Below are 55,672 nucleotides of genomic sequence, written 5' to 3'. Positions count from 1 at the left end.
CCGAACAGCCGCGTAACGCCACCTATACTGCTTGCAACCTACCCCCATGCAATGGATCTGCACCCTCAATAACAATAAGCAGAGGTGGATCATGGTCTGGCAGCAAATCTACGACCCGTTCGGCAACCCGGTGCTCTCCACGCTGATGGCCGCCGTGCCGGTAGTGGTGATGCTCGCGGCGCTGGCGTTCTTTCACGTCAAGGCGCATCTGGCGGCGCTGTTGGCGCTGGCCTCCGCCCTGCTGATCTCGATTTTCGCCTTCGATATGCCAGCAGGCATGGCCGGTTCGGCGGCGCTGTTCGGCGCGGCGAATGGCTTACTGCCGATTGGCTGGATTGTGCTCAACATCATCTTCCTGCATCGCCTGACCACGGAGAATGGTTCGTTCAAAGTGCTGCAGGATTCCCTCGCGCGCATCACCGATGACCGACGCTTGCAGTTGCTGCTGATCGCCTTCTGTTTCGGTGCGTTCTTCGAAGGCGCGGCAGGCTTTGGCACGCCGGTGGCGGTGACCGGTGCGATTCTGATCGGCCTGGGTTTTTCGCCATTGGCCGCATCGGGTCTGGCGCTCATCGCCAATACCGCGCCCGTCGCTTTCGGTGCACTGGGCACACCGATCATCACCTTGGCCAAAGTCACCGGGCTGGACGAGATGGAGCTGTCGATGATGGTCGGGCGGCAGTTGCCGTTCTTCTCGGTGCTGGTGCCGTTCTGGTTGATCTGGGCCTTTGCCGGGTGGCGCAAGATGCTCGAGGTGTGGCCGGCGATTCTGGTGGCCGGGGTGAGTTTCGCCATCCCGCAATTTCTCGTGTCCAACTACCACGGGCCGATGCTGGTGGACGTCATCGCTGCGCTGATTTCCATGGCCTGTCTGACGCTGTTCCTCAAGGTGTGGAAACCGGCGACCATCCACACCTCGGCGGCGCTGTCCGGGCGCGTCGACAACTCCAAGGTCGACGAAGAAACAGTCACCGCCAGCGCCGCGTTCAGCGATCAGGCGCGTCCGGCAGTGATGCGTGCGTGGATGCCGTGGATCATCCTCACGGTGTTCGTGTTTGCCTGGGGCACCCAGGGTTTCAAGAACATGTTCGATACGCGCCCGGTGATCGACCCGGTCACGCAATCGGCCAAGCTCGACCCGCAAGGCAAACCGGTACGCGAGGCCAATCCGATCTTCGCCCCGGCGGTGACCTTCACCGGTCTGCATCTGCAAATAGAAAAAGTACCGCCGGTTGTCGCAGCGCCGAAAGCCGAGGAAGCGATTTACAAGTTCACCTGGCTGACCGCGACCGGCAGCGGGATCTTGCTGGCGGCGATCGTTGGCGGCTTGCTGATGGGTTATTCGATCCCGCAATTGATCAAGCAGTACCTGCGCACATTGTGGGTGGTGCGGTTTTCGCTGATCACGATTGCGGCGATGCTCGCGCTGGGCTTCCTCACCCGCTATTCGGGACTGGATGCGACCATGGGCCTGGCGTTTGCGGCGACGGGGATTTTCTACCCGATGTTCGGCACGCTGCTCGGCTGGCTGGGGGTGGCGCTGACTGGTTCCGATACCGCGTCAAACGTGCTGTTTGGCGGATTGCAACGGGTAACGTCGGAACAGCTGGGTATCAGCCCGGTGCTGATGGCGGCAGCGAACAGTTCCGGTGGGGTGATGGGCAAAATGGTCGACGCGCAGTCGATCGTCGTCGCCTCCACCGCGACCCGTTGGTATGGGCATGAGGGCGAGATCCTGCGTTACGTGTTCTTCCACTCGATCGTGCTGGCGATCCTGGTCGGCGGGCTGGTGACGTTGCAGGCGTATGTCGCACCGTTTACCTCGATGGTGGTGGGTGGGCCATAACTGCAAAACACAACTCCACTGTGGGAGCGAGCCTGCTCGCGAAGAGGTCGGCACATCCAGCAGCGGCTGGGTCTGACCCGACGCTTTCGCGAGCAGGCTCGCTCCCACAGGCCAATTGATGAGTTCAGCACATAACTCTTTAGCGCAAATCCGACAAAACCTTTTCCCTCCCGCTGCGGTCACTCCTTTTACGAGACTGGCATGCATGCCGGCGCGCCCGTTTGGGCCTTTTGCAATCCTGCCGCCCGATGAGAGACAAGGAATCGAACCATGCCGATTTCCCGACGCAACTTCATGATCCTCGGCGCCGTAACCGCGACGGCGTTCGCTATGCCCCCCTTTATCAGCCTCAAGGCCTACGCGGCCAGTCTGGAGCAACCGGCCATGAGTCAAGTTACCCTGCAAGTCAACGGCAAACCGCAAACCCTCGAAGTCGACACCCGCACCACGCTGCTCGACGCCCTGCGCGAACACCTGCACCTGACCGGCACCAAGAAAGGCTGCGACCACGGCCAGTGCGGCGCCTGCACGGTGATCGCCGACGGTCGGCGGATCAACTCCTGCCTGACCCTGGCGGTGATGCACGACGGCAGTGAGGTGACCACCATCGAAGGCCTCGGCATGCCGGACAAGCTGCACCCGATGCAGGCCGCGTTCATCAAGCACGACGGTTATCAGTGCGGCTATTGCACGCCGGGGCAGATCTGCTCGGCGGTAGCGGTGCTCAAAGAGATCCGCGATGGCATTCCCAGCCACGTCAGCCCGAGCCTGACCGAGCCGCCGAAACTGATCGCCGCCGAACTGCAGGAGCGCATGAGCGGCAATATCTGCCGTTGCGGCGCTTACTCGAACATCATCGAAGCCATCACTGAAGTCGCGGAGGTGCCGGCATGAGAGCCTTCAATTACAGCCGCGCCGACTCACCTGCCGCAGCCGCTTCCCAGGCTGCGCACATCGAAGGCGCCAAGTTCATCGCCGGCGGCACCAACCTGCTTGACCTGATGAAACTCGACATCGAAACCCCAGTCCACCTGATCGACATCAACCACCTCGGCCTGGACCAGATCGAAGCCACACCCGAAGGCGGACTGCGCATCGGCGCGCTGGTGCGCAACACCGATCTGGCCGCCGACGCGCGCGTGCGCAAGGACTACGCCCTGCTCTCCCGCGCCTTGCTCGCCGGGGCTTCCGGGCAGCTGCGCAACATGGCGACCACCGCCGGCAACCTGCTGCAACGCACCCGCTGCCCGTACTTTTACGACACCCACCAGGCCTGCAACAAACGCAACCCCGGCAGTGGCTGCGCGGCGATCGGTGGCGTGACTCGGCAACTCGGAATCATCGGCGTCAGCGACGCTTGCATCGCCACCCACCCGAGCGACATGGCCATCGCCATGCGCGCACTCGATGCGCAGATCGAAACGGTCAAGCCTGACGGCAGCACGCGCAGCATTCCCATGGCGGATTTCCACCAATTGCCGGGCAATACGCCGCACATCGAAACCAGTCTCACGCCCGGTGAATTCATTACCGCCGTGACCCTGCCGGCGCCGGTTGGCGGCACGCACATTTATCACAAGGTGCGGGATCGCTCGTCTTACGCGTTTGCTCTGGTCTCGGTCGGTCTGATCCTGCAAAAGGACGGCACGGGTCGCGTCGCTGTCGGCGGCGTTGCGCCGAAACCGTGGCGGGTCGAAGCCGCTGAAGCGTTGCTGCCCAAGGGTGCCAAAGCAGTCAGTGAACGCCTGCTTGAAGGCGCGACGCCCACCGATGACAACCAATTCAAACTGACACTGGTCGAGCGCACACTGGCCTCGGTGTTGGCGCAAGCGAGGGAAACCGCATGAAATTCGACACGCCCGCCACCACCAATCCCATCGACCGCCTGAAAGTCGTCGGCCAGCCCACTGAGCGCGTCGAAGGCCCGCTGAAAACCAGCGGCCAGGCCACTTACGCCTACGAACAACATGAAGCGGCGGCCAATCAGGCCTACGGCTTCATGGTCGATTCGGCGATCGCCAAAGGGCGGATCAAAGCCATTCATCTGGGCGAGGCCAAAGCGGCGCCCGGCGTGCTCGCGATCGTTACTGCCGAGAATGCCGGCAAGCTCGACAAGGGTGATTACAACGCTGCGCATCTGCTCGCTGGTCCCGAAGTGCAGCATTACCAGCAAGCCGTTGCATTGGTGGTTGCCGAGACCTTCGAACAGGCCCGCGCCGCCGCGCAATTGGTCAGGGTCGATTACGAGACCAGCGAAGGCAAGTTCGATCTGGCCAGCGTCAAAGACCTCGGCGTCGAGCCGAAAGACGAGTTGCCCGACGTCAATCACGGCGACTTCGACAAGGCCTTCACCGCCGCGCCGGTGCAGTTCGATCAGACCTACACCACGCCAGACCAGTCCCACGCGATGATGGAACCGCACGCCACACTGGCCGCGTGGAAAGGCGATCAACTGACCGTGTGGACGTCGAACCAGATGGTCGCCTGGAGTGTCGGCGACATTGCGAAAACCCTCGGCCTGCCGAAGGAAAAAGTGCGTTTGGTCTCGCCGTACATCGGCGGTGGTTTCGGCGGCAAGCTGTTTATTCGCGCCGACGTAATCCTCGCCGCTCTCGGCGCGCGCATGGCGGGGCGGCCGGTGAAAGTCGCCCTCGCCCGCCCGCAAATGGCCAACAACACCACCCATCGCCCGGCTACGATTCAGCGCATCCGCATGGGCGCAACGGCGGACGGCAAGCTGACCGCCATCGCCCATGAAGGCTGGTCAGGCAACCTTGCTGACGGCAAGGTCGAACTGGCCGCGCAACCGAGCCAGTTGCTCTATGCCGCAGAAAACCGCCGCGTCAGCATGCGCCTCGCCCCGCTCGACCTGCCTGAAGGCAACGCCATGCGCGCGCCGGGTGAAGCGCCGGGGCTGATGGTGCTGGAAATTGCCATGGACGAAATGGCCGAACAGCTGAAGATGGACCCGGTGCTGTTCCGCATCGCTAACGACACTCAAGTCGACCCGGTGAAAACCGAGCGGCCGTTCTCCCAGCGTCAACTGGTCAAATGCCTGCAGATCGGCGCGGAGAAATTCGGCTGGGATCAGCGCAAGGCGCAACCGGGCAGCCGTCGTGAAGGCCGTTGGCTGATCGGCATGGGCGTGGCGGCGGCGTTTCGCAACAACCTGCTGGTCAAGTCCGGAGCCCGTGTGCGCCTGGAGCGTGGCGGCAAAGTCGTTGTCGAAACCGACATGACCGATATCGGCACCGGCAGTTACACGATCATCGCGCAGACCGCTGCCGAGATGATGGGCGTTGGTCTCGATGATGTAGTCGTGCGTCTGGGTGATTCGGACTTCCCGGTTTCGGCTGGTTCTGGCGGTCAGTTTGGTGGGAACTGCTCGACCTCCGGCGTCTATGCCGCCTGTGTGAAACTGCGTGAAGCGGTGGCGCAGAAGCTGGGACTCGCGGCGGATCAGGCTGAATTTGTCGACGGCCACGTGCGCGTTGGCGACAAGAGCCTGCCGCTGCGCAACGCGGCTGAAGGCGGCGCACTGGTCGGCGAGGACAGCATCGAATTCGGTGATCTGGCCGAGAAATATCAGCAATCGACCTTCGGCGCGCACTTCGTCGAAGTCGCCGTCGATGCTGCCACTGGCGAAGTTCGCGTACGGCGCATGTTGGCGGTGTGCGCTGCGGGGCGGATCCTCAACCCGACGTCGGCGCGCAGTCAGGTCATCGGCGCGATGACCATGGGCGTCGGCGCCGCCTTGATGGAAGAGCTGGCGGTGGACAAGCGTCTGGGCTTTTTCGTCAACCATGACCTCGCCGGGTATGAGGTGCCGGTGCACGCCGACATACCGCATCAGGAGGTGATTTTCCTAGAAGAAACCGACCCGATTTCATCGCCGATGAAAGCCAAGGGCGTGGGTGAATTGGGGATTTGCGGCGTGAGTGCGGCGGTGGCGAATGCAATCTACAACGCCACCGGCGCGAGGGTGCGGGAGTATCCGATTACGCTGGACAAGATTCTTGATTCGTTGCCGGAGATGATCTGAAGCGAAAAGCCCCTCACCCTAGCCCTCTCCCAAAGGGAGAGGGGACCGATCCGGGTATATTCAGGATGTGCAGCGACGTGAAAGTCTTTCTGTGTATCCATAATCGCAACGGCAAGTTCAGGTCGATGCACATCGCAAGACACCTCGGTCGGCTCCCACTCCCCCGGGAGACGCCTGGGGTGAGTCGCATGCTGTTAGCGCACCTGCATGGGGTGCTAGGGGTCGAGTGGATTCACCACCACGTTTGCAGAATGCCGAACGTCTCGAGCATCCCCCAATCGGCTCCCTCTCCCTCGGGAGAGGGCTGGGGTGAGGGGCGCGGTTTCACTCGGTCTTCGGATATTGCTCATCACCGACCTGCTCCATCCAGTCCACCACCTTGCCATCCAGCACTTCGGCAATCGCGATATGACTCATCGCCGTCGTCGGCGCTGCCCCGTGCCAATGCTTGGCGCCCGGAGCAATCCACACGGTATCGCCCGGCCGGATTTCCCGCACTGGCTGCCCCCACTCCTGCACGAACCCTGCCCCCGAGGTGACGATCAGTGTCTGCCCCAGCGGATGGGTATGCCACGCCGTTCGCGCGCCAGGCTCAAACGTTACGGTCGCACCACTGACCCGCGCCTCGTCGGTACCTTTGAACGGCGCATCCACCCGCACCGTGCCGGTAAACCAGTCAGCCGGGCCTTTGGCCGACGGTTGCGAGCCATTCGGTGTGACCGTGACACGCGGATTTTCAGTGGCATACACCTCGCCAGCCAGCAGCGAGAGCGTCAGTGCAGAAGCAGCAATCGGGTTCATGGCATTTCCTCCAATAAATGATGCAACCACTGTAGCGATCCGCACTCTTTGGATAATCGACTAGAATCCGAAAAAACTTATGCAGGACGATCATCAATGCTCCGGGAAAACGCCACCGACCTGCTCGCCTTTCTCGCCGTCGCCCGTGAACGCAGTTTCACCAAGGCCGCAGCCAAACTCGGCGTGTCGCAATCGGCGCTCAGCCACACCATTCGCAGTCTCGAGGCGCGACTCGGCCTGCGCCTGCTGACCCGCACCACGCGCAGCGTGTCGCCGACCGAGGCCGGCGAACACTTGCTGCAAACCATCGGCCCGCGCTTCGACGAAATCGAAGTGGAACTGGCCGCCCTGAGCAACCTGCGCGAAACCCCGGCGGGAAAGATCCGCATCAGCGCCACCGACCATTCGCTGAACTGGATCCTGCGTCCGGTGTTGCAGGATTTCCTGCCGCAGTACCCGGATGTGTCCGTCGAGGTTTGCTGTGACTATGGCTTCGTCGACATCGCCGGCCAAGGCTTCGATGCCGGTGTGCGCCTGGGCGAAGACGTCGCCCAAGGCATGATCGCCACCCGTATCGGTCCGGACATGCGCATGGCGGTGGTCGGCTCACCCGCCTACTTCGCCCGGCGCCCTGCGCCGCAAACCCCGCGCGACCTGACCGACCACGCCTGTAACAACCTGCGCCTGCCAACCAATGGCGGACTGTATTCGTGGGAGTTCGAAAAGGATGGTGAAAGCCTCAAAGTGCGCGTCTCCGGCCAGGTCACCCTGAATGGCGTGTACCCATTGCTCGACGCCGCGCTGGACGGTTTCGGTTTGAGCTACATCCCGGAAAACGTCGTTGCGCCGTTTCTGGCGGACGGTCGCCTGGTCCAGGTGCTGGGAGACTGGTGCCCGGCATTTTCCGGTTATCACCTGTACTACCCGAGCCGACGCCAGGCAGCGCCGGCGTTTGCGTTGTTGCTGGAGGCGTTGCGCTATCGCGGTTGACCCGGCTCAGCCCAGCAACGCAATCAACTGATGCCGCTGCGCATCGGTCAGCATCGGCCCAAAACCGGCTCCGGCGTTGTCAGCCATGTAGCGCGGATTGCTGGTCCCCGGAATCACACAGGTCACCGCCGGGTGCGCCAGGAGAAATTTCAGTGCCAGTTTCGGCCAGCTGTTGACCTGTACATCCGAGACCCAGGCCGGCAGCGGCTTGCCTTTGAGCCGGGCGAGCAGATCACCGCCGCCAAACGGCCGATTACAAATCACTGCCACGCCACGCTCGCGGCACAGCGGCAGGATGCGTTTCTCGACCGCGCGATCATCGAGGGCGTAGTTGATCTGCAGAAAATCCAGCTTTTCGGCTTTCAGCACGGCCTCGACCTCGTCATAGGCCGACGAGGTGTAATGGGTGATGCCGATGTAGCGAATCCGCCCCTGCTCCTGCCATTCGCGCAGGGTCGGCAAATGGGTTTGCCAGTCGAGCAGATTGTGAATCTGCATCAGGTCGATGCGTTCGGTTTGCAGCAGACTGAACGACTGCTCCATCTGCGCGATGCCTTCCTCGCGCCCGCGCGTCCACACCTTCGTGGCGAGAAACGCCGGCGAGCGCGGTTCGTGGATCGACAGCAATTCACCGGTGGTCTGCTCGGCGCGGCCGTACATGGGTGAGCTGTCGATCAGCGTGCCGCCCTTCCTGAACAGCGCCTCGAGGACGGCGGGCAATTGCCGGTAAACCGGATCGCCCGGCGCGACGTCGAAACCGCGATAGGTGCCCAACCCGACCATGGGCAGTGCCTCGGAGCTGGAAGGGATGGCGCGGGTCTGCATGGTCTGGTCTCCTGCCGTGGGCGGCGCAGTGGCGGTCGGCGGTACGCTGCTGGCCAACGCCCGATCAATGGTGAACAGCGCCGCAGCCTGGGCAGCCAGGGTGAGCAAGCGGCGGCGGGAATAACCCTCAGTGTGGCGCATGCGAGTCCTCCTGCTGCGCGGATCTGTTGCATGGTGTGTGCGCCGGCTGTCAGGCACAGTCGCTGAACTACACTGCCACAGCCAACCTCTCTCCCCGTTAAAAGTAGCCGAATGTCCCGAACCCTGATGTCACTCGTCGTTTTCATTGTTGCCGTTTACCTGGTGCTGTGCGCCGCGCTGTTCGTGTTTCAGCGCTCGCTGATCTGGTTTCCCCAGCCTGCCGCCGTGGTTGCAGCGGATTCGCGATTGAAACTGTCGATGCCGGATGCCGAGGTCTGGGTGACTGACCGAGAGCGCAGCGGAACGCGGGCGCTGATCTATTTCGGCGGCAATGCCGAGGACGTCTCGCGAAATCTGCCGGAATTCGCCGAGGCGTTTCCCGACTACGCGCTGTATTTCCTGCATTACCGGGGCTTTGGTGGCAGCACCGGCTCGCCATCGGAAGCCGCGATTGCCGAAGATGCGCTGGCGCTGTTCGATCAGGTGTATGCCAGCCACCCGCAGATTGCAGTCATCGGACGCAGCCTCGGTTCGGGGGTGGCGGTGCGCCTGGCCAGTCAGCGGCCGGTGCAGAATCTGATCCTGGTGACGCCGTTCAACAGCCTTGAGGAAATCGCCGAACGGCAATACCCGTGGGTGCCGGTGAAGTGGTTGCTCAAGGATCGTTTCGAATCAGGCAAATACGCGGCGCATATTCGCGCACCGACGTTGCTCTTGGCGGCCAGTGATGACGAAGTGATTGGACGCAGCAGTACGCAGCGGCTGTTCGAGCGTTTTCCTGCGGGCGTGGCGACGCTGAAGGTGGTGCCGGACTCGGGGCATAACTCGATTTCCGAGCGCGAGCAATATTTGCAGTGGATTGTGGATGTGTTGAATCGCTGAAGGATGTAGCGATCAAACGGACGCCATCGCGAGCAGGCTCACTCCTACAGGGGGAACGCATTTCAAATGTAGGAGTGAGCCTGCTCGCGATGACGCCGGTACAGACAACACCATTTCCAGCTACTGTCCAAAGCTAAGGCTGACTGCCGCTCCGGGCATTTTCATCGCCAGAGGTGGCCGAGCGCGGCGTGACGTGCTGATGCCCGGTCGGGTCGTTGAGCTGCACGGCGTTGCCCTTCTGCCACGCATCAGCCCCCGTTGCGACAGGCGCCGGTTTGATCCCGGCACGAGCCTTTTTCTTTTCGGCACTGTCGATGCCCAGACGCTGATCGCGCTGGCGGACCATTTGTGCATCGGCCTGACCGTCAGCGGTAAAGCCCATCATCAACTGCGGCACGCCCAGCGGCAGTTGCTTGTCCTGATCGGTGTGCCAGGTGTGCCAAGTCTTGCCGTAAGTATTGGCGAGTTTTTCCATCAGGCGCTTTTCCGCCACTTGCGGGATGCCCGGCGCGACCAACTGGCCAGAAGTCACCTCGTGAGCATGGCTGTGCCACAAGGCTTTTTCTTTTGCCGGCAATTGCGTAAACAGGCGCTGACTGATGATGTATTCCACGCCCATCAACTTCGCTTCAGCCGTGTTGCCGTCGTAGATCACGCACTGGAACACTTCCTCATTGAGCGCCGAGCAGTAATGGTGCGCTTCCATCTGCGCGCCGGGATGACCGTTGTAAAAATGAAAGCCATCAAGGTACATGTTCAACGCGCGGATCGGCGGTTTGTCCTGCAACCACTGCGCGCCGACTTCGAGCATTTCAGTATCGGAGGCCTTGGCCTGACCCGGTGTCTGCACCGGTGACTCGGTGTTGCTCATCGCGCAACCAGTCAGCGCGGCGACCATCAAACCAATGGGAACCCAACGTCCCTGCGAGGTTGTCGTACGCATGTTTCACTCCTCGAACTTCTGTAACGGGCGCATGCTGGCCCTGTTCTGCAACTGAAAGCAGGAGAACGGCGGAGTTCGAAAAAATGCGCGCGGATCAGACTGGAGAGATCGTCGCCAGCACGCCGATCAGAATGGTCAAGGTCAGAAAGCCGCCGAGAAAAATTGCCATCTTGTACATGTCGCGCTCCTTGATGCGGGGTGTGCGGTGCACCGGACGCTTCGGGATGAGGTCGGAGGGTGATTGGCCGCACTGCCGGGGCATTCTGAGCCTGTGGCTGTACTGAATACAGAGGCAGATGAAACAGAAAAATACGGATCAGATGCGCATCTGATCCGCTTCGGGCATGAACAGATATTCAGCCTGAGACTTGGGGATTCACTTTCGGCCCGGTTGATCTACAGTCATTGCCGACCGACAACAATAAAAACCGGAGTGACCATGCCCGACCTCGCCTTACAGCCCAACGTCGCCGCATCCCTCGCGCGCTGGCACGAGATGATCCGCAGCAGCAATCTCAAAGCCCTGCCTGAACTGCTCGATCCGCAAGCTGTGTTCCGCTCGCCCATGGCCCACACGCCCTACCCCGGCGCGCCGGTGGTGGCGATGATCCTCAACACCGTGTTCGAAGTCTTCGAAGATTTCGCCTATCACCGCGAATTGGCGACGGCGGATGGCCTGAACGTGATTCTCGAATTCAGCGCCAGGGTCGGCAGCAAGGAACTCAAAGGCATCGACATGATTCGCTTCGATGAACACGGCAAGATTGTCGAGTTTGAAGTGATGGTGCGGCCGCTGAGCGGGTTGCAAGCACTGGGCGAAGAAATGGGTCGGCGCCTGGGGGCCTACCTGGCGAACGCGAAAGCCTGACCCTACCGATGTAGGAGCTGACGAGTGCAACGAGGCTGCGATCTTTTGACTTTGACGTTTGAAGATCAAGATCAAAAGATCGCAGCCTCGTTGCACTCGTCAGCTCCTACAGGTCCGGCGTATAAAAAAACCCACTGACCGTCGCCGGTTCAGTGGGTTTTGTGTGTCAGGGTTCTGCTTACAGAGCCATGTCACGTGCAGCGTTTTCCTTCGGCGCTACGGCTTTGTCAGCCGCAGGTGCCGCCGGAGCAGCTACCTGACCGATCGCTGGAGGCGTCGGCAGTTCGAGGATTTTCGCGGTGTAAGCCCACTCAGCAGCCACTTTGGCCGGATCGCTGTTCAGCTGGGTGCCGTAGCTCGGCACGATCTGGTGCAGCTTGGTCTGCCACTCAGGGGTTGCGACTTTGTCTTTGAAGACTTTCTGCAGCACGCTCAGCATGATCGGTGCAGCAGTCGACGCGCCTGGCGATGCGCCCAGCAGGCCGGCGATCGAGCCGTCTTGCGAAGCAACGATCTCGGTGCCCAGTTTCAGCACGCCGCCAGCGGCTTCATCACGCTTGATGATCTGCACGCGCTGGCCGGCTTGCCACAGGCGCCAGTCTTCGGCCTTGGCGTTCGGGAAGTATTCCTTCAGCGCGTTCAGGCGGTCTTCATCCGACAGCATCAACTGACCGGCAAGGTACTCGACCAGCGGGTATTCCTTGATGCCGACCTTGGTCATTGGCCAGATGTTGTGGGTGGTGGTACTGGTCAGCAGGTCGAAGTACGAACCTTCCTTGAGGAACTTGGTGCTGAAGGTCGCGAACGGGCCAAACAGAATGACGCGCTTGCCGTCCAGGACACGGGTGTCCAGGTGCGGAACGGACATCGGTGGCGCGCCAACCGAAGCCTTGCCGTAGGCCTTGGCCAGGTGCTGCTCGGCAATCGTCGGGTTCTCGGTCACCAGGAACGAGCCGCCAACCGGGAAGCCTGCGTATTCCTTGGCTTCAGGAATGCCCGACTTCTGCAGCAGGTGCAGAGCACCGCCGCCAGCGCCGATGAACACGAACTTGGCGTCGGTTTCGGTCTTGGTACCGTCCTTGAGGTTTTTGTAGCTCACACGCCAGGTGCCATCGGCGTTCTTGGTGATGTCTTCAACTTCGCTCGACAGTTTCAGATCGAAGTTGGGTTTGGTTTGCAGGTGAGCGGCGAACTGGCGGGTGATTTCGCCGAAGTTCATGTCCGTACCCAGCGGGCTCCAGGTGGCCGCGATTTTCTGGTTCGGGTCACGCCCTTCCATCATCAGCGGTACCCACTTCTTGATCACAGCCGGATCTTCGGAATACTGCATGCCAGCGAACAGCGGGCTCGCCTGCAGCGCTTCGTAGCGCTTTTTCAGGAACTTGATGTTGTCATCGCCCCACACGAAGCTCATGTGCGGAGTGGTGTTGATGAACGAGCGAGGGTTCTTCAGCACGCCCTGCTGAACCTGCCACGCCCAGAACTGACGGGAAACCTGGAACGCTTCGTTGATCTCGACGGCTTTCGGGATCGTCACGTTGCCCTTGTCGTCTTCCGGGGTGTAGTTCAGCTCGGCGAGGGCGGAGTGACCGGTACCGGCGTTGTTCCAGCCGTTGGAGCTTTCCAGGGCGACGCCATCGAGGCGCTCGACCATTTCCATCGACCAGGTCGGTTCCAGCTCATTGATCCACACACCCAGGGTGGTGCTCATGATGCCGCCGCCGATCAGCAGGACATCAACTTTCTTGGCTTCGGCAGCATTGGCAGACGACATCCCCATCGCCAAAGCCAGACCGAGCAAGGCTGTGTTCACTTTCTTAAACATCTGTTGCACCTATGATAAAACGCCTTCCGCCCGTCGTTGTTATCAGTCTGCGTTGCGCTTTGTTGACGCTCAGGCTGGCGTCGCGCAATCCGGCACACTTCAATATTGACGGGTGGGCACACAAGGCCGACATGTGGCATCGACCTCAGTTAATGTCCCTTCTGAACTGACTTCTTATCGTTATTGGCTTCAGCTGCTTGAGCGACAGGGATCCCGTCGGCCCGCCTGAAAGGCCAGCCAACCGAATTAAGTCAAAGCAAATTTGGCGCGGAGAATATCACGTCAGGGCGAACCCGCGCGTCTGTTCCCGACTTGAAAGTCTTTTTCCGCTCTGGGGCTTATCGGCCATGGGCCACCAAACATGACCGTGATCAGGCATTGGCCTGCAAATTTTTTTGCGCGATACACATCGCAACTTGATAAATCATTGCGAACGGCTCGTTGTTCAAGCAGAAAATAACCTGCTACGTTGTACGATGACTGACAAACTAAGCCAGTCATTCCGACCCAATAACAACAAGGAAACAACATGACCAAATCCCGCCTCCTCATCGGTTTGTTCTGCGCCTTCAGCGCCTGCGCCATGGCCGCCCCTGCCCCGGCGGAAAAGCAAGTGGCCCAAGCGGTGGATCACCTGACCCAGGCGATGCTGCACAAAGACATCGCCGAACTGAACGCTCTGACCGCGCCGAACCTGACCTACGGCCACTCCAGCGGCAAGATTCAGGACAAGCAGGAATTCATCGCCGACATCGAAACCGGCCGCAGCGCATTCAAGACCCTGGAGATGCAGAAGCAGACCATTACTCTGTCCGGCGATACCGCATTGGTGCGCCACCACTTCTCCGCGCAGGCGTTGAAAGGGACTGAGGTGATTCCGACCGAGATCGAGAATTTCCAGATCTGGCAGAAACAGGGCGGGAAATGGTTGTTGGTGGGGCGGCAGGCGTTCAGGTTCTGATTAAGGGCACATAGGCTTGATTCAGTGTTGCCCGAGCTGGCCTAATCGCGGGCAAGCCCGCTCCCACAGTGGATGATGGTGTGCACACCGTTGCATTCACAACATCAGACCCTGTGGGAGCTGGCTTGCCAGCGATAAGGCCGTGATAGACACCAGTCCTACCGCTATCACAACCGAAACCGATCCACCGACCGCGCCAGCTGCCCCGCCAGATTCGACAATTCATCGGTGGTCGTCGCGGTCTGCCCGATCACCCGACTGTTGCCTTCGCTCATCCCGGCAATCATCTCCACCTGATGGGCGATCTCGTTACTGGCTTGGCTCTGTTCGCCAATCGTGCGGGTGATGTCGTTGACCAGTTGCGTGGTGTTCAGCGTGGCGTCGAGGATTTCCCGAATCGCCCGCTCGACTTCCGCGGTCACCGCCATGCCCTTGTCGACCTGCGCCACGCCGGCCTCCATGCTGGTGACCGCCTCGCGCGTGCTGCTCTGGATGCGCGCGACCATTGCGGCAATTTCCTGGGTCGAGGCGCTGGTGCGTGCGGCCAGACTGCGCACTTCATCCGCGACCACGGCAAAGCCACGGCCCTGCTCACCTGCCCGCGCCGCCTCGATCGCGGCGTTGAGGGCCAGCAGGTTGGTCTGGTCGGCGATGCTCTTGATCACCTGAATGATGTTGAAGATCGCCTCGGATTCCTGATCCAGCGTGCGGATCACCTGCGCCGACTGCTGTGCCGAGCGGGCGATGTCGTCCATGTCGCTGACCACTTGATGAATCACCCCGCCGCCCTCCTTCGCTAGAGTTTCCGCCTGATTGGCCATGCTCAGGGCACGTTCGGCGTGGCGGGTGATTTCCTCGATGCTGGCGGTCATCTGACTGGCGGCGGCCGCCATGGTCCCAGCGGCAACGCTTTGCTGCTGGCTGCTGTCGGCGACCTGATGGCAGCCCTGACTGAGCTGCTCGCTCATGCCGCTGACACCGTGGGCGTTGCGCCGGACCACGTCGATCATGTTGCGCAAGTCACGTTGCATGGTCGCCAATGTGCGGATCAGCACACTGGCTTCGTCCTTGCCGGCGGGTTCGACAATCGGTTCGCTGAGATTGCCATGGGCAATGCTTTCAGCGATGCGGCTGGCGGATTTCAGCGGCCCCATGATACTCAGGATCACCCAGCGCCCCTGAATCAGCAGCAGCAACAGACTGGCGATCAGCACCACACCAAGAGCCAGATTGGCATTGCTAATGGCCGCTTCGGTGCCTTCGCTGGTTTGCCGAGTATTGCTTTCAATCAATTCGCTGAGCGTCGCCATTTGCTCTTCGAGCTGGCTGAACGCGGCATTGAACGTGCCGAGCTGCTGCTGGGCGGCATCCGGATTGTCCAGCGCCACGCCGACGATCTGCTCGGCGGATTTGATGTAGGTGTCGAGGCTCGGCTTGATCTGCTCCAGCGCCGTGCGCAACTGCGGGTTGATCGGCAGCTTCAGGTTGTCATCCAGCACTTCACGAAAATGCCCTGCGTGCTCGGCCAGCGAATCGCGCACTTCTGTGGCGGTGGCGGTGCTTTTGCCCAGGCCGACCAGCATCGCCGAATAGACATCGGCGCGCAGGGCGTCGTGCATCATGTCCGCTTCCATGTGATTGCGCAGCGCGCTCATGCTCACCGTGTTATCGCCTACCGCCGTGGCCATCCGCAGGTTGCCGACGTAACTGACCAGGCTCACGATCAGCGCCGTCAGCAGGCTGGTCGCAATCAGCAACACCAAACGCAGTTTGATCGACACCGTGGAATCTCCCGTGGGCACGCTGGATTGCGCTTGTCGGATTTCAGTTAAGCCTATGTGCAGGGAACTGCCGACACAGAGCGTATCGGCTGATGTCAGGGGCGACTTGAATCCGGCAAAACTTTTCAAGCGTGAACCCGGTCACACCTTGCAGCGCCGATGGATAACGCCTTCATCGCTGGTTAACCCCGGCAGGCTATCAATCCATGGCTACGAACATTCATGCAGCTGAAGGAAACGCTTATGAAACGCGCACTGTGGTTTGGTCTGCTCGGCACGTTGGCAATCGGCACCGCACAGGCAGCAACGGAGAAAGTCGCAATCAATCTGGTCAGCGCCGACGGCGCGCCGCAGGCGATCGGCTCTGTCACTGTCAGCGAAACGCCGTACGGCCTGCTGTTCACACCCGAGCTGAAATCATTGCCGGCCGGCATTCACGGTTTCCATGTCCATGAAAACGGCAGCTGCGAAGCGGGCATGAAGGATGGCGTCAAAGGCGCAGCACTGGCCGCTGGCGGACACTTCGATCCGGCGAAAACCGGCAAGCACCTTGGCCCTTACGCCGACGGGCATCTGGGTGATCTGCCAGCGGTGTATGTGACGGCTGACGGGGTCGCCAACTATCCGGTGCTGGCACCGCGCCTGAAGAAGATTTCCGAGATCAAGGGCCACGCCCTGATGATTCACGCCGGCGGCGATAACCATTCCGACATGCCCAAGCCACTGGGCGGTGGCGGTGATCGCATGGCCTGTGGGGTGATCTGAACCGACTGAGCGGTGAAAACTCTGACTCACGGCTTTTCACCGCTCACGGAACTCCCGCGCGCCGTTCACCTCTGACGTTATGTAGTCCCTTCCCTTTTTGCTTAGCGCTTGTGGAGGAACACGTCATGCGCAAGTTAGTCCTGATTTCTTCTTTAATGCTTTGCCTGCCGGTCGGTTCGGCGCTGGCCCGCGTTGACGCGGGTGACGTCGCCACCTCGGCAGGTGTCTCCGCGTCGCTGTACTCGACCTTCAAGGACGACAAAATGGTGATTCCGGCCCGTGACGACGTGTCTGCGTTCGTTGCAAGCGGCGGGGCCATTCGTGGGGTTTATCTTGAGTCGGTACTGCAACAGGTGCGCCAGGCAAACCCTGGCTTGAACGCCAGTGATGAAGACCTGGCAAACGCCATTCTGGTGCACTACGAAGGCGTGCAGCAGTAGTCACGAGGGACGCAGCGGCCGATGGACGGCCGCTGAGTGCGCATAGGCAAACATGTCCGACGGCCTCTATGATGGAGGCCATGACGACGACCGTGCCCTTGCGCTCACCCTGCCCTCCCGGCGCCTGCATCTGCGGGCGCGATCCGTTGCTGGAAACCCCCGGAGCCGATCTGCGCATCCTGCGCTTGACCCGCGCTGAGGAAAAAATTCTTCTGGCGCGCCTGGAACAACTCAAAGACCTCGCCGACCTCAAACGCCTGCAACAGCGTATGTACGAGCAACTCGGCATCCGTGTCGACGTCGCCCCCGGTTTCAACGAAGTCCGCACCATGCGCGGCATCGCCATTCAGATCGACGAGCTGCCAGGCCTGTGTCGCAAGACTCGCGCGGCAATCCCGGCGGCGATTCGCAAGGGCCTGGAAAACCACCCGCAAATCGCCTTCGAACTGCTCAACGCCCACGACTTGCTGCGCGACACCTGATCACTTTTTCATGCCGACGCGCTTGCGCATCTCGGCGGTGATGGTCTGACGGGTTTTCTTCATGTCCGCCCAAGGCTCATCGCCGACTTCGGTCAGACGCTCGTGAACGTTGTAGATGTTCCAGTGATTACCACCCTTGATTTCAGCGACTTCCTCTCGGTACAGCGGCACCGACACCGGCATGCCTTCCCGCGCCCGTGCGGCGTAGGCGCAAATGGTGGTGGCACCGAGGCCGTTGCGCAGGTAATCGATGAAGATCCGCCCGACGCGGTTTTTCGGCCCGGACACCGCTGAAATCCGGTCCGGCAGCAACTTGGCCATGTGGCTGACGATGGCGTGGCTGAAGTCCTTCACTTCGTCCCAGCCATGCTTGCGCGTCAATGGCACCACCAGGTGAATACCTTTGCCGCCGCTGGTTTTCAGGAAGGCTTTGAGGCCCAGCTCATCGAGCACGGTGAGGGTCAGCGCGGTGGCTTCAACCATGCTTTTCCATGGCAGCGCAGGATCCGGGTCGAGGTCGAGGACGAAGCGATCGGGCTTGTCCAGATCTACCTTCGTCGCGTTCCAAGTGTGCAGTTCGACGGTGCTCATCTGCACCGCGCCGACCAGCGCTTCGGGATTGTTGATCATCATCACTGGCTGGCCGGTGACGTCCTTGTCCAGAGCAGTGATACCGGGAATGGCCAGGCGATCGGCGTTCTTCTGGAAGAACAGTTCGCCGGCGATGCCGTCCGGTGCACGCACCAACGCCACGGGGCGATCCTTGAGTTGCGGCAGGATGTATTCGGCGACACTGGCGTAGTACTGCGCCAGTTGCATTTTGGTCGTGCCGCTGACGGCGTCGATCACCCGATCCGGGTGCGTGATGCGCACCTTGCCGCCGGCCAGCCCCGCCTGCGACGGTGCGGTTTCGGCTTTGCTGGCGGCGGTTTTCTTCGCCGGTTTCTTCGCGGCGGCAGTAGGTTTTTCGGTTTTTTCAGACTTGTCGGACTTGGCAGCTTTCACAGGCTTCGCTCGCTCCTCGGTAATGTCCTTGGCCGGTTTGTCATCGCGCAAACCATGGAACACGGCATGCCGCACCGAGCCGTCCTTGGTCATCTCGGCGAACGCCACTTCGGCCAGCAGTTTGGGTTTGAGCCAGTGCACGCCTTTGGCCTCGAAACCGCTGGGCGGATTGACCACTGCGGCGGCTTTGGTCTGCAACGGCTTGAGTTGGGCGAGGATGCTTTTCAACGTGGTTTCGTTGAACCCGGTGCCAACCTTGCCGGCGTAGCGCAACTCGCCACTGTCAGCGTCGTGCAGGCCGAGCAGCAAGGCACCGAAGGCACTGCGCGCGCCTTTCGGATCGGTGTAGCCGACGATGACGAATTCCTGGCGATGTTTGCACTTGAGCTTGATCCAGTCGCCGCTGCGCCGCGATACATAAGGCGAGCCGAGCCGCTTGCCGATCAGGCCTTCCATCTGCATTTGGCAGGCGCTGTTGAGCAGCGCGTCCGGGGTTTCTTCGAAGGCTTCGGAGAAGCGCAGCGTTGACGATTCTTTCTGCGCGCCGAGGATGGTGCTCAACGCGGCGCGGCGTTCTTCGACCGGCACGTCGCGCAGGTCGACGCCATTCAGATACGGCACGTCGAACAGGTAATAAACAATATTGCCGCTGCGCCCGGCATCGAAGGCATTCTGCAGCGCTTGAAAATCCGGCACCCCTTGCTCGTTGGCCACGACCATTTCACCATCGAGCCAGGCCGATTCCAGACCCAGCGCCGCCAGCGCTTTGGCCTGCTGCGGCAGTTTGTGCGTCCAGTCATGGCCGTTGCGGGTGAACAGCTGCACCTCATCGTGATCGATCCGCGCCATGATCCGGTAGCCGTCAAACTTGATCTCGTAGCTCCACTGCCCTTCGGGCGCGCTGTCGACCAGCGTCGCCAGTTCCGGCTTGATCAGCGCTGGGAGCTTGGCCTTGCGTGCGCCGGTAAGCTGCCCGGACGCCTGCTTGCGCGGTTTGGCCGGGGCCTTCTTTACCGGTTTGGCCTTATCGGCGGCAGCCGCCGGTTTACCGACAATCGTGCGCTCGCTGAGCACGCTGTCGGGCTCGGCGACCAGCACGTCGAAATCATCCTGCGGGCGCGCGGCGTTGTCCTGATGCTTGATCAGGAACCATTGTTCCTTCTTGCCCGGCATGTGCGTGCGCACCAGATTCCACACGCCGCCGAGCTTCTCGCCTTGCAACTCAAACTTGAGCCGGCCCTTGGCATAGGCCTTGTGCGGATCTTCCAGCGGAATCCACACACCGCGATCCCAGACGATCACATCACCGGCACCGTAATGCCCCTCGGGAATGCTGCCTTCGAACGTCGCGTAATCGAGCGGATGATCCTCAACATGAATCGCCAGACGCTTGACCGACGGGTCCAGCGACGGCCCCTTCGGCACCGCCCAGCTTTTCAGCGCGCCATCGAGTTCCAGGCGAAAGTCGTAATGCAGGTGCGAAGCATCGTGCTTCTGGATGCAGAACTGCAAAGCATGATCCTTGGCCGACTTACGGCCCGAGCGCTTGACTGCGGCCGGTTCCGACGTCGCGGAAAAATCACGCATGCGGTTGTAATCGTCGAGGTTCCTGTTCATGAGCACACCGATGGCAGACGGGTTCTGTTATGCAGAAGAGCGACACGGCGGCGGAAAAATTCAATCGAGGTAAAAAAGCCCCAGACGGATGGAACGGCCGGGGCTGGCAGTGTCAGGGATTTTTACAGCGGGTCAGGCTTGCCCTTTCGCCTGCTGTTCCAGATGCACCTGCAAGTCGGGATCGATGTTCAAGGCGGCGGCCAGCTCATCGAGATAGCTGCGTTCGGCGTCCTGTTGATCGTCTACCAGCATGACGCTGGCCAGGTACATTTCGGCGGCTACGGCCGGATCGCCGTTAGCGGATTGCGCCACTTCGCGGGCATCCAGCGGCTTGGCGACTTCGGCGTCGAACCATTGCTGCAACTGCGGGTCGGCGGTGTGTTTGCCGATTTCGCTGCTGATGAGATGCTTTTCTGCGTCGTCGATGCGGCCGTCAGCCTTGGCGGCGGCGATAAGGGCGCGCAGTACCGCGTGGCTGTGGGTTTCGATTTGCGGGCCGGCGAGCAGGTCGGCGGTTTGTGGCAGCTCCTGCGGCGCGGTGCTGGCCTGGCTGCGTTGCCAGGCTTGATACGCTTGGTAAGCCATCATGCCCAGCGATGCGAGCGCCGCGTAACTGGTCCCGCCGGTACGGCTTCTGCTACCGCCACCGAGGGCGCTTCCCAAGCCACCGCCACCGAGCAAGCCACCGAGCAAACCACCCAGGCCGCCGAGGCCACCCGAAGCAGCCGCGCCACCCGCTCCGGACTGACTGCCGCCGCCCAACAGGCCACCAAGTAAACCGCCCAGGCCGTCACCGGCCGAAGCTCCGCGTTGTTGTCCCGCCGAGGCCTGGCCTCGGAGCAGTTGTTCAAGCAAATCGCTGGTGTTCATGACGTTATCCTCCGAGGCCACGGCCCGATCGCGTCAGGCAACGATAGACCGACGCAGCCATAGCGCCAGCACCGTTGGGCTGACGCCCGATCACCGTTGAATCGCCACGCGAGAAAATTTTCGCCAGCCAGCTAAGATTCAGGGGTGGTGAACCTTATCCCGGCCAAACCGGTCGATAGCTGCAACCCGACCCGGTTTGCCGACGCCCTTTCTGATGATGGGCGATAACCGGCTTGCTTCACTTTCTGGAGAACGCCCCCGTGATATCAACCGTACACATCGCCAGGCTGAAAGCATGGGGCGCCCATGGTTTTACCGCGACCGGCGTGGTGACCGCCTTCCTTGCCACCCTCGCGCTGCTGGAAAACCAGCCGATTCATTGCCTGATGTGGCTGGGCGTGGCGCTGATCGTCGACGGCCTCGATGGCGCACTGGCGCGCAAGGTCAATGTGCAATCGGTGCTGCCGAGTTTCGACGGTTCGATCCTCGATCTGGTGATCGATTACCTGACTTATGTATTCATCCCGGCACTGTTTATCTACCGCTACATTCCCCTGCCCGATTACACCCTGTTGCTGACGGTGTCGGTGATTCTGGTGTCGTCGCTGTTCTGCTTCTGCAACGTCAACATGAAGAGCAAGGACAACTATTTTGTCGGCTTCCCGGCGGCCTGGAACGTGGTAGCGCTGTGCCTGTACATCATTGGCCCGGGGCCTTGGATTACCTTTCTCACCGTGATCGGGCTGGCGCTGCTGACGGTGACGCGGATGAAGTTCCTGCACCCGTTTCGCGTGCGGCGTTTCATGCCAATCAATATTGCGGTGACGGCGATCTGGCTGTTGTGCAGCCTGTCACTGGTGCTCAATCACCCGGTGATCAACCCGCTGGTGATGGGCTTGTGGTTGCTGATGTCGGCTTATTTCCTGGGGATCTGCATCTGGCGCACGGCGCTGGAGTGGTTTGATCGCGGCCATTTGAAATAAGCACATTCCCTGTGGGAGCGAGCCTGCTCGCGAATGCGGTCGTTCCATCAACATCAAGGTTGGCTGGCACACCGCTTTCGCGAGCAGGCTCGCTCCCACAGAGATCTTCATCGATCAGGAGATCCGATGGGGACTAGCGCTTGGTAATCACCACCTCCAGATACTCGCTCGGCACCACCAGCGACGCCTCCCCGGCGCGATTCGATCGGTTGAGCAACTCGGTCAGATCATCCTCCAGCGCCTGCCCGGCCTCCGCCGGCAACACCGCAAAAGCCTTGTGCACCGGCCCATACCAGTGCCGAAAGATGTCAATGAAATGCGCCGCCGAGCGGTAGCGGAAGTTGAAGTGGCTGCGGGTCACGCGCACGACAAAATCGCGGTCATCGAAATGCTTGTGCAGCCACGCATCCGAGCCCCAGTTCGACGGTGGCTGGGCCACTGCTGGCGGTGGCAGATGCTGGCCGAGAGTCTTGAACATCTGGCCGACGAAGCCCTCCGGCGTCCAGTTCGCCATACCGATCCGTCCGCCGCGACGACAGACCCGCCCCAGTTCAGCAGCGGCGGTGACCTGGTCAGGCGCGAACATCACGCCGAACGTCGACAACACGGCGTCGTAGCTTTCATCGGGAAAAGGCAAAGCCTCGGCATCGGCCACCTGAAAAATCACCTCCAGATGCTCGGCCCGGGCGCGATCCTGACCACGCTCCAGCAGTGCCGCCACATAATCGGTCGAAGTCACTACACACCCGCGCCGCGCCGCTGCCAGGGTTGCATTGCCGTTGCCGGCAGCGACATCCAACACCTGTTCATCACAGCGCAGATCGCAAGCCTCGGCGAGGTTTTCCCCAACGATTTGCAAGGTGGTGCCGATCACGGCGTAGTCGCCACTGGCCCAAGCGACTTTCTGACGTTCCTTCAGGGCAGTGAGATCAAGCGGGGTACTCATGACAGCGAGCTCCGTGGCAGAGAGAATGCACAGTCGGCGGCGCAGACTGTGCTTGGTCACTATCGCGCCGAGGCTGCCCGGCGTCCCTGCCAATCGTCCGCCAGCCCCCTAAACCCGGCACTTTGCCGATGAGCGGCGTAAATCTGTCAAGCGCCTGATACACCTTGCGCATTGTCAGCGTTGCGGGATTGGTTTCTGATGCGGGCTCGCCCACGCAAAGGACTCGACCGATGTCACTGCACCTCGACTGGCTCGCCGCGCACATGCAACACAGCGATCGCTACGCGGCGTGGATTCACCAACAATTCCACTACGAATACGCCGACCAGCCCCTGGCTCAATGGCAGCGCGAATTTGCCGAGGGCCAAAGCAATGGTGAATGGTCGTGCCTGATTGCCATGGACGGTGAACGCCTGCTCGGTGGTGCCGCACTGGCCCGCAACGATTTGACCAATCGCGCCGATCTCGGCCCATGGCTCGCCTGCGTATTCGTTGACCCCGAGGCGCGCGGGCGAGGCTTGGCGGAGCAGCTGATTGAAGGGATTTGCGAGGCAGCAAAGCAGCGTGGGGTGTCGCGGTTGTACTTGCACACGCAAGACAAACACGACTACTACGGTAAACGCGGCTGGCAGCTATTGGAGGGTTTCCAGGCGTGGGAAAAACAACAATGGCTCATGGTCCGCGACCTGTGAGCCATTGGTTTTTTTGATCAGGCTGCCGGAGCTTTCGCCTCTTCCAGCAACTGCTTGATCATCTGCTCCTGCTCGGCATAACGACCTTCACCGAAGTGGCTGTAACGCATCTGGCCCTTGGCGTCGATCAGGTAATGCGCCGGCCAGTACTGATTGTCGAAGTTGCGCCAGATTGCGTAGTCGTTGTCGATCGCCACCGGGTAGGTGATACCGAGTTTTTTCACCTGATCCTTGACGTTGTTGATGATGCGCTCGTAGCCATACTCGGGTGTGTGCACGCCGATCACCACCAGGCCGTCCTTCTCGTATTTCTTCGCCCAGTCTTTGACGTACGGCAGGGTGTGCTGGCAGTTGATGCAGTCGTAGGTCCAGAAGTCCACCAGCACCACTTTGCCGCGCAGGGATTCGGCACTGAGCTCTGGTGAATTGAGCCATTGCACAGCGCCCGACAGCGACGGCATCGCGCCCCGCGCCTCGTCCATCATCGAATCGGCGCGGACCTTGCTGACAAAGTAGTCGACCACTTTCGGCACGTTTTCCAGGACGTTTTTCTCGACGCTGGCCACGCCTTCGGAAGAGGTGTTGGCAAGCAGAGTCTTATCGGCGCCCGTGGAAATCACCGCAACTGTAGCAAGCACCGCAACCCCGGCACCGCGACGCAACCAGCCACTGAACGGGATCGACGGTTTCAGCCGATTGACCAGACCGCGCCCGGCGAAGATCAACGTTCCCAGCGACAAGGCACTGCCGACGCCGTAAGCCAGCAGCAACAGGCTGGTCTGGGCATTGGCGCCTTGCAACATTGCGCCGGTCAGAATCACCCCAAGGATCGGCCCGGCACAGGGCGCCCACAACAGTCCGGTGGCGACGCCGAGCATGATCGAGCCCATCGGTCCGGCTCGTTTACGGGTGTCCTGATCGAGGCGATTGCCCAGGGCGACAAACGGCCGGGTCAGCCAGTCACCGACGCGGGCCGAGATCAGCGACAGGGCGAACAGCGCCATGACGAACAAGGCGACGTGGCGGCCGGTGTTGCTCGCCTGAATCACCCACTCGCTGCTGACCACGGCAAGGCTGGAGATCAGCGCAAAGGTCAGCGCCATGCCAGCGAGAGTCAGGAGGATCGAGGAGCGGGTACGGTTGGCGCCAGCGAACAGAAACGGCACCACCGGCAGGATGCACGGACTGAGAACGGTCAGCAGACCGCCGAGAAATGCGATGAGGTACATAACGGGGTCACCTTGAATGTGGGGGGCTGGGCACGCAACCGGGCAGCGAGGGAAACGTCCCTCGCTAGCCTGCTTTATCTACGCCGTGGCTCATGCGGTCTGGCCGTCCAGCAGCTGCCCTTGAGGCGTGCGACTGGCACCGTTTTCCGCGACCAGTTGGCCTTGCGGTGTGCGGCTGGAACCATCAGCGGCAACCATCTGGCCTTGCGGTGTACGGCTCGATCCGTCAGCGGCAACCATCTGCCCCTGCGGCGTGCGGCTGGAACCATCAGCGGCGATCAGTGCATCGCTGCCCTCCTTCGCGACCGTGGTCAGCTGGAAGCAGGTGCTGCTGGCGCAGCTGCTCTGCTCCAAGGCACTGTTGGCGTGGGCGGCGGCACCGGTGAAGGCGAAGGCTGCTGCGGTCAAAAAGCGCGAGACGTTGTTCATGGCAAAACTCCTTGCAGAAAAAGTAGGGATGACTCAGTTCTGGTTGTTGCAGCCGTCAGCGAATTTGCTGTAATCCAGCTCGCGGGTTTTGCCGGCGGAATCGAGGTAGGTCATGCGCGCCTCGGTGATGCCGCAGGTCACGGAAGTGTCTTCAGTCATCGACAGCACTTTCTGGATATCCAGATGGGTGCCGTAGGTGTAGGTTTGCCGGCTGACGTCAGCTTCGGCGTGGGCCGACAGGGTGCAGATGTTCAGAGCGGCGAACAGGCAGGCGGCGAATACGGATTTATTGTTCATGGTGTAGTCCTCAAGGCTTCAGTGGGTTTGAGCCGAGGCGGTCTGTGTGTGTGCCTCGATGGAGCCTATTTGAGGCCTTCGAGGTATCGCGTCTGTGTCAGGAAAGGACGAGAATCACTCGTTGTGTATCCATGCAGTGTGTAGATACAGAGCGATACAAAACCCCGAAAAAATCGTGATTTTGCGTCGGTGTGTATCCGCCGTCGCGACAGATACACTGCAATACAAAGGCAGGCAGGCGTGCGGTCAGCGGCGCTATAGACTGCACGGCATTCCCCCTTTGACAGAGGCTTGAACCGATGGAACATGTCGATCACATTCTCATCGTCGACGACGACCGCGAGATCCGTGAACTGGTAGGCAACTACCTGAAGAAGAACGGCCTGCGCACGACAGTGGTCGCCGATGGCCGACAGATGCGCAGCTTCCTTGATGCCAACACCGTCGACCTGATCGTGCTCGACATCATGATGCCCGGCGACGATGGCCTGCAGTTGTGCCGTGAATTGCGCGTGGGCAAACACAAGGCCACGCCGGTGCTGATGCTCACCGCGCGCAACGATGAGACCGACCGCATCATCGGTCTGGAAATGGGCGCCGACGATTACCTGACCAAACCTTTCGCCGCCCGCGAGCTGCTGGCGCGGATCAACGCCGTGTTGCGCCGCACACGCATGTTGCCGCCGAACCTGGTGGTCACCGAAGCCGGACGCCTGCTGGCGTTCGGTCGTTGGCAGCTGGACACCTCGGCCCGCCACCTGCTCGACAGCGACGGCACCATGGTTGCCCTCAGCGGTGCCGAATACCGCTTGCTGCGGGTGTTCCTCGACCATCCGCAACGGGTGCTCAGCCGTGATCAGTTACTCAATTTGACCCAAGGGCGCGAGGCCGATCTGTTCGACCGTTCCATTGATCTGCTGGTCAGTCGCCTGCGTCAACGCCTGCTGGACGATGCTCGCGAGCCGGCCTATATCAAGACCGTGCGCAGTGAAGGTTATGTATTTTCGCTGCCGGTCGAGCTGCTTGGAGCTTCAGCATGAAACTCAAGCTGCAATGGCCGCGCACCCTCGCCTCGCGCCTGTCGCTGATCTTCCTGATCGGGCTGATTCTGGCGCAGGGCCTGTCGTTCGGCGCGCAGTATTACGAGCGTTACCAGAGCGCGAAAAGCACCATGCTCGGCAACCTCGAAACCGACGTCTCGACTTCGATGGCGATCCTCGATCGCCTGCCCGCCGCCGAGCGCGAGGCCTGGCTGCCGCGACTGGCCCGGCGCAATTACGGCTACCTGCTCAACGAGGGCGAACCGGGCATGCCGGTGACCTCAGCTGAAAAGTCCGTCGCGATCGCCTCGATTACGGCGGCCATCGGCGACACTTATCCAATCGTGTTTACCGAAGTTCCCGGCGGTCCGAGACAACACTTCCAGGGCCACCTGCGCCTGAGCGACGGCAGCCCGGTGACCATCGATATCCGTCCGGCGATGGTGCCGTTGTCGCCGTGGTTGCCGGTGGTGCTGCTCGGCCAACTGGCATTGCTGATCCTCTGCACATGGCTCGCCGTGCGCATCGCCATCCGTCCCCTCACCCGCCTCGCCAACGCCGTGGAAACCCTCGACCCCAACGCTCACCCGATCAAGCTCGACGAGCAAGGGCCGACCGAAGTGGTCCACGCCGCGCGGGCGTTCAACGCCATGCAAACGCGCATCGCCGCCTACCTGAAAGAACGCATGCAACTGCTCGCGGCGATTTCCCACGACCTGCAAACGCCGATCACCCGGATGAAACTGCGCGCAGAGTTCATGGACGACTCGGTCGAGAAAGACAAACTGAGCAGCGACCTGGGCGAGATCGAGCATCTGGTGCGCGAAGGCGTGGCCTACGCCCGCAGCGTTCACGGCGCCACCGAAGAAAGCCGGCGTACCGATCTCGACTCGTTCCTCGACAGCCTGGTCTTCGACTATCAGGACATGGGCAAGGACGTGCAGCTCGGCGGCAAGAGCAAAGCGGTAATCGAAACCCGCCCGCAGGCCCTGCGCCGGGTCCTGGTGAACCTGACCGACAACGCCCTGAAATTCGCCGGCGCCGCGCAATTGCAGGTCGAAGCGCAGGGCAACAGCCTGTCGGTGAAAGTCCTCGATCGCGGCCCGGGCATCGCCGAGGCCGAACTGGCGCAAGTAATGGAACCGTTCTATCGCGTGGAAAATTCGCGCAATCGCGATACCGGCGGCACCGGGCTCGGGCTGGCGATCGCCCAGCAATTGGCAATGGCGCTGGGTGGCTCGCTGCTGTTGAGCAATCGTGAAGGTGGCGGGTTGTGCGCTGAACTGAAGTTGCCGCTGCCACGCTGAGAAAAACACCGGCTAGACTCATTCATTACCCAGTCGAGGGGGCCGCAAAACGTCTGCTGTGCCCTGCCCCAATCCGTGACCACCGCCCGGTGGCGCCTGCCTCGACATTCAACGCCGCCGGACGGTGATCCTGTTTCAGGAGCACACGTGATGAATGAGGCGAAGCTCAACGAATTCATGGGCAAACTGGTCAACGACATGGGCGGCGCGGCGATGCTGGCCAATGTCATCGTCGGCGAAGAACTCGGTCTGTACCGGGCAATGGCCGACAGCCAACCGATCAGCCCCGAAGCCCTCGCAGCAAAAACCACCTGCAATCCCCGCCTGGTGCGCGAATGGCTCAGCGCCCATGCCGCGTCCGGTTACATGGAACACTCTGACGGTCAGTTTCGTTTGCCCGAAGAGCAGGCCTTGGCGCTGGCCGTGGAGGAATCCCCCGTGTACGTCGCCGGCGGTCTCGGCGTGGTGGCGTCGTTTTTCCATGACAAGGACAAACTGGTCAAGGCCATGCGCGGCAATGGCGCCTTGTCTTGGGGCGATCACCATCCGTGCATGTTCAGCGGCACTGAACGCTTCTTCCGCCCCGGCTACAAAGGTCACCTGATTGCCGAATGGCTTCCGGCGCTCGACGGCGTGGTGGCGAAGCTGGAACGCGGCGCCAAAGTTGCCGACATCGGCTGCGGTCACGGCGCCTCAACGGTGATCATGGCCCAGGCGTTCCCCAAATCGCAGTTTGTCGGCTTCGACTTCCACGCGCCGTCAGTCACCGTGGCCACGCAACGGGCCGAAGAAGGCGGCGTGGGCAATCGCGCCAGATTTTTTGAGGGCACGGCGAAAAACTATCCTGGCGGCGACTACGACCTGATCTGCTTTTTCGACTGCCTGCACGACATGGGCGACCCGGTCGGCGCCGCTCGCCACGCTTATGAGTCGCTGAAAGACGATGGCACGGTATTGCTGGTAGAACCGTTCGCCAACGACAAACTGGACGACAATCTCAACGCGGTCGGGCGCCTGTTCTACGCCGCCTCGACGTTTATCTGCACGCCCAATTCGCTGTCCCAGGAAGTCGGCCTCGGGCTCGGTGCGCAGGCCGGGGAAATGCGCCTGCGCAAAGTCTTTGTCGAGGCCGGGTTCAAGCAGTTCCGTCGCGCCACGCAGACGCCTTTCAACCTGATACTGGAGGCGCGCAAGTAACCCGAGCGGATCGCATGCTAACCTGCGGGCACTGCCCATTCTGGAGTGCTGAGCATGCTCGATAGCCCGATCCGCGAACATCTCGATACGCTGTTGCAGGCCATGGCCGACGATAAATTCCTGATATTGACCGGCGCCGGCATCAGCACGCCGTCGGGCATTCCGGACTATCGCGACAGTGACGGCGTGCGTCGCGGGCGGCAGCCGATGATGTATCAGGAATTTCTTGCCGCCCCGGAATCACGCCGGCGCTACTGGGCGCGGGCCATGCTCGGCTGGCCGCGCGTCCGTCAGGCCCGACCGAACGCGGCGCATGAGGCGCTGGCGACGTTGCAGCAGCGCGGCCGGATCAGCGATTTGATCACGCAGAATGTCGATACCTTGCACGATCAGGCCGGCACCCAGGATGTGATCGAGCTGCATGGCAGTCTGCATCGGGTGCTTTGCCTGGATTGCGGGCAACGCAGCGAGCGCGATGCGATCCAGCAGCAGATGGAGGCACAGAATCCCTACCTGAGTGGTGTTGATGCGGTGCAGGCGCCGGATGGCGATACCTTGCTCGACCCGGCATTTGAAGCGCGCTTTCAGGTACCGCAGTGCCCGCATTGCGCGGGTGAGCGGATGAAACCGGATGTGGTGTTCTTCGGCGAGAACGTGGCGCCGACGACAGCGGCACGCGCGCTGGCCGCCGCCGAGAATGCGGCGGGGTTGCTGGTGGTGGGATCTTCGTTGATGGCGTATTCGGCGTTTCGCTTGTGTCGGGTGATCGCCGAGCGTGGCAAGCCGTTGATGGCGATCAATCTGGGCAAGACCCGGGCGGATGATTTGCTCGATTTGAAGATTGAAGGGTCGTGTGAGGAGCTTCTGCCGTGGTTGGTGGAGGAGCTGAGGCGGTGAGATTTTGAGTAATGGGTTCGACTTGAAATCGGCCCCTCACCCTAGCCCTCTCCCGAGGGAGAGGGGACTGACCGAGGTGTTTGTACGGGATTCGTCGACCTGAAATCACTCATCGAACTCAGATCTTTGACTGCCGTGCTGGTGCCGGACTCAATGCGCCCGATCCAGCCCCGCCAGCAATGCGCTGTCGTGGCTGTAGATGTCCGGCGCATAACGCACATGGCCGCTGCTGTCGACTTGCGCCGTCCAGTAGGTCATCAGGATCGGCACCGGCGCCGACAGGCGAAATTCATGGGTGGTGCCGGTCGCCAGCAAAGTATCGGTGCGGGCTTTTTCTGCCGGGGACAGCAGCAGATCGCGCAGTTGCAGCGGGTGCTCGACGCGCACGCAACCGGAGCTGAACGCCCGTGGGCCTTTGTCGAACAGCGCCTTGCTCGGCGTGTCGTGCAGGTACACCGAGAACGGGTTGGGGAAACGGATGACCATTTGCCCCAGCGGATTGCGCGGGCCGGCGTCCTGGCGCAGGAGGATGTTGCCGGGGTTGTCCCAGTCGATATCCGCCGCCGCCAGAGGCTGGCCGTTGGCGTCGAGCACTTGCAGATTCTGGCGGCTGAGGAAGGTCTGGTCCTTGCGGATTTCCGGCAGCTTGTCTTCCTTCCAGATAGTCGGCGGTACGGTCCAGGTAGGGTTCAGCGTCAGGCGGGTGACGCGGGATTTGAGCAGCGGTGTCTGTCGTTCGGCGCGGCCGACCTGGGTGCGGGTCTGCCATACCGGCTGACCGCCCTGATACAGCGTCAGCTCAGCGGCCGCGACATTGACCACCAGACCACTGGGTTCCATGTCCTGGGCCATCCAGCGGAAACGTTCGAGATTGACCCGCAACTGATCGCGGCGGGTCAGCGGGCTGATGTTCAGCTCGGCAATCGTGCCCGGCCCGACCACGCCGTCAGCCTGCAACGAATGGCTGGCCTGAAAGTGCTTCACTGCCTCCACCAGCACGTCATCGTAGGCGTTATCCGGCGTGACCAGCGCATGTGCCAGATAACCTTCGTTGTACAGACGACGGGCCAGTTCCGGCACGCGCGGGTCTTCCATCGCCGGACGCAGCAACGGGCCGTTGCCCACCGGCTGCCATTGCGGCAACGCTTGCAAGCGTTGCGCGGCATACAGCTGACGCAGGCTTTGATATTGCGGCAGATGCGGACGCGCCAGGTCGAACGCCGCAGCAATATCGTTCATGCCCGGCACGGCAATGCTGAGCAATTGCGCCTGACGATCGGTCGGCGGGCCGTCGACACGCCACAGCGGTTCGAAATGCGATTGCAACAGACGGCCGTAATGCAGATCCTGCAAGGCCTGCAGATAGTTGCGGCTGATGTCGATGTCGGCACACAACTCGCCATCCTGCGGCGGTGTCGTCGCGACCGCATAGCGATTCGGATTCAGCCCGTCGTCGGCCAACAGCTGCAATTGCGCGCGCAATGCCGGCAAGCGTGCCGATTCACTTGCCCACACCGGCATCCAGTCCTGCTGTTCATAAAACGCCTGCAACTGGCTCAACGACGGGCCATTGAGACGCGGAGCGATGGCCGGGCACGACTGCGCCAGGCTGATCAAAACTGCCTGCAACGGGCTGCGCGGCTCGACCGGCAATTGCGTTTCAGGCGTCGGCAGGGTTTCGAGCGGGGGCAGCGGCTCATCGGCGCAAGCGACAAACGGCGCAGCGAGCAAACAAATGCTCAAGTAGCATGCGTACTTTTTGAACAACTGCTTTACTCCAATCCATGGCCGTCCAGATGACGGTCAACCTTACATCAGGTGCGCTGAACAGTCAGGCTCGAACCGCGAGCCTGCGGGTATTGACTGGGAGTCAGGAGCCAAAGTGCCGTTTATGTAGCAAGTTGAGGACACTTTATAAAATGTTGACGTTTTTGCGCCGACTTCTGTTGAGCACCGCGACCCTTGTCGCCGTGACCAGCCCAGTATTTGCCGCCGGCAAGCCATCGCCGGTTCTCTACAACAGCCTCGCCCACGCCGCGCCGGAACTCAATCCCCAAGCGCTCAAAGGTGCATTGAACGCCATGCAATGCGCGGTCAACAACGGCGCGAAACCCTCGCGACATCTGGCGATCATCGATTACTCGCAACCGTCCACCGAACGCCGCCTGTGGATCTTCGACCTGAGCAAAAAGAAGCTGGTGCTGCGTGATCTGGTTGCCCACGGCTCCAACTCCGGGGAAAACTTCGCCACGCAGTTTTCCAACCGCGAAGGCAGTTACCAGTCCAGTCTCGGCCTGTTCCGCACGCAGGAAAGCTACGAAGGTACTCACGGCTACTCGCTGCGCATGGACGGTCTGGAGCCCGGTTTCAATGATCTGGCCCGCGATCGCGCGATCGTGATTCATGCTGCCAGTTACGTGAACCCGCTGTGGAGCAAGCGTCAGGGGCGTATCGGCCGCAGTCAGGGTTGCCCTGCCGTGCGGCCGCAGATCGCCAAACAGGTGATCGATCGCCTGAAGAACGGCCAGTTCATGTTTTCCTGGTATCCGGATCAACGCTGGTTGCAGAAGTCACCGTATCTGAACTGCCAGCCGCAGCAGGTGGCGAGCATTCTCAACACCCACGCCAGTTAACGCGCGTCGCCTCCGGCGGGTTTGTAGAACAGGAACCTGCCGGTCTGCGCCGTGTTGCGATAGGCCTTGGCCCAACTCGGGTGCACGCCGCGATCGTGAAAATACAGGGCACCGCGCGTGCGGTCCTTGAGCTGACGGTTCAACGCCTTGCCGGCAATTTCCTTGGCCAACGCGTATTCGGCGTCTTCCTTGACCTGATCGGGCCTGCCATCGCACCACCAGGAAAACTGGCAGTTGCCGCTTTCCGAACCTTGCTTGACCACCGCGCATACCGTGTCGGGAAAGCCGTCATGGCCGAGGCGATTCATCACCACGCTGGCGACGGCTTCCATTTCCGGGGTGTCCTTGCCCTTGGCTTCCCAGTAAATACTGCGCGCCAGACAGGTCAGCGGATCGTCCAGCGGCGCGGCGCCGGCCGGGTCCACCGCCTGCGCTTCGGTCGGGGTGATCGCCTCGGATTTCGGCGCCGGAGCAGCGCTGACTTTATCCGCCGCTTTCTCTTCAAGCACCTCGGCTTTCTGTTCGGCCTTGGCCTCGATCGGCGCCTGCGCCCCGGCCCATGCCGCGCTGGTCAAAAAGATCCACAACAAACCGCCCGCCAAGCCTTTCGATCCCATGTCGATTCTTCCGTCAGCGCCCGCCCGGGGCAAGATGTTACGTCGGTGAGACGCCCGGTTTGCGGGGTCTTCGCAGAGTGTAGCGAGCAAATGCGCGGCCACACCAGCGCAGAAAAAAATCTGCCGCAAAGAAAAACACATTCACTCACCGGGGGCCTTTCGCGCATCATGGGCGCATTCAGCTCAAGGGAGATTTCCATGCGCTTCATGCCGTCCGTTTTGCGTTGTGCCGCACTGTCGCTGGGCGTGGTGTTCGCCACCTCGGCGCTGGCCGCCGATGAACTGCAATTGATCGAGTCGATCAACAGCTATCGCAGCCAGCCACAGCGTTGCGGCACGCAGGCGTCAAACGAGTTGCCACCGCTGTCGGCCGATCCACGGCTGCGCCTGCCGGCCAGCGGCGCGGTTGATCTGCAGCAGGCCATGACCAGCGCCCACTACCCGATGGTCAACGTGCAGGCGATCACCCTCAACGGCCCGCGCGATGCGGCGTCAGCAATGAAGGCGATTCAGGAAAGCTTCTGTCAGGTGGTGCTCGATCCGCAGTTCGTCGATATCGGTGTCAACCGCGTTGACCGCGACTGGCGCATCGTCCTCGCGCGGCCGTTGCTGACGGCGAAACTCGGCGATGCACAAAGCGAAGGGCAAAAGCTGCTGGCGCAACTCAATACCGCGCGCAGCCAGGCGCGCCAGTGCGGCGGCCAGTCCTTCGCGGCGGCAGCACCGCTGGCGTGGAATGCCACGCTGGGCACTGTCGCTCAGGATCACAGCCGCGACATGGCCAACAACAATTACCTCGACCACAAGGACCGCGACGGCCGCACGCCGGGCGACCGCGCCGAACTTTCCGGTTACAGCGGACAACTGGTCGGTGAAAACATCGCCGCCGGGCAAGACACCGTCGGCAAGGTCGTTGACGGCTGGCTCGCCAGCCCAGGCCATTGCGCCAATCTGATGAATCCGCAATATCAGGAACTGGGCGCCGCTTACGCGACCGATCCGAAAAGCAACGCCGGCATTTACTGGACGGCAATGTTTGGCGCACCGTAAGGCGTCATCGACGCCGTCAATCACTCGGTCAGCCAGAGTGATTGGACGGCGTGGCGAGCGCAGCCTACCCTGCGCGATCTGCGCCCGCTGACGGCGTTCCACATCCACGAGGCGAGCCCATGACACAGCGTGAATTGATCGATGGTCACAACCGCCGCGTGGATTATCTGCGCTTGTCGGTGACCGACCGCTGCGATTTTCGCTGCGTCTATTGCATGGCCGAGGACATGCAGTTCCTGCCGCGCCAGCAGATCCTCACCCTCGAAGAGCTGTTCCAGGTGGCGCAAAGCTTCGTCGCCCTCGGCACGCGCAAGATCCGCCTCACGGGTGGCGAACCGCTGATCCGCCCCGGCGTTGTGCAACTCTGCGAACAGATCGCCGCCCTGCCCGGCCTGCGCGAGCTGTGCCTGACCACCAACGGCTCGCAATTGGGCCGACTGGCCAAGCCGCTGTTCGACGCCGGGGTCAAGCGCCTCAACATCAGCCTCGACAGCCTCGATCCGCAGCGCTTCAAAGAGCTGACCCGTACCGGCGATCTGGCGCAGGTCATCGACGGCATCGATGCCGCCCGTGCCGCCGGTTTCACCCGCACCAAACTCAATTGCGTGGTGATGCAGGGCCGCAACGATCACGAGATCAACGATCTGGTCAGTTTCGCCATCGAGCGTGATCTGGATATTTCCTTCATCGAAGAGATGCCGCTGGGCGCGATCGCCGAACACAGCCGCGCCGAATCCTTCTACTCCAGCGCGCAAGTGCGCGAACGCATCGCCGAACGCTTCACCCTGATCGACTCGACCGAATCGACGCAAGGGCCGTCGCGCTACTGGCGCGTGGCCGAGGCGCCGAACATTCGTCTGGGCTTCATTTCGCCGCACAGCCACAACTTCTGCGGTACCTGCAACCGCGTGCGCCTGACCGTCGAAGGTCGCTTGCTGCTGTGTCTGGGCAACGAGCATTCGATGGACCTCAAAGCGGTGTTGCGCGCCCATCCCGGCCACCCGGAACGCCTGGAAAACGCGATCATCGAGGCGATGAAACTCAAGCCGTATCGACACAATTTCGAAGTCAGCGACGACGTGCAAGTGGTGCGTTTCATGAACATGACCGGCGGCTGATTCGCCGCGCAACCGGGACCGCGAGATGATCGTCAGACCGAGACCCAATCAGTTCGCCGTGCTGTTCACCCTTAGAGGCTCGATCGCCAAACGCATCGCCGTGCGCACTTTGATGCTGACACTGCTGGCGGCAGCGATTGTGCTGATCGAACTACTGGTGCCGAGCTACTTCGCCCAGATCAATTCGACGCCGTTCACCCTGCTCGGCCTGTCGCTGTCGATTTTCCTGAGCTTTCGCAACAACGCTTGTTACGACCGTTGGTACGAGGGGCGCAAGGCCTGGGGCGAGGTGCTGTTGCGGGTGCGCGCGGTGATGCGCGAAACCCAAGGCCTCGATGACACCCGCCTGCGTGGACAACTGTTGCGCAACCTGTGCGGTTTCGCCCACGCGTTGAATGCACGGCTGCGTGGAGACAGCGAGGAGCAGGCCAGCACCGACTGGGTCAGCCCACCGATCGATGGGGCTGCGCCGGATCACTGCGGACAGATCCTTCATCAGCTCGGGCGCCAGTGCTCAGCGCTGGAAACGGCCGGTGTGCTGTCGCCATGGCGTTATCAGTTGCTGGCCAATCACCTGACCTGCCTGAGCCAGGCCCAGGCGGTGTGCGACCGGATCAAGAACACGCCACTGCCCTTCCCTTACACTCTGCTGCTGCACCGCACCATCTACCTGTTCTGCCTGCTGCTGCCGTTCGCCATGGCGCAATCGCTGGGTTGGTTGACGCCGCTGTTCACGGCAATTGTCAGCTACACCTTTTTCGGCTTTGACGCGATTGCCGATGAACTCGAAGATCCGTTCGGGCGCGATGAAAACGATCTGCCGACCGATGCACTGGTGCGCACCCTGGAGCGCGATGTGCTGTACGAACTGGGCGTCTCGCCATTGCCCCCCGCGCCGGAGCCGGACGACTACGTGCTGCGCTGAATGGCTCAGCGGCAAACAACGAGATGGCCCGGCGCGTCCGCTCGGGACCGAGATGCGGCCATTCGCGAGCAGGCTCGCTCCCACAGTTGAAATGCATTCTCCTGTGGGAGCGAGCCTGCTCGCGAAAAAGGCAACTCGGTCAATCAGCCCAAACGCCGGAAAGCGCCACCGACGAATCTTCCGTTTACACGCGCGCGAATTCCCCCTTACTATCCGGGCACACCGGTCGCCGGGCCTGCCCTGCCGCCGACGCTTTCCGCCAACGGAAACACGCGTTATGAGTACGTCACCACAACAACCCCAAAGGTTGCACGTCTCTGCTGTACGCGCCCACTGCAACAGGGGCCGCGTATGAACCGCATCGTCAATCTGCCCATGGCCCTGCGCCGCTCCAAGCTGCGTCACTCCGCACGCCCGCCGGATATCGCCGTTCCCGTCTGATCGCGTGAGCTGAAACCGCGACAGTCAATTTCCCGATTTTCCTGATATCCCTGCCGGGACACTTGCGCCTTCTTGTCGCGTCGTGTCCGGCCGAATCTGCGCGCCTGTGCGGCGCCATCGTGAGTGATTTGCCATGAAATTCGCAGCCATCGAAGACGCACGCCTGTTCCTCGAACAGAACCCCGATATCGACATGATCGAACTGTTCATCCTCGACGCCAACGGCGTGCCGCGCGGCAAGCTGTTGCACCGCGAAGAACTGCTCGCCGTATACGAAAGCGGTCGACCGCTGCCGAGCACCATCCTTGGCCTGACCGTACAAGGCGAGGACGTCGAGAACTCCGGACTGGTCTGGGATGTGGGCGACATCGACTGCCGCGCCTATCCGCTGCAAGGCAGTCTGGTGCGCCTGCCGTGGCGACAGATTCCGACCGCCGCCGTGCAGGTCAGCATGCACCCGAGCGAGGGCCTGCCGGCGAGCATCGCTGACCCTCGGCACCTGCTGATCAAAGTCATCGACGGGCTCAAGGCCGAGGGCTATCACCCGATCATGGCGTGCGAGCTGGAGTTCTATCTGCTCGATGCCAAACGCGACCACAACGGCCGCCCGCAACCGGCGCTGGACGCTGACGGCGGACGACCGCGACACACGCAAGTCTACGGTTTGCGCGAGCTGGAACAGATCGAGCCGTTCCTCGCCGACCTCTACAGCGCGTGCAAACTGCACGGCATTCCGGCGCGCACGGCGATCTCCGAATACGCGCCGGGTCAGGTCGAAATCACCCTCGAACATGGCGACGCACTGGAGGCGATGGATCAGGCGGTACGCTACAAACGTCTGGTCAAAGGCGTGGCGCACAAGCACGGCATGCAGGCGACGTTCATGGCCAAGCCGTTCGATGATCTGGCCGGCACCGGCATGCACATGCACGTCAGCCTCGACGATGCCGAGGGGCGTAATCTGTTCGCCTCTGAAGACCCGGCCGGCACGCCGCTGTTGCGCACGGCGATTGGCGGCATGCTCGCCTCCCTGCTTGATTCGCTGCTGCTGTTCTGCCCCAACGCCAACTCTTACCGGCGTTTCCAGGCCAACAGCTACGCGCCACTGGCGCCGACCTGGGGCGTCGACAACCGCACGGTCAGCCTGCGCGTACCCGGCGGCCCGGCCCCTACGCGACACATCGAACACCGCATCTGCGGCGCCGACGCCAACCCGTATCTGGCAGCGGCGGCGATTCTTGCCGGCATTCACCGTGGCATTCGTGAAGAGCTGGATCCGGGGGCACCGGTCGAGGGCAATGGTTATGCCCAGGCGAAAGAACTGCTGCCGACCGATTGGCTGACGTCGTTGCAGGCGCTGGAAAATTCCACGTGGGCACGGGAGGCATTGGGGCAGGAATTCCTTGGGGTGTATCTGGCGGTAAAGCGTGCCGAGTATCGGCAGTTCATGGCTGAAGTGGGTGAGCAGGATTGGCGGTGGTACCTGACCGAGGCTTAACGATCCGACACCGAACCTGTGGGAGCGAGCCTGCTCGCGAAGGCGTCATCACATTCAACATTTTGGGTGACTGACACACCGCTTTCGCGAGCAGGCTCGCTCCCACAGGGAATGCACTTCGAACCTGAATTTTTTGTGGACCCTGACATGACCATTCGCTGCAATTCCTACTACACCGCCACCCTCAACCAGGACACCGACTACCCGACCCTGCAAGGTCGGCACAAGGTCGATGTGGTGATCATCGGCGGCGGTTTCACTGGCGTCGCCACTGCCGTCGAGCTGGCGGAAAAAGGCCTGAAAGTCGCCATCGTCGAAAGCCACAAGATCGGCTGGGGCGCCACCGGGCGCAATGGCGGGCAAGTCACCGGCAGCCTTTCCGGCGACGGCGCGATGCGCAAACAGATGCGCGCGAAACTTGGCGATGATGTGGACGATTTCATCTGGCATCTGCGCTGGCGCGGGCATGAAATCATCCGCCAGCGCGTCGACAAATACGCGATCCAGTGCGACCTCAAACACGGCCACTTGCACGCGGCGTACAAGCCGAGCCACATGGTCGATCTGCGCAAGGATTACGACGAAGCCGTGCGTCGCGGATTGGGCGATGAAGTGAGCCTGCTCGACCGCAGCCAGGTTCGCGACCTGCTGCAAAGCGAGCTCTACCACGGCGCCATCAAGAACACCCGCAACATGCACCTGCACCCGCTCAACCTGTGCATTGGCGAAGCACGCGCAGCCGAAAGCCTGGGCGCGCAGATCTTCGAAAACAGTGAAGTGCTGGAGATCATTCACGGCGACACACCTGGCGTGCGCACCGCTCACGGTCAGATCGACGCCAATCAGGTGATGCTCGCCGGTGACGTCTATCACAAGCTCGAACCGGGTCAGCTCAAGGGCAAGATCTTCCCGGCCATGGGCGGCATCGTCACCACCGCGCCGCTCGGTGATCTGGCGCAACAGATCAACCCCGAAGACCTCGCCGTGTACGACTGCCGCTTCGTCCTCGATTACTACCGGCTCACCGCCGACGGCCGTTTGCTGTTCGGCGGCGGCGCCAACTACAGCGGCAAGGATTCGCGCGACATCGCTGCGGAACTGCGCCCGTGTATCGAACGCACGTTCCCGGCGCTAAAAGGCGTGCCGATCGATTACCAGTGGAGCTGCGCGATGGGCATCGTCATCAACCGCATCCCGCAACTGGGCAAGCTCTCGGACAACGTCTGGTATTGCCAGGGCTACTCGGGACATGGCATCGCCACCACGCACATCATGGGCGAGATCATGAGCCGCGCGATCACCGGGCAAATGGAGCAATTCGACACCTTCGCCGCGTGCCAGCACATCCGCGTGCCAATGGGCGACCTGCTAGGCAATCCGTTGCTGGCGGCGGGGATGTGGTATTACCAGATGCTCGAGCGGTTGCGCTGAATTCACTGGCCCTATCGCGAGCAGGCTCGCTCCCACATTGGATTTGTGCACGACACAACACCCTGTGGGAGCGAGCCTGCTCGCGAAGAGGCCCTCAAACCCCACACAAAATTCAATCCGGCAACTGCTCCACCACAATCCCCAACCGCCGATAATCCTCGACATTCCCCGACCCGGGATGCCGCTCGGTAATCAACCTATGCAGGCGCGTGCACGGCGCGACCACAAACGGCTCCACCGCACCCAGCTTGTCTGCCGTAGTCACCGCAATCACCCGCGTCGCGCTGTCGAGCATCGCCTGTTTGATCGGCACTTCATCGAAATGCAGCGAGGTGATCCCGACCTCGGGATGAATCGCACACACCCCGGTAATTGCCAGATCCGCCTTGATTCCCGCCAGCAGTCGCAGCGCTTCCTGACCACTGGCCGACATCGAATGCGGATTCAATTCACCGCCCGCCAGAATCACTTTCACGCCCTTGTATTCGGACAAGGCAATCGCCGTCAGTGGGGAAGCGGTCACGGCGGTGATGCGAATATCGGACGGTAACGCGCGCGCCACCTGCAAGGTGGTCGAGCCGGAATCGAACAGCACAATCTGCCCATCCTCGATGTGCTGCGCCGCCAATTGCGCCAGGCGCACCTTGACCTCGTCGGTCTCATCCAGACGGGTGAAGTAATCCTTGCCCGAGTCCTTCGGTCGCGGCAACGCCCCGCCATGCACGCGCTGCACCAGCCCGGCGTTGTCCAGTTCGGCAAGGTCGCGGCGGATAGTGTCTTCGGACACCGCGAAATGCTGGCTCAGCTCGGAGGCCATGACCTTGCCGTCACGCTCGAGAAGCAAAAGGATTTTCTGCCGACGCAGGGACGGCAATTCAGCGATGGAGTGATCGTGCATGGTTGTGCCTGTTTGTGCTTGTAGTTGCAGGTTTCAGCCACACTAGCGAAAGTCTCAAGCAAACACAAACGCAGCGGCTATCAATGCTTTCGATCATTGGAATCAACAAGGCGAATTTTTTCTTTGCGCTGCGCCTGTTCACAATGGCGCCAATCTCAAAAGCTCAGGATGAACAGCCCATGAATCTCAATTTTGCCTTCGCCTGGATGATCGTCGTGTCGTTCGCGATTGCCTTGGGCCACGCCTGATAGCGCGGCAAACCGAGGTCAGCAACTGCTCACGAAGCCGTTTATGCGCAGCAGCCGCCCTGGGGGAAAGGGCTGGGCTGAGAGGGATGGATCTGAATGACACGCCGCAATCGCCAGGCAGCACTGGCTTGCTTCAAGTTTCCTGGCGCACCCGCCTGACCTGCACCAACAACGCCGGCGCAAAATGCAGCAACACCATCCGGCTCAAGTGATGCGTCAGGATAAACACCACGTTCAGCCCGCCGCCAAACGCGACAATCGCAATCGTCTCGATCGCGCCAGGCATGTACGCCAGCCACAGTGACAGCGGATCACTGCCCAGCCAGCGCGCAGCCACCTCGGCAAACACCGCTGCAACGACGATCATCAAACCCACCGAGACCAACGCCGTGCGCCCATGCCGCGCCAGCTCTGCGATGCCGAGTCCCTGAAAACGTGAGCCGATGCGCACGCCGAGAATCAGTGCGGCCAGGTTCAGGCTCCACTCCGGCATGTGAAAGCCGTGCAGCCATCCCGACTTCACAAATACAGCGGTTATGAGAATCGCGGTAAGCATGAATGGTGCCGGGACGCCGATCAGCAACAACAGGCGGCCGAGCAATACGCTCAAAGCGATGACTGAGCACGCGGTGAGCGCCATGCCTGTGGTCAACGGATCGCTGGCGACTTCAGCCACCGCTGCTTGCCCGGGAATGAGCAAACTCACCAGTACGGTGATCAACAGCAGCCGCATCAGATGCACGATGATGACTTTGCTCGAAGCCTTTTCCGACTCGAGCAAATCGAACACTGCGGCCAATGCGCCGGGATACACCGCCAGCAGTGCATCGGTGCGATTCCATCCGGCACCGCGTGTCAGCCACCATCCGGCGAGTGCAATTTGTACGCTCAGGCAGATCAGCAATACGCCAAGGCTGGGCAACATTGTTGCGGCCGTTTCGCTGTCCCATGCTTCGAACATCAGCCCGGTGGCGATGCCCAGCGTGACCTGGATGTAGCCCAGTCCATAAGGAGTTGCCGGGGCGATGCCGGTTTTACTGGCAAACAACGCGGTAACGACAATCGAGCCCAGCAGCAAGCCGTGGGGTACGCCTTCAAACTGCAACAACGCGCCAAAACCAGCCGCAAGCAACAAGCACACAATGGATTTCATAGTTCGCCTTCCTGGCTATTTATCTGACACACCACCAGTCCCTGGTAGGAGCTGCCGAAGGCTGCGATCTTTTGGGACGCAGAGCGTCCCCGGCTGCATTCCCACGCAGAGCGTGGGAACGATCAGATCGCAGCCTTCGGCAGCTCCTACAGGGGGATTTGCATTCCTAAGCGCGAAGGCGTGCAATCGCCCGCCGATATTTCTCGATCCGCTCCAGATCCTCCCAACTCGGCGAGGCAATCCGCGAGATATCGCTGTTCTCTTCCAGATCCGCCAGCTTCACCACCCGGCCGATCGGGTTTTGCGCGGCGCGGTCGACAAAATCCTCGTAGGACTCGCCGGGCACTTTGGTCACCGCCGCAATCGCCGCCAGCACCTCTTCGCTGAAACCTTCCCCGCGTAAGTCATCCAGACTTACCCCGCAATCCTCGACCACATCGTGCAGCACAGCGACGATGCGCTCCTCCAGCGTGTGCATGCGCAACATGACTTTCAGTGGATGCAGAATGTACGGCGCCCCGCCCTTGTCCACCTGCCCGCTGTGGGCCGTGGCGGCAATGGCGATAGCGCGTTCGAGGGTTTGGGCCATGGGAATCGAATCCTGCGCTTTATGTTTCTGATTGTTGCGCAGTGTACGCGAAGATCGCGCAGCGCAAAGCGATTGAACCTTGCCCGCCCTCGCCGCCTCGAAACCAGACAAGCGCCAAATCACCGATCAGACGCGGCGCCATTGGAGAGGAATTGCCGATGAAAACCAGACTGCTGCTCCTGATCGCCACGTTCGCCATCATCCCCACCTGCGTCATGGCCGAAGGCTGCGACGTGCAGACCCGCTCCTCCAGCGCCTCGGTGCCGGCGGTGGAAACCCACAGCTGTTACGAATACGACGGCATGCCCGTGGACTCCATCAACTGGTCCTGCAGCAACGAAACCAAGGACACCCTCAACGCCACCAAGAAGAAAGTCCAACGCTGCGACGACCACTACCAGGCCACCTGCACCGCCCGCCTCACCCAGGAATCCCTCGCCAACCCGCACTCGACCAGCAAAGACAAAAGTGCCAAACCGCTGAACATGCCCGACAACGCCAAAGTCACCACGTATTACTACGACGGTGAGCACTTGGCGCAGGCGAAGATTGATTGCGAAAACAGTGGCGGGAACTGGAAGGCTAAATAGTCTCCGTTATCGAGGATTGCCTGACAGAGAGCCCGGCTTGATGCCGGGCTTGCTGCATCTGCAAACAGCCTCAACCTTGACCAGCACCGCTGCTCGTGCCGCTGTCGTTCGATTGCTTCGAACCACTGGGCTTGGAACCCGAAGGTGTAGAGCCGTCATTGTTGGTGGTGTTGCCCTGTGTGCCTTTGGGCACGGTGGCGCCATTGGAATGTATGTCTTCCGGCGCACTCGGGTTGGTCTGGCTATTGCCGTCGTTAGCGGTGGGTGCCGGGGTGTCGCTGGCGGCTGTTGTGTAGAGCGAGGTGGCGGATACCAATGTAGCTAGCGTCAGTGCTGCGATTTTGGATGGGCGCATGTTGGCGGTTCCTTTGCGGGGGTGAGTTATGCATTGGAAGCGCGTGCGCGGGGAAAATGCGGAAGGGGTGACGAATGGCAGGAACAAACAACCCGACACCCCCTAAAAGATGCCGGGTCAACAAACAATATGCGTTATCCGATCAGAAATTCGCCGGCGTATTCGCACTGATAATCTCCGCCTCATCCGCGCCGATATTGCGGAATTTATGCGGCAACGTCGTCGGAAAGTAATAACCATCCCCCGCACTCAACACACTCACCTGCCCGTCCACGGTCAGTTCTACCGTGCCGCGCGTGACCAGTCCGCACTCTTCGCCTTCGGCATGCACGATCGGTTCTTCGCCGGAGCTGGCGCCGGGGGCATATTGTTCGCGGAGCAGGCGCATCTGCCGGCTAGGGACGGAGGCGCCGATGAGCAGCAGACGCAGGCCGTGGCGGCCGAGGTCGGGTTGTTCGTTGGCGCGGAACACGTATTGGTGTTCGCGCGGGGGCTGGTCGAAGGTGAAGAAGTCGGCCAGGGACATCGGTATGCCTTCGAGCAGCTTTTTCAGCGAGCTGACGGAGGGGCTGACGCGGTTCTGTTCGATCAGCGAGATGGTCGCGTTGGTCACGCCGCTACGCCGGGCGAGCTCGCGCTGGGAGAGTTTGTAGCTTTCGCGTACTAGTTTGAGTCGAGAACCCGTATCCATGACAGCCTTATGTTGAGGTACTTAAGGGTAATGGGGGTGGGTGGCGGGTGACGCGCAGGTCGCGCGGATCACGTTGCTCCCGTGTCCCGGAACCGTGAAAGGCGGCTATTAAATCACGTTTGCCGGTGTTGCTCAGCAGGTTCGATGGATGGTGCGGCAAAAGTCCTGTTGGCCTTGGCAATACAGTCACTGTGGGAGCGAGCCTGCTCGCGAAAGCGTAGTGTCTGGCGAATCGATGTCGCCTGATATGGCCTCTTCGCGAGCAGGCTCGCTCCCACAGTGGACATCAGTGGTTTTGCATAAGTGAAAAACCGGCGAGGTCTTTCGGACCGCCGCCGGTGAGGTAAGTCAGACGCCGAAGCGGTCGCGCAGGGAGTAGTAGACCGCGCCCAGAGCGGTAAGCGGTGCGGAGAAGGTGCGGCCGCCGAGCATCGGCATGTGCGGCAGCGAGGCGAAGGCGTTGAAGCGTTCGGCGTCGCCGCGGATCATTTCCGAGATCAGTTTGCCGGCCAGGTGCGAGCAGGTGACGCCGTGGCCGCTGTAGCCCTGCATGTAGTAGGCGTTCTTTTCGATACGGCCGAATTGCGGCATGCGCGACATGGTCAGCAGGAAGTTGCCGGTCCAGCGGTAGTCGATCTTTACGTCCTTGAGCTGCGGGAAAGTCTTGAGGATCTTCGGCCGGATCAGCTGTTCGATATCGTCCGGCTCCCGCGCGCCGTAAACCACACCACCACCGTAAAGCAGGCGGTTGTCAGCGGTGAGGCGGTAGTAATCCAGCAGGTAGTTGCAATCTTCCACGCAATAGTTGTTGGTGATCAGGCTGCGCGCCTGCTGCTCGGTCAGCGGTTCGGTGACGACGATCTGCGAGCCGCACGGCATGCTTTTCGCGGTGACGCGGTTGTCGAGGCCTTGCGGCAGGTAGGCGTTGCCGGCGATCAGCAGGTATTTGGCGCGGACCAGCCCCTTGGCGGTGCGCACGGTGATCGGCTCGCCGTAGGTAATTTCGACCGCCGCCGACTGTTCGTAGATCTTGCCGCCCAAACGCACGATGGCAGCGGCCTCTCCTAGCGCCAGATTCAACGGATGAACGTGGCCGCCCTGCATGTCCAGCAAGCCGCCAACGTAGGCGTCGGAGCCGACTTCGCGACGAATATCCGCTGCATCGAGCATCTTCAGATTGCGGTTGCCGTAGCGTTCCCAGTTGCGCTTCTGCTCGGCCAGGCCGTTGAGCTGTTTCTTGTTCATCGCCGCGAAAATACCGCCCGAACGGTAGTCGCACTTGATGTCGTAATTCTTGATGCGCGAACGAATGATATCGGCGCCTTCGAAGATCATGCTGCCGAGGATTTCTGCAGTCTTGTCGCCGTAGCGCTCTTCGATGACATCGACGTCGCGGCTGTAGGAATTGACCAGTTGCCCGCCATTGCGACCGCTGGCGCCGTAGCCGACTTTCGCCGCTTCCAGCACGGTGACTTTGTAGCCGGCTTCGCTGAGGAACAGTGCCGAGGACAGGCCCGTGTAGCCGGCGCCGATGATGCAGACATCGCAGTCCACTGCCTCTTCGAGAACCGGGAAGTCGATGACTTCGTTGCGGGTGGCGGCGTAGTAGCTGTTTACGTGTTGCTGTTTCATAGGTTTCTCCGAGGGCCGCCAACCAGGGGCGGCCGCCGCTGTAAAAGAGTCAGAGCTTGATCCAGGTCGCTTTCAGTTCGGTGTACTTGTCGAACGCATGCAGCGATTTGTCGCGACCGTTGCCCGATTGCTTGAAGCCACCGAACGGCGCGGTCATGTCGCCGCCGTCGTACTGGTTGACCCAGACGCTGCCGGCGCGCAAACCGCGGGCGAAGGTGTGAGCCTTGCTCAGGTTGCTGGTCCACACCCCGGCGGCGAGGCCGAAGATGCTGTCGTTGGCGATCTGCAGGGCTTCTTCGGCAGTGTCGAAGGTGATCAGCGACAGCACCGGGCCGAAGATTTCTTCTTGGGCGATAGTCATCGCATTGGTCACGCCGTCGAAGATCGCTGGCTGCACGTAGAGGCCGCCGGTTTCTTCGAGGGTGCGTTGGCCGCCGGCAATCAACTCGGCGCCCTGCTCGCGGCCGATGCTGATGTAGCGCAGCACGTTGTCCAGTTGACGCTGGTCGACCACGGCGCCGACGGTGGTCGCCGGATCAAGCGCATGCCCCGGTTTCCACGCTTGCAGCGCTTCCACCAGCAGCGGGATGAACTGCTCGCGAATCGAGCGCTCGACCAGCAGACGCGAGCCGGCAGTGCAGACTTCGCCCTGGTTGAAGGCGATGGCACTGGCTGCTGCCTGGGCTGCCGCGCGCAGGTCCGGGGCGTCGGCGAACACCACGTTCGGGCTCTTGCCGCCGGCCTCGAGCCAGACGCGTTTCATGTTGCTCTGGCCGGCATAGATCATCAGCTGCTTGGCGATCGCCGTGGAGCCGGTGAAGGCCAGCACGTCGACGTCCATGTGCAACGCCAGCGCCTTGCCGACGGTGTGGCCGTAGCCCGGCAGCACGTTGAACACGCCCTCCGGAATGCCCGCCTCCAGCGCCAGTTGCGCGATGCGGATGGCGGTCAGCGGTGATTTTTCCGAAGGCTTGAGGATGAACGAGTTACCCGCCGCCAGCGCCGGGGCGAATTTCCAGCTGGCCATGATCAGCGGGAAATTCCACGGCACGATCGCTGCGACCACACCGGACGGCTCACGGGTGACGAGGCCGAGTTGGTCGTGGGGCGTGGCGGCGACTTCGTCGTAGATCTTGTCGATGGCCTCGGCGCTCCAGCGGATCGCGTTGGCGGTCGCCGGGATGTCGATGCTCATCGAATCGCTGATCGGTTTGCCCATGTCGAGGGTTTCCAGCAGCGCCAGTTCTTCCTGGTGCTGCAGGATCAGATCGGCGAAGCGGATCAGCACGCGCTTGCGCTCGGCCGGGGCTTTTTTCGCCCAGATGCCGGAGTTGAAGGACTGGCGCGCGGCTTCGACGGCCAGGTTGGCGTCGGCTTCATCGGTGCTGGCGACGGCGGCAAGAAAGCGGCCATCGACCGGGCTCAGGCATTCGAAGGTGTCGCCACTGAGTGCCGGGCGATATTCACCGTTAATGAAGGCGCGGGATTCGATGGACAGAGACTGGAAGCGTTGTTCCCAGTCGTTGCGGGTTGTGGTCATTGTTTTGAGCTCGACAAGGGGGAATTTGGGGGTTGGTCTGGTTGCTTTGTCTGGCCGGGAATCGCTGCCCTCACCCTAGCCCTCTCCCAGAGGGAGAGGGGACCGATCGGGGGATGTCTGGTAACTGCGCCGACCTGAAAAATCTTTGCCGAATCCATCATCGACTGGATCGTTCAGGTCGCCGGATATCTCCAGACGACGCGGTCAGTCCCCTCTCCCTCCGGGAGAGGGTTAGGGTGAGGGGCTTTTGATCTTCAGACCGTATGCAGATACCAGTTGTACTCAAGGTCAGAAATCGAGTTCTCGAACTCGGCCAGCTCGCTTTCCTTGCACGCGACGAACACGTCGATGTACATCGGGTCGATGTAGCGCGCCATGACTTCGCTGTCGTCGAGCTCGCGCAAGGCGTCGCGCAGGTTGTTCGGCAGACTCTGCTCGTTCTGCTCGTAGCTGTTGCCTTCGACCGGCGCGCCAGGCTCGATCTGGTTGGTAAGCCCGTGGTGGATACCGGCCAGCACCGACGCCATCAGCAGGTACGGGTTGGCATCAGCACCGGCGACGCGGTGCTCGATGCGCACGGCGTCCGCTGAACCGGTCGGCACGCGCACGGCCACGGTGCGGTTGTCGATGCCCCAGCTCGGCGAGTTCGGCACATAGAACTGCGCGCCGAAGCGGCGATAGGAGTTGACGTTCGGGCAGAGGAACGCCATCTGCGCCGGCAGGGTCTCGAGCACACCGCCGATCGCGTGACGCAGTGCGGCGTTCTGCTCGGGATCCTCGCTGGCGAAGATGTTGTTGCCTTCTTTGTCCAGAATCGAAATGTGCACGTGCAAACCATTGCCGGCCTGGCCCGGATACGGCTTGGCCATGAAAGTCGTGTCCATCTCGTGGTCGTAGGCGATGTTCTTCACCAGACGCTTGAGCAGGACCGCGTAATCGCAGGCCTTGATCGGGTCGGAGACGTGATGCAGGTTGACTTCGAACTGCGCCGGGGCGCTTTCCTTGACGATCGCATCAGCGGGAATGCCCTGCTCTTTCGCGCCTTCGAGGATGTCTTGCAGGCAATCGACGTATTCGTCGAGATCGTCGATCAGGTAGACCTGAGTCGACACCGGACGCTTGCCGGATACCGGTGAACGTGGCGATTGCGGACGGCCATTCACGTTGTCCTGGTCGATCAGGTAGAACTCGAGTTCGAACGCCGCGCAAATAGTCAGGCCGAGGTCATCGAATTTGCGCACAACGTTGGCCAGTACTTCACGCGGGTCGGCGAAGAACGGCTGACCTTCGATCTCGTGCATGGTCATCAGCAGTTGAGCGGTCGGGCGTTTTTGCCACGGCTCGATGCTCAGGGTGCCGGGGATCGGGTAACAGATGCGATCGGCATCGCCGATATCCAGGCCCAGGCCGGTGCTTTCCACCGTCGAGCCGTTGATGTCCAGCGCAAAGAGCGACGCCGGCAGGTTGATGCCTTTTTCGTACACCTTATGAAGACTGGTGCGTTCGATGCGCTTGCCGCGCACCACACCGTTCATATCCGCAATCAGAAGGTCGACGTACAAAACCTCAGGATATTTCTTAAGGAATGCGTTGGCTTCGTTGAGTTGAACGGTACGCAGAGGGACCGACATGATGCACCTATTTAGCTGTTAATTATTATGTTCACCACTGTGTTGCGCAGCCAGTCAATCCGAAAGGCAAAGTGAAGTCAATAGCGAACACCCTGCCCTGCAGCCTTTATTTTTCGGGCTTTTCTTAACACTCTCGTGCCATATCCGCCGGTAAACCCCGGTAAACCTAAGCGATTTGATGAACCGCGTTTAGAATTTTTTACATGACAGTTGTTAATTAAAATCAACGAAGCTAAGCTCCGGAAAAGCTCGTTCAAGTGACAGACTTCGAGGTGAATAAAAATGGCATTCAAGCCATTGATCGGCGTTACTGCGTGCGTCAAACAGATTGGCCTGCACCCCTATCACATCAGCGGCGACAAGTACGTACGTGCTGTCAGCGTTGGCGCTCAAGGGTTGCCAGTGGTCATTCCTTCCCTCGGCAACCTGACTGAAATCGATGACCTGCTCGGTCAGCTCGACGGTCTGTTGCTCACCGGCTCTCCCTCGAACGTGGAGCCCTTCCACTATCAAGGCCCGGCCAGCGCCCCCGGCACGGATCATGATCCGGCCCGCGACGCCACCACCCTTCCTTTATTGCGTGCAGCCATCGCGGCGGGCGTTCCGGTGCTCGGTATCTGCCGTGGCTTCCAGGAAATGAACGTGGCCTTCGGCGGCAGCCTGCATCAGAAGGTGCACGAGCTGCCCGGCATGCTCGATCACCGTGAAGCCGACAGCCCGGACGTGGCCGTGCAATACGCCCCGGCCCATGCGGTCAGTGTGATCGCTGGCGGCGTGTTCGAAGCGCTGGAGTTGCCCGACGAATTTCAGGTCAATTCGATTCACAGTCAGGGCATCGACCGCCTCGCCCCCGGCCTGCGTGCTGAAGCCGTGGCGCCGGACGGTTTGATCGAAGCGATCTCGGTCGAGCACAGCCCGACCTTCGCCCTCGGCGTGCAATGGCACCCGGAATGGCAGGTGCTGGACAACCCGAACTACCTGAGGATTTTCCAGGCGTTCGGCGCGGCGTGCCGGCAACGGGCGGCGAGGCGCAGTCAGCGCTGACGCAATCCCAGACCAGATAACGATTTACTGCCCCCACGGCTGGSGGGTGTGCGTTTGCACATCCGCCCGTCGTGAACCGCAACACCCGTGATAACAACAAGTACGACCCAGGCAGCCAGGACGGCGGCGCCGAACAAGCCGGATCGGTACGGACAAAGGCCACTCAGGTCAACGCATATCCCCTGTGGGAGCGAGCCTGCTCGCGAAAGCGGTGTATCAGCAAACGATGATGTCGACTGACACTCCGTATTCGCGAGCAGGCTCGCTCCCACAGGTTCTGCGCCAGCTGACAGGCATTCCGGACCGCTCCGCAATCCACTTAAGCCCGGCCACATTGGCCAGGCACACGACAACTGTTGGGAGTTTCACATGGCAAACGCCTCCAGCACTTACCGCAAGGCACTCGAGGGTCAGCAGCAACCGAAAAAGGTGCTGGTGAAAGTCGATCGTGTCACCAAGAAGTTCGACGAAACCGTGGCCGTGGACGATGTGTCCCTGGAGATCCATCAGGGCGAGATTTTCGCGCTGCTGGGCGGTTCCGGTTCGGGCAAATCGACTCTGCTGCGCATGCTCGCCGGTTTCGAGCGGCCGACCGAGGGGCGGATTCTGCTCGATGGCGTGGACATCACCGACATGCCGCCTTACGAGCGGCCGATCAACATGATGTTCCAGTCCTACGCGCTGTTCCCGCACATGACCGTGGCACAGAACATCGCCTTCGGCCTCAAACAGGACCGTTTGCCTGCCAGCGAAATCGATGCTCGCGTCGAAGAAATGCTGCGCCTTGTGCACATGACCCAATACGCCAAGCGCCGCCCGCACCAGTTGTCCGGCGGCCAGCGGCAGCGCGTCGCCCTCGCCCGCTCGTTGGCCAAACGGCCGAAACTGTTGCTGCTCGACGAGCCGATGGGTGCGCTGGATAAAAAGCTGCGTTCGCAGATGCAGCTTGAGTTGGTCGAGATCATCGAGCGCGTCGGCGTGACTTGCGTGATGGTGACCCACGACCAGGAAGAAGCCATGACCATGGCCCAGCGCATCGCGATCATGCACCTGGGCTGGATCGCGCAGATCGGCAGCCCGGTGGACATTTATGAAGCGCCGGTCAGCCGCATGGTCTGCGAATTCATCGGCAACGTGAACGCCTTCGACGGCACCGTGGTGGAAGATCTGGAAGGCCACGCGATCATTCACAGCCCCGACTTGCAGCAGAAGATCTATGTCGGTCACGGCGTCAGCACCTCGGTGCAGGACAAGTCGATCACCTACGCCATCCGCCCGGAAAAAATGCTCGTCAGCACCACCCAACCGGAGTTCCGCTACAACTGGTCCGAAGGCAAGGTCCACGACATCGCTTACCTCGGCGGCCACTCGGTGTTCTACGTCGAGCTGCCCGGCGGCAAGATCGTCCAGTCGTTCATGGCCAATGCCGAACGCCGTGGCGCGCGGCCGACCTGGGACGACAAGGTCTACGTCTGGTGGGAAGACGACAGCGGCGTGGTGCTGCGCTCATGAGAACTTTCAATCAGCAATTCTTGCGCCTGGTGCCCAGCGGACGAAAACTGGTGATCGGCATTCCGTTCATCTGGCTGTTCCTGTTCTTCATGCTGCCGTTCTTTCTGGTGATGAAGATCAGCTTTTCGGAAGCCGCGCTGTCGATCCCGCCGTACTCGGAGATCTACACCTTCGCCGAACAGAAATTCCAGCTGCTGCTGAACATCGGCAACTACACCCTGCTCGGCGAAGACGAACTGTACCTGTCGGCGTATCTCGGCTCGCTGAAGGTCGCGGCATTGAGCACGCTGATGTGCCTGGTGATCGGTTTTCCGATGGCTTACGCGATCACCAAGACCGGCAAGGAAACGCAAAACGTCCTGCTGCTGTTGATCATGATGCCGACCTGGACGGCGATCCTGATCCGCGTGTATGCGTGGATGGGCATCCTCAGCAACAACGGTCTGCTCAACGGGTTCCTGATGTGGACCGGGCTCACCGACCACCCGATCGAAATCCTCAACACCAACACTGCGGTGTACATCGGCGTGGTCTATGCCTATCTGCCGTTCATGGTGCTGCCGCTCTACGCCAACCTCGTCAAGCACGACAATAGCCTGCTGGAAGCCGCGCAGGATCTGGGTTCGAGTAACTTCAACAACTTCTGGAAGATCACCGTGCCGCTGGCCAAGAACGGCATCATTGCCGGCTGCATGCTGGTGTTCATTCCGGTGGTCGGCGAGTTCGTGATTCCAGAACTGCTGGGTGGCCCGGAGACGCTGATGATCGGTCGCGTGCTGTGGCAGGAGTTCTTCAATAACCGCGACTGGCCGGTGGCTTCCGCGCTGGCGGTGGTGATGCTGTTGATCCTGATTGTGCCGATTCTGCTGTTCAACCGCAGCCAGGCCAAAGAGATGGAGGCACGGGGATGAAACGCTTCAACTTTTCCAAGTTCATGCTGATCTTCGGCTTGATGTTCATTTATCTGCCGATGCTGATTCTGGTGATCTACTCGTTCAACGCCTCGAAACTGGTGACGGTGTGGGGTGGCTGGTCAGTGAAGTGGTATGTCGGCCTGCTCGACAACACGCAACTGATGGGCTCGGTGCTGCGTTCGCTGGAGATCGCCTGCTACACCGCGATTGCCGCTGTGGCACTGGGGACACTGGCGGCGTTCGTGCTGACGCGGGTGACGCGCTTCAAGGGTCGCACGCTGTTTGGTGGTCTGGTGACCGCGCCGTTGGTGATGCCGGAAGTGATCACCGGCCTGTCGCTGTTGCTGCTGTTCGTGGCGATGGCGCAACTGATCGGCTGGCCGCAGGAGCGCGGCATCGTCACCATCTGGATCGCCCACACCACGTTTTGTGCAGCCTATGTCGCGGTGGTAGTCTCCGCGCGCCTTCGCGAGCTGGATCTGTCGATCGAAGAAGCGGCGATGGACCTCGGCGCCAAACCATTCAAAGTGTTTTTCCTGATCACCATTCCCATGATCGCGCCGTCGCTGGCCGCCGGCGGAATGATGTCGTTTGCCTTGTCGCTGGACGATCTGGTGCTGGCGAGTTTCGTTTCCGGGCCGGGCTCGACGACGCTGCCGATGGAAGTGTTCTCGGCGGTGCGCCTGGGTGTGAAACCCGAGATCAACGCCGTGGCCAGCCTGATTCTGCTGGCAGTGTCGCTGGTGACTTTCCTGGTCTGGTACTTCGGCCGCAAGGCAGAGGCCAACCGCAAACGGGCGATTCAGGAAGCGATGGATCAGACCGCGAACGAGTCGTGGCAACAGCCGGCAACGGCGACTGCCTGAGCAACACCGATGAACAACTGTGGCGAGGGGATTTATCCCCGTTGGGCTGCGAAGCGGCCCCTGCAGTTCTACCTGAAGACTCCGTATTCAGGTTTTGCGACTGCTACGCAGCCGAGCGGGGATAAATCCCCTCGCCACAAGGTTCAAGTGCACCGAGCTTTTGTGTTTTTGAATAAGAAGAAGGGAGTTGTACCGATGAAAATGTTTGGCAGGACTCTGCTGACACTGTCCTTAATGGGCGCAATGGTCATGGGCGCCCAGGCCAACGACAAGGTGCTGCGTGTTTACAACTGGTCCGATTACATCGCGCCGGACACCGTGAAAAAGTTCGAAGACGAGACCGGCATTCGCGTGACCTACGACGTCTTCGACAGCAACGAAACCCTTGAAGCGCGCCTGCTCGCGGGCAAATCCGGCTATGACATCGTCGTGCCGTCGAACAGTTTTCTGGCCAAGCAGATCAAAGCCGGCGTCTACCAGCCGCTGGACAAGTCGAAGCTGCCGAACTGGAAGAATCTCAACCCGGTATTGCTGAAAAACGCTTCCGCCAGTGATCCGGACAACGCGCATGCGTTCCCGTACATGTGGGGCTCGATCGGCATCGGTTTCAACCCGGCGAAGGTCAAGGAAGTGCTCGGCGCCAACGCCCCGACCAACTCCTGGGACTTGCTGTTCAAACCGGAGAACGCGGAAAAACTCAAAGCCTGTGGCATCAGTTTCCTCGATTCGCCGACCGAAATGCTCCCGGCCGCCCTGCACTACCTGGGCTATCCGGTGAACGACAAGGACAAGGCGCACATCGCCGAAGCCGAAGCGCTGTTCATGAAAATCCGCCCTTACGTGGCGTATTTCCATTCCTCGAAGTACATCTCCGATCTGGCTAACGGCAACATCTGCGTGGCGGTCGGTTACTCCGGCGACGTCCTGCAGGCCAAGGCCCGCGCGGTGGAATCGGGCAACAACGTGGTGATCGACTACAGCATTCCCAAGGAAGGCGCCGGCAGTTTCTACGACATGGTCGCCATCCCCCGTGATGCGGCGAACGTCGACAATGCCTACCTGTTCATGGATTTCCTGATGCGCCCGGACATCATCGCCGAAGTCACCAACAGCATCGGCTACAGCAACGCCAACGCAGCGGCCACGCCACTGGTGGACGAAGCGATCCGCAACGAACCGGGCTCGTATCCGTCGCAAGCGGTGATGGCGACTTTGTATGCAGTGCCGGATCAGCCGATTGCCACACAGCGGATCATGACGCGCGGCTGGACGCGGGTGAAGCTCGGTAAATAAAAACACCGATGATCAAAATGTGGGAGCGAGCCTGCTCGCGAAGGCGTCGTGTCAGGCGATTGAGATGCCGCATGTGCCGACCCTTTCGCGAGCAGGCTCGCTCCCACAATGAAGCAATGCAGTGCTGAAAATTTTCCGTTCACGCAGCGCCTTACCACCGCTGCACCCTGCTCTGAACGGCCTCACCCGGCTCCCTCGGCTCGGGTGAATTTGCAGGCGCCTTCGGGCGCCTTTTTTTGTCCGTTCAGATCAGCGGCCAGTCCTGCACAACTCGATAGCGGCCCTTGTGCGATTCGAATAAGCCGAAGCGTTCAGGGCGCAGGAAAAACTCCGGCGGCGTGCGCGCTTCCGGCTCCGGCGCGCGGTACTCGCGGGCCAGCGTCAAGTGCGGACGGAACTCGTGGGTGGGTTGTTCAAAACCGAACGGCAGCATCGCCTGCTCCAGCGCGTAGACCAGGCGCAACAGCGCCGGCGGTGCCTGCTCGGGCGCCAGCGACAGCACACCGGCGCGATGCCAGACCTGCAAGCGATCCAGCTCAATACGCAACGTTTCGCCGGGAATACGCACACTGCTCGCTGCTTCACAGACGCCATGAATCTGCGCCAGCGGCACCGCTCCAAGAAACAGCAGAGTCAGATGAAAGTTATCCGCCGGCACCGGTTTGCCGCTGCGCAGGCCCAGCTCCGCGCGCCACTGGGCGATTGCCTTGCGCTGCGCCGGCGGGCAATCGAGGGCAAAGAACAGCCGCTTTGCAGGTTCATCCTTGCGCACCCCATCAATCATTGCCCTGCCCCCTTGTTCGTCATGATCACGCCGATTCTACACAGCCTGTGCTGACGACTCGCGACAGGAAGCTATAGTTCAGGGATTGCCATCAACCGGAGGCTGCCATGCGCGAGAT

At 61.2% G+C, this 55,672-nt stretch carries 53 protein-coding genes and 1 pseudogene (1 of these 54 running past the window's edge); 31 read left to right on the top strand and 23 right to left on the bottom strand.

Annotated features, from left to right (window positions below; all coding sequences use genetic code 11):
- The first annotated feature begins 91 nt into the window (after positions 1-91).
- The 4 genes from ASG55_RS18960 to paoC all read left to right on the top strand — a co-directional run bounded on the left by ASG55_RS18960 (position 92) and on the right by paoC (position 5,888).
- Complete coding sequence (locus tag ASG55_RS18960) at positions 92-1,846, top strand: L-lactate permease (protein ID WP_056789178.1); 1,755 nt, start codon at positions 92-94, stop codon at positions 1,844-1,846.
- A 270-nt stretch (positions 1,847-2,116) separates the two neighbouring features.
- A complete protein-coding gene (gene paoA / locus ASG55_RS18955; RefSeq protein WP_041480864.1) occupies positions 2,117-2,740 on the top strand; it encodes an aldehyde dehydrogenase iron-sulfur subunit PaoA in 624 nt (207 codons plus the stop codon).
- Positions 2,737-3,693: an FAD binding domain-containing protein gene (locus ASG55_RS18950; RefSeq protein ID WP_056789175.1), complete on the top strand. Its 957-nt coding sequence runs from the start codon at positions 2,737-2,739 to the stop codon at positions 3,691-3,693. Before paoA ends, ASG55_RS18950 begins: the two co-directional genes overlap by 4 nt.
- Positions 3,690-5,888, top strand: coding sequence for an aldehyde oxidoreductase molybdenum-binding subunit PaoC (gene paoC / locus ASG55_RS18945; protein ID WP_056789172.1), 2,199 nt, complete (start codon positions 3,690-3,692; stop codon positions 5,886-5,888). The genes ASG55_RS18950 and paoC overlap by 4 nt, the downstream gene beginning before the upstream one ends.
- Positions 5,889-6,212: 324 nt before the next feature.
- Here paoC and ASG55_RS18940 read toward each other — a convergent pair whose 3' ends face one another.
- Positions 6,213-6,689: a (R)-mandelonitrile lyase gene (locus ASG55_RS18940; RefSeq protein WP_056789169.1), complete on the bottom strand. Its 477-nt coding sequence runs from the start codon at positions 6,687-6,689 to the stop codon at positions 6,213-6,215.
- 96 nt (positions 6,690-6,785) lie between these two features.
- Here ASG55_RS18940 and ASG55_RS18935 point away from each other — a divergent pair, with 96 nt between their 5' ends.
- The gene (locus tag ASG55_RS18935) at positions 6,786-7,679 is read left to right on the top strand and encodes a LysR family transcriptional regulator (protein WP_056789167.1); all 894 of its coding nucleotides are present in this window, start codon (positions 6,786-6,788) and stop codon (positions 7,677-7,679) included.
- 6 nt (positions 7,680-7,685) lie between these two features.
- Here ASG55_RS18935 and ASG55_RS18930 read toward each other — a convergent pair whose 3' ends face one another.
- Positions 7,686-8,645: an aldo/keto reductase gene (locus ASG55_RS18930; protein WP_177342728.1), complete on the bottom strand. Its 960-nt coding sequence runs from the start codon at positions 8,643-8,645 to the stop codon at positions 7,686-7,688.
- A 111-nt stretch (positions 8,646-8,756) separates the two neighbouring features.
- Between ASG55_RS18930 and ASG55_RS18925 the strand changes: the two genes are divergently transcribed.
- Positions 8,757-9,527: an alpha/beta hydrolase gene (locus ASG55_RS18925; RefSeq protein WP_056789165.1), complete on the top strand. Its 771-nt coding sequence runs from the start codon at positions 8,757-8,759 to the stop codon at positions 9,525-9,527.
- Between the two features lie 133 nt (positions 9,528-9,660).
- Here the strand turns inward: ASG55_RS18925 and ASG55_RS18920 are convergent, their stop codons facing one another.
- The gene (locus ASG55_RS18920; RefSeq protein WP_056789164.1) at positions 9,661-10,470 is read right to left on the bottom strand and encodes an OBAP family protein; all 810 of its coding nucleotides are present in this window, start codon (positions 10,468-10,470) and stop codon (positions 9,661-9,663) included.
- Positions 10,471-10,909: 439 nt separating this feature from the next.
- Between ASG55_RS18920 and ASG55_RS18910 the strand changes: the two genes are divergently transcribed.
- Positions 10,910-11,338, top strand: a complete 429-nt coding sequence (locus ASG55_RS18910) for a nuclear transport factor 2 family protein (protein ID WP_056789162.1) — start codon at positions 10,910-10,912, stop codon at positions 11,336-11,338.
- Between the two features lie 178 nt (positions 11,339-11,516).
- Here the strand turns inward: ASG55_RS18910 and mqo are convergent, their stop codons facing one another.
- Entirely contained in the window at positions 11,517-13,163 is a 1,647-nt protein-coding gene (mqo, locus tag ASG55_RS18905; protein WP_041480875.1) for a malate dehydrogenase (quinone), read from the bottom strand.
- Between the two features lie 529 nt (positions 13,164-13,692).
- On the opposite strand from mqo, the gene ASG55_RS18900 reads away from it, so the two are divergent.
- Positions 13,693-14,124 (top strand): nuclear transport factor 2 family protein, encoded by a 432-nt coding sequence (locus ASG55_RS18900; protein WP_056789159.1) that lies wholly within the window; start codon positions 13,693-13,695, stop codon positions 14,122-14,124.
- A gap of 167 nt (positions 14,125-14,291) precedes the next feature.
- Here ASG55_RS18900 and ASG55_RS27720 read toward each other — a convergent pair whose 3' ends face one another.
- Both ASG55_RS27720 and ASG55_RS27715 read right to left on the bottom strand, forming a co-directional pair.
- A complete protein-coding gene (locus tag ASG55_RS27720; RefSeq protein ID WP_370593648.1) occupies positions 14,292-15,017 on the bottom strand; it encodes a methyl-accepting chemotaxis protein in 726 nt (241 codons plus the stop codon).
- Positions 15,018-15,149: 132 nt separating this feature from the next.
- Positions 15,150-15,905 (bottom strand): annotated as a pseudogene (locus tag ASG55_RS27715) (MCP four helix bundle domain-containing protein); the annotation flags it as partial.
- 243 nt (positions 15,906-16,148) lie between these two features.
- Here ASG55_RS27715 and sodC point away from each other — a divergent pair.
- From sodC to ASG55_RS18880, 3 genes are all read left to right on the top strand, one after another.
- Complete coding sequence (sodC, locus tag ASG55_RS18890; RefSeq protein WP_056789153.1) at positions 16,149-16,670, top strand: superoxide dismutase family protein; 522 nt, start codon at positions 16,149-16,151, stop codon at positions 16,668-16,670.
- 125 nt (positions 16,671-16,795) lie between these two features.
- Positions 16,796-17,110, top strand: a complete 315-nt coding sequence (locus ASG55_RS18885) for a DUF2388 domain-containing protein (protein ID WP_024013308.1) — start codon at positions 16,796-16,798, stop codon at positions 17,108-17,110.
- A gap of 80 nt (positions 17,111-17,190) precedes the next feature.
- Complete coding sequence (locus ASG55_RS18880) at positions 17,191-17,592, top strand: hypothetical protein (protein WP_071172813.1); 402 nt, start codon at positions 17,191-17,193, stop codon at positions 17,590-17,592.
- Here the strand turns inward: ASG55_RS18880 and ligD are convergent, their stop codons facing one another.
- Together ligD and ASG55_RS18870 are read right to left on the bottom strand one after the other, a co-directional pair.
- A complete protein-coding gene (gene ligD, locus ASG55_RS18875; protein WP_056789149.1) occupies positions 17,593-20,214 on the bottom strand; it encodes a DNA ligase D in 2,622 nt (873 codons plus the stop codon).
- Between the two features lie 132 nt (positions 20,215-20,346).
- A complete protein-coding gene (locus tag ASG55_RS18870; RefSeq protein ID WP_056789146.1) occupies positions 20,347-21,084 on the bottom strand; it encodes a tellurite resistance TerB family protein in 738 nt (245 codons plus the stop codon).
- Positions 21,085-21,344: 260 nt separating this feature from the next.
- Here ASG55_RS18870 and pcsA point away from each other — a divergent pair, with 260 nt between their 5' ends.
- Positions 21,345-22,067 (top strand): phosphatidylcholine synthase, encoded by a 723-nt coding sequence (gene pcsA / locus ASG55_RS18865; protein ID WP_039762346.1) that lies wholly within the window; start codon positions 21,345-21,347, stop codon positions 22,065-22,067.
- Between the two features lie 133 nt (positions 22,068-22,200).
- Here pcsA and ASG55_RS18860 read toward each other — a convergent pair whose 3' ends face one another.
- Positions 22,201-23,013, bottom strand: a complete 813-nt coding sequence (locus ASG55_RS18860) for a class I SAM-dependent methyltransferase (protein ID WP_056789144.1) — start codon at positions 23,011-23,013, stop codon at positions 22,201-22,203.
- A gap of 230 nt (positions 23,014-23,243) precedes the next feature.
- On the opposite strand from ASG55_RS18860, the gene ASG55_RS18855 reads away from it, so the two are divergent.
- Entirely contained in the window at positions 23,244-23,705 is a 462-nt protein-coding gene (locus ASG55_RS18855; RefSeq protein ID WP_056789141.1) for a GNAT family N-acetyltransferase, read from the top strand.
- A 17-nt stretch (positions 23,706-23,722) separates the two neighbouring features.
- On the opposite strand, the gene ASG55_RS18850 is transcribed toward ASG55_RS18855, so the two are convergent.
- From ASG55_RS18850 to ASG55_RS18840, 3 genes are all read right to left on the bottom strand, one after another.
- Positions 23,723-24,934 carry a cytochrome c biogenesis protein DipZ gene (locus ASG55_RS18850; RefSeq protein WP_056789132.1) on the bottom strand — a complete coding sequence of 404 codons (1,212 nt, stop codon included), beginning with the start codon at positions 24,932-24,934 and terminating at the stop codon, positions 23,723-23,725.
- A 90-nt stretch (positions 24,935-25,024) separates the two neighbouring features.
- On the bottom strand, positions 25,025-25,363 hold the full coding sequence (locus ASG55_RS18845; protein WP_056789129.1) for a hypothetical protein: 339 nt from the start codon (positions 25,361-25,363) through the stop codon (positions 25,025-25,027).
- Between the two features lie 33 nt (positions 25,364-25,396).
- Positions 25,397-25,660, bottom strand: coding sequence for a DUF2790 domain-containing protein (locus ASG55_RS18840; RefSeq protein WP_016775158.1), 264 nt, complete (start codon positions 25,658-25,660; stop codon positions 25,397-25,399).
- Positions 25,661-25,959: 299 nt separating this feature from the next.
- Here ASG55_RS18840 and ASG55_RS18835 point away from each other — a divergent pair, with 299 nt between their 5' ends.
- The 4 genes from ASG55_RS18835 to ASG55_RS18820 all read left to right on the top strand — a co-directional run bounded on the left by ASG55_RS18835 (position 25,960) and on the right by ASG55_RS18820 (position 30,101).
- Positions 25,960-26,700 (top strand): response regulator, encoded by a 741-nt coding sequence (locus ASG55_RS18835; RefSeq protein ID WP_039762337.1) that lies wholly within the window; start codon positions 25,960-25,962, stop codon positions 26,698-26,700.
- Positions 26,697-28,007, top strand: a complete 1,311-nt coding sequence (locus ASG55_RS18830; protein WP_056789126.1) for an ATP-binding protein — start codon at positions 26,697-26,699, stop codon at positions 28,005-28,007. The genes ASG55_RS18835 and ASG55_RS18830 overlap by 4 nt, the downstream gene beginning before the upstream one ends.
- Positions 28,008-28,157: 150 nt before the next feature.
- On the top strand, positions 28,158-29,204 hold the full coding sequence (locus tag ASG55_RS18825) for a class I SAM-dependent methyltransferase (protein ID WP_056789123.1): 1,047 nt from the start codon (positions 28,158-28,160) through the stop codon (positions 29,202-29,204).
- Positions 29,205-29,258: 54 nt separating this feature from the next.
- The gene (locus ASG55_RS18820; protein WP_056789121.1) at positions 29,259-30,101 is read left to right on the top strand and encodes an NAD-dependent protein deacetylase; all 843 of its coding nucleotides are present in this window, start codon (positions 29,259-29,261) and stop codon (positions 30,099-30,101) included.
- A 150-nt stretch (positions 30,102-30,251) separates the two neighbouring features.
- Here ASG55_RS18820 and ASG55_RS18815 read toward each other — a convergent pair whose 3' ends face one another.
- Positions 30,252-31,868: a L,D-transpeptidase family protein gene (locus tag ASG55_RS18815; protein WP_056789119.1), complete on the bottom strand. Its 1,617-nt coding sequence runs from the start codon at positions 31,866-31,868 to the stop codon at positions 30,252-30,254.
- 152 nt (positions 31,869-32,020) lie between these two features.
- Between ASG55_RS18815 and ASG55_RS18810 the strand changes: the two genes are divergently transcribed.
- The gene (locus ASG55_RS18810) at positions 32,021-32,734 is read left to right on the top strand and encodes a murein L,D-transpeptidase catalytic domain family protein (RefSeq protein ID WP_016775166.1); all 714 of its coding nucleotides are present in this window, start codon (positions 32,021-32,023) and stop codon (positions 32,732-32,734) included.
- Here the strand turns inward: ASG55_RS18810 and ASG55_RS18805 are convergent.
- Positions 32,731-33,351 (bottom strand): cell wall hydrolase, encoded by a 621-nt coding sequence (locus ASG55_RS18805; protein ID WP_056789117.1) that lies wholly within the window; start codon positions 33,349-33,351, stop codon positions 32,731-32,733. The genes ASG55_RS18810 and ASG55_RS18805 overlap by 4 nt on opposite strands.
- A 198-nt stretch (positions 33,352-33,549) precedes the next feature.
- Here ASG55_RS18805 and ASG55_RS18800 point away from each other — a divergent pair, with 198 nt between their 5' ends.
- From ASG55_RS18800 to ASG55_RS18780, 5 genes are all read left to right on the top strand, one after another.
- The gene (locus tag ASG55_RS18800; protein ID WP_056789114.1) at positions 33,550-34,401 is read left to right on the top strand and encodes a CAP domain-containing protein; all 852 of its coding nucleotides are present in this window, start codon (positions 33,550-33,552) and stop codon (positions 34,399-34,401) included.
- Positions 34,402-34,520: 119 nt separating this feature from the next.
- Entirely contained in the window at positions 34,521-35,519 is a 999-nt protein-coding gene (gene moaA, locus ASG55_RS18795) for a GTP 3',8-cyclase MoaA (protein ID WP_056789112.1), read from the top strand.
- 25 nt (positions 35,520-35,544) lie between these two features.
- Complete coding sequence (locus tag ASG55_RS18790; RefSeq protein WP_056789108.1) at positions 35,545-36,444, top strand: bestrophin family protein; 900 nt, start codon at positions 35,545-35,547, stop codon at positions 36,442-36,444.
- A gap of 574 nt (positions 36,445-37,018) precedes the next feature.
- Positions 37,019-38,383, top strand: a complete 1,365-nt coding sequence (locus ASG55_RS18785) for a glutamine synthetase family protein (RefSeq protein ID WP_056789106.1) — start codon at positions 37,019-37,021, stop codon at positions 38,381-38,383.
- A gap of 147 nt (positions 38,384-38,530) precedes the next feature.
- Positions 38,531-39,814, top strand: coding sequence for an NAD(P)/FAD-dependent oxidoreductase (locus ASG55_RS18780; protein ID WP_056789876.1), 1,284 nt, complete (start codon positions 38,531-38,533; stop codon positions 39,812-39,814).
- A 112-nt stretch (positions 39,815-39,926) separates the two neighbouring features.
- On the opposite strand, the gene ASG55_RS18775 is transcribed toward ASG55_RS18780, so the two are convergent.
- Positions 39,927-40,712, bottom strand: a complete 786-nt coding sequence (locus ASG55_RS18775; protein ID WP_056789103.1) for a DeoR/GlpR family DNA-binding transcription regulator — start codon at positions 40,710-40,712, stop codon at positions 39,927-39,929.
- An 83-nt stretch (positions 40,713-40,795) separates the two neighbouring features.
- On the opposite strand from ASG55_RS18775, the gene ASG55_RS27010 reads away from it, so the two are divergent.
- Positions 40,796-40,960, top strand: coding sequence for a hypothetical protein (locus tag ASG55_RS27010; RefSeq protein ID WP_164488350.1), 165 nt, complete (start codon positions 40,796-40,798; stop codon positions 40,958-40,960).
- Positions 40,961-41,093: 133 nt separating this feature from the next.
- On the opposite strand, the gene ASG55_RS18770 is transcribed toward ASG55_RS27010, so the two are convergent.
- Together ASG55_RS18770 and ASG55_RS18765 are read right to left on the bottom strand one after the other, a co-directional pair.
- Positions 41,094-42,113 carry an AbrB family transcriptional regulator gene (locus tag ASG55_RS18770; RefSeq protein WP_056789101.1) on the bottom strand — a complete coding sequence of 340 codons (1,020 nt, stop codon included), beginning with the start codon at positions 42,111-42,113 and terminating at the stop codon, positions 41,094-41,096.
- Between the two features lie 166 nt (positions 42,114-42,279).
- The gene (locus ASG55_RS18765; RefSeq protein WP_056789098.1) at positions 42,280-42,702 is read right to left on the bottom strand and encodes an HD domain-containing protein; all 423 of its coding nucleotides are present in this window, start codon (positions 42,700-42,702) and stop codon (positions 42,280-42,282) included.
- A 158-nt stretch (positions 42,703-42,860) separates the two neighbouring features.
- Between ASG55_RS18765 and ASG55_RS18760 the strand changes: the two genes are divergently transcribed.
- Positions 42,861-43,292 carry a hypothetical protein gene (locus ASG55_RS18760; protein WP_056789095.1) on the top strand — a complete coding sequence of 144 codons (432 nt, stop codon included), beginning with the start codon at positions 42,861-42,863 and terminating at the stop codon, positions 43,290-43,292.
- A 70-nt stretch (positions 43,293-43,362) separates the two neighbouring features.
- Here ASG55_RS18760 and ASG55_RS18755 read toward each other — a convergent pair whose 3' ends face one another.
- The 5 genes from ASG55_RS18755 to ASG55_RS18735 all read right to left on the bottom strand — a co-directional run bounded on the left by ASG55_RS18755 (position 43,363) and on the right by ASG55_RS18735 (position 49,141).
- Complete coding sequence (locus ASG55_RS18755) at positions 43,363-43,647, bottom strand: hypothetical protein (RefSeq protein ID WP_056789093.1); 285 nt, start codon at positions 43,645-43,647, stop codon at positions 43,363-43,365.
- Positions 43,648-43,789: 142 nt separating this feature from the next.
- Positions 43,790-44,338 (bottom strand): cupin domain-containing protein, encoded by a 549-nt coding sequence (locus ASG55_RS18750; RefSeq protein WP_011333561.1) that lies wholly within the window; start codon positions 44,336-44,338, stop codon positions 43,790-43,792.
- Positions 44,339-44,686: 348 nt separating this feature from the next.
- Positions 44,687-45,970: an NAD(P)/FAD-dependent oxidoreductase gene (locus ASG55_RS18745; RefSeq protein WP_056789090.1), complete on the bottom strand. Its 1,284-nt coding sequence runs from the start codon at positions 45,968-45,970 to the stop codon at positions 44,687-44,689.
- 49 nt (positions 45,971-46,019) lie between these two features.
- The gene (locus ASG55_RS18740; RefSeq protein ID WP_056789087.1) at positions 46,020-47,510 is read right to left on the bottom strand and encodes an aldehyde dehydrogenase; all 1,491 of its coding nucleotides are present in this window, start codon (positions 47,508-47,510) and stop codon (positions 46,020-46,022) included.
- A 254-nt stretch (positions 47,511-47,764) separates the two neighbouring features.
- On the bottom strand, positions 47,765-49,141 hold the full coding sequence (locus ASG55_RS18735; RefSeq protein ID WP_007918694.1) for a glutamine synthetase family protein: 1,377 nt from the start codon (positions 49,139-49,141) through the stop codon (positions 47,765-47,767).
- Between the two features lie 282 nt (positions 49,142-49,423).
- On the opposite strand from ASG55_RS18735, the gene ASG55_RS18730 reads away from it, so the two are divergent.
- From ASG55_RS18730 to ASG55_RS18710, 5 genes are all read left to right on the top strand, one after another.
- Positions 49,424-50,185: a gamma-glutamyl-gamma-aminobutyrate hydrolase family protein gene (locus ASG55_RS18730; protein ID WP_056789084.1), complete on the top strand. Its 762-nt coding sequence runs from the start codon at positions 49,424-49,426 to the stop codon at positions 50,183-50,185.
- A gap of 369 nt (positions 50,186-50,554) precedes the next feature.
- Positions 50,555-51,697, top strand: coding sequence for a polyamine ABC transporter ATP-binding protein (gene potA / locus ASG55_RS18725; protein WP_024013333.1), 1,143 nt, complete (start codon positions 50,555-50,557; stop codon positions 51,695-51,697).
- Positions 51,694-52,608 carry an ABC transporter permease subunit gene (locus ASG55_RS18720; RefSeq protein ID WP_024013334.1) on the top strand — a complete coding sequence of 305 codons (915 nt, stop codon included), beginning with the start codon at positions 51,694-51,696 and terminating at the stop codon, positions 52,606-52,608. Before potA ends, ASG55_RS18720 begins: the two co-directional genes overlap by 4 nt.
- Entirely contained in the window at positions 52,605-53,477 is an 873-nt protein-coding gene (locus ASG55_RS18715; protein WP_056789082.1) for an ABC transporter permease subunit, read from the top strand. The genes ASG55_RS18720 and ASG55_RS18715 overlap by 4 nt, the downstream gene beginning before the upstream one ends.
- A gap of 195 nt (positions 53,478-53,672) precedes the next feature.
- Complete coding sequence (locus ASG55_RS18710; RefSeq protein WP_024013335.1) at positions 53,673-54,770, top strand: polyamine ABC transporter substrate-binding protein; 1,098 nt, start codon at positions 53,673-53,675, stop codon at positions 54,768-54,770.
- A gap of 244 nt (positions 54,771-55,014) precedes the next feature.
- Here the strand turns inward: ASG55_RS18710 and thpR are convergent, their stop codons facing one another.
- The gene (thpR, locus tag ASG55_RS18705) at positions 55,015-55,554 is read right to left on the bottom strand and encodes an RNA 2',3'-cyclic phosphodiesterase (protein WP_056789079.1); all 540 of its coding nucleotides are present in this window, start codon (positions 55,552-55,554) and stop codon (positions 55,015-55,017) included.
- 107 nt (positions 55,555-55,661) lie between these two features.
- On the opposite strand from thpR, the gene ASG55_RS18700 reads away from it, so the two are divergent.
- Positions 55,662-55,672, top strand: the start of a protein-coding gene (locus tag ASG55_RS18700; protein ID WP_024013337.1) for a hypothetical protein. It continues 184 nt past the right edge of the window; only the first 11 of its 195 coding nucleotides appear in the window; the start codon lies at positions 55,662-55,664; its stop codon lies beyond the right edge, outside the window.

Origin of the sequence: Pseudomonas sp. Leaf434, assembly GCF_001425545.1 — a bacterium.
GTDB lineage: Bacteria > Pseudomonadota > Gammaproteobacteria > Pseudomonadales > Pseudomonadaceae > Aquipseudomonas > Aquipseudomonas siliginis.
This window is presented reverse-complemented; position numbering and strand designations above follow the sequence as displayed.

Excerpts from the sequence above, each read along its gene's own strand:
- ASG55_RS18960 (WP_056789178.1), top strand. The coding sequence starts at position 92 with ATGGTCTGGCAGCAAATCTACGACCCGTTCGGCAACCCGGTGCTCTCC.
- paoA (WP_041480864.1), top strand. The coding sequence starts at position 2,117 with ATGCCGATTTCCCGACGCAACTTCATGATCCTCGGCGCCGTAACCGCG.
- ASG55_RS18950 (WP_056789175.1), top strand. The coding sequence starts at position 2,737 with ATGAGAGCCTTCAATTACAGCCGCGCCGACTCACCTGCCGCAGCCGCT.
- paoC (WP_056789172.1), top strand. The coding sequence starts at position 3,690 with ATGAAATTCGACACGCCCGCCACCACCAATCCCATCGACCGCCTGAAA.
- ASG55_RS18940 (WP_056789169.1), bottom strand. The coding sequence starts at position 6,689 with ATGAACCCGATTGCTGCTTCTGCACTGACGCTCTCGCTGCTGGCTGGC.
- ASG55_RS18935 (WP_056789167.1), top strand. The coding sequence starts at position 6,786 with ATGCTCCGGGAAAACGCCACCGACCTGCTCGCCTTTCTCGCCGTCGCC.
- ASG55_RS18930 (WP_177342728.1), bottom strand. The coding sequence starts at position 8,645 with ATGCGCCACACTGAGGGTTATTCCCGCCGCCGCTTGCTCACCCTGGCT.
- ASG55_RS18925 (WP_056789165.1), top strand. The coding sequence starts at position 8,757 with ATGTCCCGAACCCTGATGTCACTCGTCGTTTTCATTGTTGCCGTTTAC.
- ASG55_RS18920 (WP_056789164.1), bottom strand. The coding sequence starts at position 10,470 with ATGCGTACGACAACCTCGCAGGGACGTTGGGTTCCCATTGGTTTGATG.
- ASG55_RS18910 (WP_056789162.1), top strand. The coding sequence starts at position 10,910 with ATGCCCGACCTCGCCTTACAGCCCAACGTCGCCGCATCCCTCGCGCGC.
- mqo (WP_041480875.1), bottom strand. The coding sequence starts at position 13,163 with ATGTTTAAGAAAGTGAACACAGCCTTGCTCGGTCTGGCTTTGGCGATG.
- ASG55_RS18900 (WP_056789159.1), top strand. The coding sequence starts at position 13,693 with ATGACCAAATCCCGCCTCCTCATCGGTTTGTTCTGCGCCTTCAGCGCC.
- ASG55_RS27720 (WP_370593648.1), bottom strand. The coding sequence starts at position 15,017 with ATGGCGGCCGCCGCCAGTCAGATGACCGCCAGCATCGAGGAAATCACC.
- sodC (WP_056789153.1), top strand. The coding sequence starts at position 16,149 with ATGAAACGCGCACTGTGGTTTGGTCTGCTCGGCACGTTGGCAATCGGC.
- ASG55_RS18885 (WP_024013308.1), top strand. The coding sequence starts at position 16,796 with ATGCGCAAGTTAGTCCTGATTTCTTCTTTAATGCTTTGCCTGCCGGTC.
- ASG55_RS18880 (WP_071172813.1), top strand. The coding sequence starts at position 17,191 with ATGACGACGACCGTGCCCTTGCGCTCACCCTGCCCTCCCGGCGCCTGC.
- ligD (WP_056789149.1), bottom strand. The coding sequence starts at position 20,214 with ATGAACAGGAACCTCGACGATTACAACCGCATGCGTGATTTTTCCGCG.
- ASG55_RS18870 (WP_056789146.1), bottom strand. The coding sequence starts at position 21,084 with ATGAACACCAGCGATTTGCTTGAACAACTGCTCCGAGGCCAGGCCTCG.
- ASG55_RS18860 (WP_056789144.1), bottom strand. The coding sequence starts at position 23,013 with ATGAGTACCCCGCTTGATCTCACTGCCCTGAAGGAACGTCAGAAAGTC.
- ASG55_RS18855 (WP_056789141.1), top strand. The coding sequence starts at position 23,244 with ATGTCACTGCACCTCGACTGGCTCGCCGCGCACATGCAACACAGCGAT.
- ASG55_RS18850 (WP_056789132.1), bottom strand. The coding sequence starts at position 24,934 with ATGTACCTCATCGCATTTCTCGGCGGTCTGCTGACCGTTCTCAGTCCG.
- ASG55_RS18845 (WP_056789129.1), bottom strand. The coding sequence starts at position 25,363 with ATGAACAACGTCTCGCGCTTTTTGACCGCAGCAGCCTTCGCCTTCACC.
- ASG55_RS18840 (WP_016775158.1), bottom strand. The coding sequence starts at position 25,660 with ATGAACAATAAATCCGTATTCGCCGCCTGCCTGTTCGCCGCTCTGAAC.
- ASG55_RS18835 (WP_039762337.1), top strand. The coding sequence starts at position 25,960 with ATGGAACATGTCGATCACATTCTCATCGTCGACGACGACCGCGAGATC.
- ASG55_RS18830 (WP_056789126.1), top strand. The coding sequence starts at position 26,697 with ATGAAACTCAAGCTGCAATGGCCGCGCACCCTCGCCTCGCGCCTGTCG.
- ASG55_RS18825 (WP_056789123.1), top strand. The coding sequence starts at position 28,158 with ATGAATGAGGCGAAGCTCAACGAATTCATGGGCAAACTGGTCAACGAC.
- ASG55_RS18820 (WP_056789121.1), top strand. The coding sequence starts at position 29,259 with ATGCTCGATAGCCCGATCCGCGAACATCTCGATACGCTGTTGCAGGCC.
- ASG55_RS18810 (WP_016775166.1), top strand. The coding sequence starts at position 32,021 with ATGTTGACGTTTTTGCGCCGACTTCTGTTGAGCACCGCGACCCTTGTC.
- ASG55_RS18805 (WP_056789117.1), bottom strand. The coding sequence starts at position 33,351 with ATGGGATCGAAAGGCTTGGCGGGCGGTTTGTTGTGGATCTTTTTGACC.
- ASG55_RS18800 (WP_056789114.1), top strand. The coding sequence starts at position 33,550 with ATGCGCTTCATGCCGTCCGTTTTGCGTTGTGCCGCACTGTCGCTGGGC.
- moaA (WP_056789112.1), top strand. The coding sequence starts at position 34,521 with ATGACACAGCGTGAATTGATCGATGGTCACAACCGCCGCGTGGATTAT.
- ASG55_RS18790 (WP_056789108.1), top strand. The coding sequence starts at position 35,545 with ATGATCGTCAGACCGAGACCCAATCAGTTCGCCGTGCTGTTCACCCTT.
- ASG55_RS18785 (WP_056789106.1), top strand. The coding sequence starts at position 37,019 with ATGAAATTCGCAGCCATCGAAGACGCACGCCTGTTCCTCGAACAGAAC.
- ASG55_RS18780 (WP_056789876.1), top strand. The coding sequence starts at position 38,531 with ATGACCATTCGCTGCAATTCCTACTACACCGCCACCCTCAACCAGGAC.
- ASG55_RS18775 (WP_056789103.1), bottom strand. The coding sequence starts at position 40,712 with ATGCACGATCACTCCATCGCTGAATTGCCGTCCCTGCGTCGGCAGAAA.
- ASG55_RS27010 (WP_164488350.1), top strand. The coding sequence starts at position 40,796 with ATGCTTTCGATCATTGGAATCAACAAGGCGAATTTTTTCTTTGCGCTG.
- ASG55_RS18770 (WP_056789101.1), bottom strand. The coding sequence starts at position 42,113 with ATGAAATCCATTGTGTGCTTGTTGCTTGCGGCTGGTTTTGGCGCGTTG.
- ASG55_RS18765 (WP_056789098.1), bottom strand. The coding sequence starts at position 42,702 with ATGGCCCAAACCCTCGAACGCGCTATCGCCATTGCCGCCACGGCCCAC.
- ASG55_RS18760 (WP_056789095.1), top strand. The coding sequence starts at position 42,861 with ATGAAAACCAGACTGCTGCTCCTGATCGCCACGTTCGCCATCATCCCC.
- ASG55_RS18755 (WP_056789093.1), bottom strand. The coding sequence starts at position 43,647 with ATGCGCCCATCCAAAATCGCAGCACTGACGCTAGCTACATTGGTATCC.
- ASG55_RS18750 (WP_011333561.1), bottom strand. The coding sequence starts at position 44,338 with ATGGATACGGGTTCTCGACTCAAACTAGTACGCGAAAGCTACAAACTC.
- ASG55_RS18745 (WP_056789090.1), bottom strand. The coding sequence starts at position 45,970 with ATGAAACAGCAACACGTAAACAGCTACTACGCCGCCACCCGCAACGAA.
- ASG55_RS18740 (WP_056789087.1), bottom strand. The coding sequence starts at position 47,510 with ATGACCACAACCCGCAACGACTGGGAACAACGCTTCCAGTCTCTGTCC.
- ASG55_RS18735 (WP_007918694.1), bottom strand. The coding sequence starts at position 49,141 with ATGTCGGTCCCTCTGCGTACCGTTCAACTCAACGAAGCCAACGCATTC.
- ASG55_RS18730 (WP_056789084.1), top strand. The coding sequence starts at position 49,424 with ATGGCATTCAAGCCATTGATCGGCGTTACTGCGTGCGTCAAACAGATT.
- potA (WP_024013333.1), top strand. The coding sequence starts at position 50,555 with ATGGCAAACGCCTCCAGCACTTACCGCAAGGCACTCGAGGGTCAGCAG.
- ASG55_RS18720 (WP_024013334.1), top strand. The coding sequence starts at position 51,694 with ATGAGAACTTTCAATCAGCAATTCTTGCGCCTGGTGCCCAGCGGACGA.
- ASG55_RS18715 (WP_056789082.1), top strand. The coding sequence starts at position 52,605 with ATGAAACGCTTCAACTTTTCCAAGTTCATGCTGATCTTCGGCTTGATG.
- ASG55_RS18710 (WP_024013335.1), top strand. The coding sequence starts at position 53,673 with ATGAAAATGTTTGGCAGGACTCTGCTGACACTGTCCTTAATGGGCGCA.
- thpR (WP_056789079.1), bottom strand. The coding sequence starts at position 55,554 with ATGATTGATGGGGTGCGCAAGGATGAACCTGCAAAGCGGCTGTTCTTT.